Genomic DNA, 56,552 nt, shown 5'->3' on the forward strand with positions numbered 1-56,552 from the left:
TGAGCTACGGCATGGCGGCGCACCGCTTGCTCTATCTGATGCGCGAAGCCTGTCGGCGGCAGTTGTCGGGGGTCAACCTGAAGGACGAAGCACAGGTTCAGACGCTGGAATCGGATGCCGGTGTAGACATGAAAGGTAATTTCCTACTGGATCCGCCCACAACCTGAACCGTTTCCGCATTGCGTTTCTGCGCCGGTTTAAGGCAGGATCGATGCACGGCCGCACGGGTTTCCCATCGCCGTCAGAGCAGTTGAAGACAGCCACTTGAAGACGAGACCTATCATGCGGATTATTCAAGCGACCCTCGAACATCTGGATTTGTTGACCCCATTGTTCGTCAAATATCGCGAGTTCTACGGTTCCCTGCCTTACCCGGATTCCTCCCGTGCGTTCCTTGAAAAGCGTCTGCGCCGCAAGGAATCGGTGATCTACCTGGCACTGGCCGACGATGACGACAAGAAACTGATGGGTTTCTGTCAGCTCTATCCAAGCTTCTCCTCGCTGTCGCTCAAACGCGTGTGGATCCTCAACGACATATATGTCGCTGAAGACGCGCGCCGGCAACTGGTCGCTGACAACCTGATCCGCACTGCGAAGAAAATGGCCAAGGAAACCCAGGCAGTGCGCATGCGCGTTTCCACCAGCAGCAACAATGACGTCGCGCAGAAAACCTACGAATCCATCGGGTTCAAGGAAGACACCGAGTTCAAAAACTATGTGTTGCCGATCAGCGAAGAACTCTGATCGCGCATGCAACGTGTGATGAGGGAGCCTGCTCCCTCAGCCACGCCGAATGCAGCCTGACAATTGTTCACACCCCGACATCCCCCGCTACAAAACCAACGCGCTTTTCATCCTTCAGACCGTATAATCCCGATCTTTCCGGCTTGTAAGAAAAACTACACCCCGCTGTAGGCTTACACGAAGTCATCCGCACAGGCCTGCCGAGTCGGGCCGCCATACAGGTGCCCCCATGGATTTCAACCCGCTCGACCTTATCCTGCATCTCGACGTCTATCTCGATTTGCTGGTGAACAACTATGGGCCATGGATCTACGCCATCCTGTTTCTGGTGATTTTCTGTGAAACCGGCCTAGTGGTGATGCCTTTCCTGCCGGGTGACTCGTTGCTGTTCATTGCCGGCGCCGTTGCCGCTGGCGGTGGTATGGATCCGGTGCTGCTGGGCGGTCTGCTGATGCTCGCGGCCATACTCGGTGACAGCACCAATTATGTGATCGGACGAACGGCCGGCGAGAAGCTGTTCAGCAACCCGAACTCGAAAATCTTCCGTCGCGATTACCTGCAGAAAACCCACGACTTCTACGACAAGCACGGTGGCAAGACCGTAACCCTGGCGCGCTTCCTGCCGATCATCCGTACCTTTGCCCCGTTCGTCGCCGGTGTGGCGAAGATGCCGTACGCACGTTTCTTCGGTTTCAGCGTACTGGGCACCATCCTCTGGGTCGGCGGTCTGGTCACGCTGGGCTATTTCTTCGGCAACGTACCGTTCATCAAGAAAAACCTGTCGTTGCTGGTGGTGGCGATCATTCTGCTGTCGCTGGTGCCGATGATTCTCGGCGTGGTTCGCAGCCGTTTCGGCGGCACCAAAGCCCAATCGCACTAAGCCGATGTGGTCGCTGAGCGCCTGGCGTCGCCGGCGCACTCTGGCAAAGCACCCGATTGCCGACGAGATGTGGCAACGGGTGCGCCATCACCTGAGCTTCCTTGACGGCATCAGCGCAGCCGAAGACCAGTGGCTGCGCGAAGCCTGCGTGCTATTCCTCGAAGACAAACACCTGAGCGCCCTGCCCGGCGTCGAACTGCATCAGGAACAACGCCTGTTGCTCGCCGCCCAGGCGCAGCTGCCGCTGCTCAATCTCGGCGATCTGAACTGGTATCAGGGTTTTCATGAAATCGTCCTCTACCCGGACGATTTCCTCAGCCCGCAACGTCATCGTGACGCCAGCGGTGTCGAGCATGAGTGGGACGGCGAGCACAGCGGCGAAGCCTGGCAGCAAGGGCCGATCATCCTTGCCTGGCCGGGTGTGATGGCCAGTGGTGGCTGGGAAGGCTACAACCTGGTGATCCACGAACTGGCGCACAAACTCGACATGCTCAACGGCGACGCCAATGGTCTGCCGCCGCTGCATGCCGACATGCGTGTCAGCGACTGGGCCGACGTCATGCAAAAGGCTTACGACGACCTCAACCGTCAGCTCGACCATGACCCGGACGCCGAAACCGCCATTGATCCCTACGCCGCCGAAAACCCCGCCGAGTTCTTTGCGGTCACCAGCGAGTACTTCTTCAGCGCCCCGGATCTGCTGCACGAGGCTTATCCACAGGTCTATGCGCAGTTGCAGCTTTTCTACCGGCAGGACCCGTTGAGCCGGTTGCGGCAACTTCAGGCCACAGACCCGGTCTATCAGGCGCACGACTAAGCTCTGCACGACTTTCGGTACATGGCGTCGACGGCAGAATATGCCTATAATCGCCGCCACTTTTTGGTCAATCCGGCCAAGTGTTTTTGGTCAACTACGGGGGCAACGCCCAATGAGCTACAGCAAGATTCCGGCTGGCAAAGACCTGCCGAACGACATCTACGTCGCGATCGAGATCCCGGCCAACCACGCGCCGATCAAATACGAAATCGACAAAGACAGCGATTGCCTGTTCGTTGACCGTTTCATGGCCACCCCAATGTTCTATCCGGCCAACTACGGTTACATCCCGAACACTCTGGCTGACGACGGTGATCCCCTCGACGTGCTGGTTGTGACCCCTTACCCGGTTGCGCCAGGCTCGGTAATCCGCGCCCGTCCAGTCGGCATCCTGAACATGACCGACGACGGCGGCGGCGATGCCAAAGTCATCGCAGTGCCACACGACAAGCTGTCCCAGCTGTACGTCGATGTGCAGGAATACACCGACCTGCCGCCACTGCTGATCCAGCAGATCGAGCACTTCTTCGCGAACTACAAAGATCTCGAGAAAGGCAAATGGGTCAAGATCGAAGGCTGGGCCGGTGCAGACGCCGCCCGCGACGCGATCACCAAGTCGGTTGCCGCCTACAAGGGCTAAGCACCTGCGCTACGCGTGAGGCTTGAAGAAAACCCCGGTTGATCCGGGGTTTTTTGTGCCTGGTAATAGCCGCCTTAAACAGAGCGTTTATAACGGACTACAGAAAAGTTTTAGCCTGTGTAATTTCCCACAAGATCGTCTTACATTCCGTCGCAAAATTCAGCCCGTTTTTGAACGTCTGGTTTATTCAAACCGCTCTGGCACGGCCGTAGACTCCGTGTTTATGAGAAAGAACACTAGCGGTCCAAGATTCAAGGCACTCCTGGAAGCTGCGAACATCTCGACGACGGGTTTCGCAAAGTTCTGGGGCACGGAAGCCCAAAATGTCCACAACTGGTACACCCGGGGCGTCCCGGCGTATCGCATGGAAGAAGTCTCACGCCTGCTGTCCGTCAACAGCGAATGGCTGAAAACCGGCCAAGGCACAAAAGAGCTGCCAAGCCTGACTCCGCCGGCCAGCAACGGCGACAGCTTTGACGCCCACGATCCACAGGGCGCCTACCGATTCATCCATCCCAACGACATCGAACTGGCCTTCTTCAAAGAAACACCCCTGACCAACGGCTCAGACAAAACCCACGTCATCCAGGACCCGGACCTGTCCATTCGCCTGCTGCGCGCCCCACTGGATCAACTGGAAATCCGCCATGCCGACGCCATCTGCGCGCACATGATCGGCAACAGCATGGCCGAACGCATCGAAGACGGCTCCATCGTCGCCATCGACCGCAGCCTGACCCAGGTCGTCGACGGTGAGATCTACGCCATCGAACACGACGGCATGCTGCGCATCAAATACCTGCACCGCATGCCCGGCAACGGCCTGCGCCTGCGCAGCCACAACAACGCCGAATACCCGGACGAAGTCTTCCGCCCGGCACAGATCGAGGAGCAAAGGATTCATATATTGGGCTGGGTGTTCTGGTGGTCGACCGTGAGCAAGCGGCGGCCGGTGGTGCCGTTTCTATGATCTCACGGCCTGCAAAGCCTCCTGTAGGAGTGAGCCTGCTCGCGATGAGGCCCTGATAATCGGTACAAATCTCGAATTTGTTCGACTGCGGTCGCTCTAAACCGCACTTCAGGCTGGGAATCCACAGCAAAACTCAGTATCCTGCGCCCCACATTTGCGCATCGACCCGCCCCGCGGCTCAGACAGCGCACGACGCGGCAGACCAACGTCTGACCAAGTCCCACAGCCGGACGCAGATCCGGATGTACGTTTTGAAGGCTGGCAAGGCTTACCAAAAATAGGCCAAGCCAGTCCCCGAGAAGCCGGCCACAAGCCGGCTTTTTAATGCCTGAAATAAACCCGGCCTACCGTCTGAAACATAAATTCGCGCTTGTCGAACAGAAGAGCCTCTTGGTACCGTAACGACAAACGTCATTACAGGTATTTCATCATGGCCTCCATCAACATTCGCATCGACGATGATCTGAAGCAGCGCTCCTTCGCCGAACTGGAAAAGCTGGGAGTAACCCCCTCAGAGCTTTTGCGTCAGACACTCCAATACGTCGCCGAGCGAGGCAAGCTACCCTTCAAAGCAGCATTGCTCAGCGAGGAAGATGAAGTACTCATAGCCGTAGTCACCGAACGCCTCGCGGCACCTCAACGAGTCAAGGTAAGTCTGGATGACCTATAACCTTGAATTTGATCGTCGTGCTTTAAAGGAGTGGAACAAACTCGGCGATACGGTTCGCCACCAGTTCAAGAAGAAGCTCACAGAGGTATTGGAGAATCCTCGAATAGAAGCCAATCGACTTCGCGAGCTCCCGGATTGCTACAAAGTGAAGCTGAAAAGCGCTGGCTATCGCCTGATCTATCAGGTCCTTGATCAAGAGATTGTGGTGTTTGTAATCGCAATCGGGAAGCGAGAGAGAGAGGCTGCTTACGAGGTTGCGCAGGACCGTCTTTCGCTCCTGCCCTGAGTCGGTCCAATGTCTGCGACCTGAAATTGGGCAGCAACCCGTAGCCCAATTCCCTCACGGATAACTAAACGCCTTAACCAACGTCAGTTCCCCCACCGCCCGCATCGGGATCAAAAACGTCTCCATCTTCTCGCTAGGCGTCCCTTCTTCAGTAATCACCGTCACCTGCGCCGTGGTCAGTGCCTGTACCGCCTCATCTCCACCCTCATCATCCCCGCGATACCCACCGCCGTAATAATTCACATACACCAGATACTGCCCCTTGATCGGCGCCGGCATGGCGAAGATTTCCGGGCCGTAACCGGTGGTCACGTCGACGTCCAGACCGGCGCCGTTGGCGGCGACGCGGTTGCCGTACCAAATGTGCGCGCCGTCAGGGGTGATCAGGTGCAGGTCGAGGTCGGTGCCGTCGCTGTCCCACGCTAGCAACACGCGCAGTTTCGCCGGGGTGGCGCCGCCGCTGGTGTTGAGGAATTGCGTGCGGTGGCGTTGTTGGCCGTCAGGGCTGCGCACTTCGACGCTGTTACTGCCGTTGGGGAACGAGAACGGGCGGTCGAAGCGGCCGCTGTCGTCGATTTTCAGCGGCATGCTCACGCCATTGACGATCAGGCGGCCGGGTTCGTTGTCCTTCCGCGCAGCTTTGATCTCGCCGCTGATGCGGGCGGTGTTGGCCTGGCCGACCTGGGTGTTGACCGATGAGGCCGGGTAATTGACGGTCTGGCGGAAGCTTTCGCCCTCGCCTTCGGGTGCGCCGCTGCGCCAGCCGCCGATCGGGGTGTCGAGTTTGACGCCGTCGGCAGCGATGGCTGGCGAGAGCGCAGTCAAGGTGCAGAGCAGCAGCAAGACCTGTGGATAACGGAGTGTCATGGTCTATTCCAGCAAAAGATGACGGGCGAGCCCTTCGATGTAGGTTTCATCCTGGCCGTTGGGATGTGCTTCAAAGGCCAGGTGCAGATATTCGTGAGTCAAGTCGAGGCGATCCTGCAGGGTCAGTACGCCGCGCACGTAGATACGTTGGCGTTCGCGGTCGACGAAGGGCCTGCCGAACGCCAGTTTGCACACGGCGAAAGTGCTGACTTCGTTGTAGCCGGTTTCGCTTTCCAGTTTCGGGCGCCAGCCGCGTCGTTGTTTCTGCAGCCAGTCTTGCGCGGCGGGCAGTGCCTCGCAGGAGGCGACCGGATTGTCCCAGCGACTGAGGCTGGCGCGCGGGTAGGCGTGCAGCAGAATCGCGTCGTAACGCTGACCGGCATTAGCTTGCTCGACGGCTTGTTGCCAGGCGAGTTTGTCCGGGCCGGGTTGATCGGAGTGATAGGTGACGGTGCTGCCGGCCAGCACGAGGTCTGCCGTCCATGCAGCGATGTTGCGGGATTCGGCCGAAGCCGGTCGCGGTGCGACGCGTTGGCGATTGCTGCTGTCGTCGATGCTCAGGCAATCGCCGTTGCGCGTGGCGTTTTGCAGCAGATAGGTGCGGATCGCCACGGCCAGCGCTTTGGCCGCTTCGGTGGGTTCGGGTTTGGCTTCACGCTCAAGGACGCGGGCGACGTATTCTTCGCGATCAAGCCTTGCGATGAGTTTGTCGTTGAGCAGAAACAGTTCGCCATCGCTGTGGATATCCAGTGCGTTGCCATTGGCGAATTCGACGCGGTAATCGCCTTGTAACGGGCCGGAAGTCACCACCCGCTCGCCAGTCAAAACCCGCGTAACCGGATAACGCGAGAACAACCCGACTTCAACACAACGCCCCGGCTCTGCCGGCCATGCGGCGGGCAACACCGTCGCCAGTGCCTGCCCGTAATGGCGCAAAACCATCTGACTGGTACCACGCCCACCCGCCCAGAGCGGAGATCCGTCCGCGATCCAACCGGCGAAACCACCCTGGCGCGACTGCGGATCCTGATCGCCAAGCCAGCTCCAGGTTTTCACCCGCAAACGCCCGCCCAGTTCGCCGACGACATTACCGTCCGCCGCATTCAGCACCACATCGAGCAGCACTCGGCGCGCCTGATCCTGCGCTGGCAACGAGGCGAGAACCTTCAGCAACTCAACCACGGAAACCCGTTGAGCCGGTTGCACCAACGGCAAATCCAGCAACCACGACGGCGCCTGTCGCGCCTGCCAATACGTCCGCCACTCCGCCGCCGCAATTCCCAACCGTGCAGGTTCAAAATACAACCCGCAGGATTTCACCAGTGCCTGATCACGCTCGATCCTGCCGCCCGCCGAGCAGCAATAAACCTCTTCCTTCGACTGTCCGCGACATTCATAGGCCGGCTCACGCGCACCGGTATCGACCAGCCACGCGTATACGAACAATTTCCACAGACTGCCCAACGGGGTATCGAGCGTCTGCGGCAACGGTTCACGAGCGATCAGTTGCGTCTGATTCAGCGATAACAACTCACCCTTATAGGCCACGCGCAACGGCTCATCCTGCGCCGTCGCCAGCGCAGGTATCACACACATCAGCAGCCACAGCAGCGGCCGGTTCATGTCAGTTGACCGTGACCTGACCGAGAGCGGCTTTTGCTTCCTGGGCCTGATGCTGCGGCGCGTAGACTTGTTTGAAACGCACCGGCGGCAGGTTGAACTGGCCCTTCTGCGAGAAACGCACCAGATGACGCAGGCGCAATTCGCCGCTCAGCGCATCCACCGGCACCGCGTAGGCCAGTTGCCCCGGTTCGAAGCGCGCCTTCTCCAGCGCCGTTGGTTCGGTGCCGTCCTTGCCCTGCAACTTGATGCCCCACGTCGTGCGCTCAACATCGGCGCCCGGTGGCAGCGGCACTTCGAGCATGCCGTAACGCAGCGGTTTCGGCGCTTTGCTGGTGAGGATCACTTCGTCCAGATACAGACTGTCACTGGACAACGGCTTGGTGCCGATTGGCTCCAGTTTGAAAGTGAACGCTTCGTCGCCCGGTACCAGTCGCGACAGGCGACGGTTGATGGTCACGGCCATCGGATCGACCGCAGGTTGTTGGGTCTGGAAGCTCAATGCCGCGCGCAGCGGACGCTCCTGCGTGCCGGACACTGTCAACACGCTCGGCACTGGCGTCGCGCCCTGCCACGTCCAGTACATCTCGCCGCTGGCTCCGTAGTTCTTCTTCCAGCCTTCACCCGGCGTTAGTGCAATGGTCGGCGACGCCTGGGCGATGCTGCGTTGCAGCCAAGTCAGCGCCAGCGCACGTTCGAGGGTCGATTGCTGCGGCAGCAAACGTTGCAACAACGCCGTAGCACGGGCCTGATCGAACGCTTGCAGCGACAGGTTCAGCGCCTCGGCGAACGGCTGCGAACTGACCGCCAGACGCTGTTGCGCAGCCCCTACCTGACGATTGAACGCTTCCGGCAAGGTAACCTTCGACTGCGTGGCCAACGATGCGGTCAATACCCGCGCCGCCGCCAGACCGAGTGCCGAATCCGGGTCGCTCATCACCAGACTGTCTTCGCCGTCGTCCATCAGGGTTTCGGCGCTGCTTTCACCGGCCTTGGCCAGATCCTCCATCAAGCCGCTGAGCAAGGTGTTCACCGGCAAATGCATCTGCTTGGCAAACGACAGAATCAGCGCCCGTTGCAGCAATGGCGTGTTCGGCGCTTGCTTGGCGTAGACCTCCAGCACTCGCTGCCAATGCTCCGGCGGCAAGGTCAATTCCAGCACCTGGCTAGCGTTCCAGTCGGCGTAGTAAGCGTAAGCCGTGAGGAACGCATCCGGTTCACCGTCGTAGCCCCACCAGGTGAAGCTCGCCGACGGCCCGGCCATTTGCACCAGACGCAGACGGCTGTTCTGCATGATCAGGCGCAAGCGATCACGAATCTGTGGATTCGATGCCAGCGATGGATAGGCAATGCTCAACGGCAGCAACCGGCTGGCAGTCTGCTCGACGCCGCCATACGGATAGCTGAGCAGATCATCGAGTGCCGAGCGGAACAACGCTTGAGGGCTGTCATCCAGACGCAGGCGAATATCGGTGGCGTCGGCCGGCAGACTCAACGGTGTGTCACCGCTGGCCACGTCGAGGCTTTGAGTCTGAGTGACTTGCCAGCCGTCACCGGTCGCACTCAGGCGCACGGCGAGGGAGTCGGCGGTCTTGCCGTCCTGCACCAACTCCGCCGTCCATTCGCCGGAAGCCAATGTGAACGCCGGCAGCGGCAGATAATTGATGCCGTTGTTCAGGGTCACCGGCAGACGCTGTTCGGCGCCCGCATAGTGAGTGACCAGTTCAGCCTTGACCGGTTTCTCGGCTTGGCTGAAGGCGAACACGCCGAGTTGCGGCTGATCGCCCTTACGGAATTTGCTCGGCCCGCTCCACTTCAGGTACAGCGGTTTTTCCGAGCGGACGAACTGCTTCTTCTGCCCGACCTGACCGTCATCGGCAATGGCGCGGGCAGTGATGCGCCAGCGGGTCAGCGAGTCCGGCATCTTGAAGGTGAAACGGGTTTTGCCGTCGGCACCGGTCAACAACTCCGGCTGCCACGCAGCGGTATCGACGTCCTCACGACGCGGCCGCTCCAGCACTTTTACACCACGCTCGCTGCGGTTGGCTTTGCCCGGTGCACCGGGGCTGCCCGGCAACGCGACGTCGTAACTGATGAACGACAGGCTGGCGCTGGTGCGCACGTTGTTACGGCGCGGGTGATAGAAGAACTGGTCAATGGTCGGCGCAACTTCGGGTTGCAGCGCGTAGACCATTTCGTCGACGACGCTGACGGTCAGATGCGCCGGTACTGCTTTGCCGGCGAACTGGGTGGTCAGGTCAACCGTGACCGTGTCGCCCGGCAGGTACGCCGCTTTGTCGGTGCTGATCGCCACGTCGATTTGCGGCGCGACCACTTTGATCCCGGCGTTCTGGAAGCTGTACTGACCGCCCTTGGTGTAGAGCACGGAGAAGGTCAGGTTCGGTGCAAAGTTGTCCTTCACCGGAATGCGCGCGCGGTATTGGGTGTCGCTGAGTTTTTCCAGTTTCAACCAGTCACCGCCCTTGGCGAGCAGCGCGGTGGCTTCGACTTTGTCGCGTTCCAGCGAGAGCAATGCATCGCTGACCGGTTCCGGGAAAGTGATCAGCGCCAGCGCTTCATCGCCGGCCTTGTACTCAGGCTTGTCGAGGACGATTTCCACAGTGCCCGGCACGGCTTTGACGCCATCGCCAGTGACCGAATGACCGGTGGCGCCGAGGACGCGACCGTGTTGATCTTTCAAGGTCAGGTTGTAAGTACCCGGACGATCAAACGCCAGACTGAAGCCCTTGTCCGTCGCCGCGAGTTTGCCTTCACCGGTGCTCTGGTCTTCCAGCCGCACCCAGCCATACGTGCTCGGCGTCACCGCTTTGCTTTGTTCGCTGCCGCCCTCGTTGGCGTAGCTGAACGCAACCTTGTCGCCGACCGCGCTGAAGCGTTGCGGTGCGCTCAAGCGGAAACTCGCGGCGCCGCGGTCGATGAGGATTTCCTTGGTGGTCTTGACCCGATACGCCGCGCCATCGCTGGCAAACACGGTGAGCATATAGCGGCTCGGCTTGTCGGCGGCCGGCAGGTCGAGGGTCGCGCTGCCCTTGCTGTCGGTGGTCAGTTCGGTGCTGGTCAGCTCCACCGGGAATTGCCCGAGGTATTGCAGCTCGTTGTCGACCATCGACAGTTGCTGGGCGCGCAGGCTCAGGGTCAACTTAGCGTTGGCCACCGGTTTGCCGTCCGGGTACAGCAGCACCAGGCTGCCCTTCACCGGTTCGCCAGTGCGGTAATCCTGCTTGGCCAGATTCAGCGAAATCTCGAAGTGCGGCTTGATGTACTCGGCGACACGGAAGGCGCTGCTGTAAGCCTGATCCTTATAGTTGAAACGGATCTCGTAACCCCCGGCCACGGCGTTGTCCGGCAACTGGAAGCGGCCCTGAGTGCCGGCCTTCGAATCGAGTTTCAGGTCGAGGTGTTGCAACTCAGTGCCTGTGGCGTCAAGCACGCTGACCGTGACATCTGCAGCACCCGGCAACACCGAATCCCGCGCATTCTTGAACTCCCGACCAACGATTTTCAGCGACACCCAATCACCTGGGCGATACAGCGGCCGGTCGGTGAACGCGTAGAGTTTGGTGTCGTAGATTTCGCTGTCGTAATAGAAGTTTTCGGAGACGAACACCCCGCCCTCTTCGTCCTCGCCGATGACGAACGAACGCTCCGGGCTGACATGTTTCAGGCGCAGCAAACCGTCAGTATCGGTGGCACCGCTGCTCATCACGCCGAGGCCGTCGGTCCACAGCACATTGACCTTCGGTACCGAACTGCCTTCGTGTTTGCGCGCGGCCCAGACCAGCAATTCATCGCCGGCAATCTTGCTCACCGCGACGGTGTTGGAGACGAACACCATGGTGGTTGCGCGGTACTTGCCGATCAACGCTTCGACCAGATACAGACCCGGCTTCAGATTGCCCAACGGGATATAAACGTTACCCGGCGCGACGCTGACGAAATCGCTCGAAGACCCGGCCAGATTGACCCCGGCCGGCGGCTGAATCGGCTTGGCCTGCCACAACGGATAACGGAACTGGCTGACCACCGGTAGACCCGGAATCAACGCGAATTGCGGCTGCGCGTCATACGGAGTAGGCGCGACCATGGCGTTGCCCATCTTCAGTTCCGGCACTTCCTCGGTGACTTGTTTGCGCGACTCATAGGAGAACGCGCGCTGCATCACCCGACGGGATTTGCGGTACCAGTTGTCCCACAGGTACGCGAGGGTGTTGGACAGGCCTTCACCCTTGAACTGGCCGTCGCTGACCACGCGATGCAGGTTCTTCTGGCGCTTGAGGAAATCCAGCGGTTTGTCGATGCGGTACACACGAATATCCGCGCCGCCGTAAGGTTCCATGCGGAAACGACGATAGTCGCGGCCCGGCGCTTCGAGACGGACCATTGCCTGTTCATCAGCAGCAAAGCTGCTATCAGCCAGCAGGAAAAAGCTTTCGCCCGAGACCGGCGTGTAGCCGCTCGGCTCGACCGAATCTTCGGCGCTGACGGTAGCCACTGGCAGCAACAGCGCCAGCAGCAAAGGAATTCGGGAGCAGAGTCGCAACATGCGGGCACCGGTCATTGGGAGAGAAAGTTCAGTCGATAGACGCCGATGAAGTTGGGGTTGGCTGCGTCGGGTATCCATCGGGTGTCCTTCCATGTCATGAGTTGCTGCAGGCTTGCCGAACGCATGCCGTTGTCAGTCGGGGTGGTGGTGCCGGTGTGATAGGCGATGTAGCGGCCCATCCAGATCATCAGGTGCTGGTCGTCGCCCTGATCGAAAAACATCAGGTCACCGGGCCGCGCCTGCGACACGTCACGGCTGACCAAATGGCTGTTGAACTGAATCAGTTTGATCGCGTTGACGTACGGCCCGACCTTGCCGCCGCCCTGCTGCCATTGCTGGGCGAGCTTGCGCTGATCGTCGCTCAGCGAGAGTTCCGGCGGCAGGTAGCGATTGGACAGGCCATTGCTGCGCAGCCATTTTTCGTCATGGACTTTCAGCGCTTCGTTGGCAGCGAAACGTACCAGCCCGGCACAGTCCTGCTGATACCAGCGCGGACTTGGGCCTTGGCTCAGTTGCTCTTGGGCGATGCGCACGAACCAGGCGCGAAACACCTGGGATTGCGCCGGATCGAGTGCGGGTGCTTCAACGGCGCGGGCGCCCGCACTGAGCAACAACGCGAGCAGGCCGAGGCTGCGGATCAGTGTCGTCACAGCGCTTTCCATTCCAGCGGCAACCATTGCCAGTGGCCGTCAGGCTCGCTGCCTTCCGGCAGCGTCAGCGCGTATTTGCCGTAGCCGCCGAGGGTGCGCAGTTTCGGAATCAGATAGGTTTGCGCGGCGTTGTAGAACACCGGCTCCATGTCCTGCGGCAGGCTGTCGAGGGTTTCCTGCTGCATCAGTTGCGCCATCGAATCCGGGCCGAAGTAGATCGGCATCAGCACGTCTTTGGGCAAAACGTCGGCCATCGGCGGGAAGCGTTTGTCGAGAGTGCCGAGGGCCTTGTCGACCAGTTTGTCGTCGAGGGAAAACAGCAACGTCGAACCGTGACGGGCGAGGCTGACTTTCATGAAGGCCTTGCCGGAAATCGCGTCCGGGTTCTGCGCCGTCTTCGCCGCATAAGGGCCAAAGTTGGAGCTGACCTGACGCTGCCAGACGTGGTTTTGGCCTTCTTGCTTCTCGACTACCGGGAACACGTTTTCTTCGACATTGGCTTCGAATGCACCGACCATCGAACCGAACAGTTTGCCAAGATCACCGTCGAGTTTGCTGCTGTCCTCGTCTTTCAGACTGGCCACCAGCAATGGCGTGTACAACCGCGAGTCGGCGTACCAGCACAGGCCTGCCGCGCCGGCCACATGTTCGGTGAGGGTCTGCGCTACCGCTTCTTCGGCGCCGAGTTTTACCAGCAATGGTTTTTGCGGTTCGGCCGCGACCGGCAAGGTTACGCAGGCACTGGCGCCCAGCGGCATTGCTTGCCAGACCGGTTTGAAATCGAAGTCGGGCTGATTGTCCAGCTCGTCCATGGCGAGGTAGCTGTGCCAGCCCTTGTCGTCCATGTCGAAGCGCAGCCCGGCGAAGTTCGGGATGAAACGTTGATAGCCCATGGCCAGAACGCTGGAGTTGACCGACAAGCGTTGTTTGGTTTCCGGGGCTTTCGCCGGCAGACCGAACGCTTCGGGGAACAGTTTTTCGCCATTGAGCAGCGCCGCCAGCGCTTGTGGCGAGACATGGCCCGATTCTTCGGAGACGCCGCTTTCCGGGTCGTAATACTTGGCCGGGTTCGACAGCACTACCAGTTTGTCGCCGTGGGAAGCGAACAGCAGCGCTTTGCTGGCGTTATAGGTCAGTTGGTACAGCGGCACGCTATCGCCGCCGACCTTGAGTTCGCCCATCTGACTGAGCTGAGTGTCATCCAGCGCGACTTTCGCCAGCGGCTCCAGCAGTTTCGCCAGACCACCACGATCCATCACCAGCAGAAAATCCTTCAAGCGACCATCCGCGCCACGCCACAGCGCGACATCAGCCGGTTGATCGAAAAGCTGTTCGATCAGGCTGTCCTGCAACTTCAGATCATGCTCGTAGATGATCCGGCGCAGACTGCCGATCAAGCCGAGGCGATCAGCATGGGTCTCGTAATAGAAGACGAAATCTTCGGTCAGCGTGGCCTTGAGGAACGGCACCGTCAGCAAGTCCTTGGGCAACTGGCTCAGCGAGCGGGTCTCCAGCAACGCGTCAGGACGACTGAGGCCGAGCTTGTCACTGGCCAATTCCGCCGGCGGCGCCTTGGGCTTGAGCAGCAGCCAGCCAAAACCGCCCGCCACGCCGGCCACCAGGCACAGCCCGGCCAGCAGCAAGGGCCAGCGCCGCGAAGGTTTGGCCGCTGGCGTGTCGGCAGCCGAAGTAACAGTGTTTTCGCTCATCTTTTCAAAGCCCGATTTCATCCGTGCAGCGGGATGCTTATTAATAGTTGAAAGTCTTTACCAGCAGCAGATCACCGATTGCCCGCAGGGGCACGATGAAGGTCTCGCGTTTTTCATCGACGGTGTTTTCGTTGAGCACCAGCGTGATTTGCGAGGTGATCACCTCGTTCTGGTTGCTGGTCTCCTCGAAGTTATAGCCGCCGTTGCCGAAGTTGCCCCAATAGTTGACGTAAACCAGATAAGTGCCATGCAGCGGCGCGGTCATGGTGAACATTTCCGGACCGGGACCATCGACGCCATCCGGGTCGAGACCGCCGCCATTGCTCAGCGCCGGCTGCGCCCAGAACGCATGCTGACCGTCAGGCGTGACAATGTGCAGATCGAGCTCGGCTTTCGGATCGTCCCAGCCCAAGACAAGACGAATTCTCGCCGGCGTGCGCAGGTTATTTGCTTCATAAAATTGCACGCGCTTGAGCGACTGGCCCTCGGCACTGATCACCTCGACGCTGTTGGAGCCGGCGCCGAACGCGTACGGCCGGGCAAAGCGGCCTTGGTCGTCGGTGTACAGATTCAGTGGATTGCCATTCACCGCGAGACTGTGCGGCGGACGCATGTGGCCGATGGCTTTGAGCTGGCCCTGGATCATCGTGCGATTGCGCTGGATGCCGCGATCGATCGGCGGCGTCGGGTAGGCGACTTGCGGGTTTTCCGTGCGATCGAGCAGGCCGTGGTAACGCCAGCCACCGACCGGCTCCGACAACTCGGCCGTAGGTGCCGCCAGCAGCGCGGGCGCGCAGGCCAGGCCGATCAGCAGCCAAAGAAATGAACGCATGTAATGCCTCCTGCCATGCCTGAACGAAACCTTGCACCCGATCCTCGGTACTTCACAGCGGTGAAAACTGCGTTTCGTCTGAAAGACCCGTGACTATGGGGTCGTAGAAGGCGCGAAGATTAGCGATTCGGCGGTTTTTTAACAATCAGATACATGTGCTGTTGCTGTAGGAATCAAGCCAATCCGGTGGACGGTGAGCCGAATAGGCCTCATATTCGGCTCACAAAATGAGCCGAATAGCATTTCTATTCGGCTCACGGACTCAAGGCAGGCAACGAATGGCAACTTACTGGATCTGGCAGCAGCCCGATTGGCCCGACTTCAACTGGCAGGCGGAACGCCTGGCACCGTTGTTGCGCGAGTGTGTACAGGCCCAAGGTCAGTTGATGGGTATGGCCGGTTCGGTAGGTGACTCTTTGGGGGCTCAGACCGAACTGGACGCCCTTTTGCAGAATATCGTGACGTCTTCGGCCATCGAAGGTGAGCAACTGAATGTCGGCTCCGTGCGGTCATCCTTGGCGCGACGTTTGGGCCTGGAGTTGATCGACGGCGATAAAGTCAGCCAACGCAGTGAAGGTCTGGCGCAACTCATGCTTGATGCCACCCGTCGATTTGCCGAACCGTTGATACTGGAGCGCTTGCTGGAATGGCACCAATGGCTGTTTCCCGATCAAGAGGCTGACCTTACTGCGCGCTCAATGCATGTGGGTGCGCTACGCGGTGACGAGCTAATGCAGGTGGTTTCGGGTCGCATTGATCGTCCAACAGTTCATTTCGAGGCGCCACCTCGCCAAGGTCTTGAGCAGCAGCTCGACCAATTTCTCCAATGGTTCGAGGCCAGCCAGCATCAGACAGCACTGGACCCGATGCTTCGTGCGGGCATCGCCCATTTCTGGTTCGTCACCTTGCATCCGTTCGACGATGGCAACGGCCGTCTGACCCGCACCATCACTGATCTGGCGCTGGCACAGGGCGAAGCGCAAGCCATCCGTTTCTACGCCATGTCGGCGAGCATTCTGGATGATCGGTCCGGCTACTATCGGATTCTGGAATCGAGTCAAAAAGCCACACTGGACATCACTGAATGGCTCACATGGTTCCTGCAAACCTTGCTACGCAGTCTGCAACAAGCCATCACCCGCATTGAAAGCGTGCTGGGCAAGACGCGTTTCTGGCAGGCACACCGCGAGTCCGAACTTTCGGCGGAGCAGGTCAAAGTGCTCAATCGTCTGCTCGACGGCGGCGAGCGGAGCTTTGAGCACGGCATCAGTGCCGGGCAATATCAAGCGGTGGCGAAAGTGTCGAAGGCCACAGCAACCCGACACCTTGCGGAGTTGCTGGAGAAAGGTTGCCTTCAACGCTTGCCGGGAGGGGGTCGTAGCACCCGCTATCAGATCAACTATCCCGACAGAGCTACACATTAATCTCACCCAGCACAGAGCCATTTCTGTCCTTGAGAGCCGGCCCGCTCATTTGCCCATAACCCCCCTATCTGCTAGTGTCGCGCCGGTTTAACGTCAACCGGAAATCGCCGCCATGGCCCGCAAAAAAGCTGCACTGGATTTCGAACAGTCCCTCGCCGACCTGCAAACATTGGTCGAGCGTCTGGAGAACGGTGAATTGTCGCTGGAAGACTCGTTGACCGCTTTCGAGCAGGGCATCGGTCTGACCCGTGATTGCCAGGCAGCGCTGGCGCAAGCCGAGCAAAAGGTGCAGGTGCTGCTGGAGCGCGATGGCGAACTCGCCGAGGAACCCTTCGACGCGGAACAGCCAGAATGATTGCGGCGTACACGGCGACCAGCCAGACCCGGGTTAACGCGGCTCTGGAAACCCTGTTCAACGCGCCGTTGCCGGAATTGGCGCGGCTTTATGACGCCATGCGCTACAGCGTGATGAACGGCGGCAAACGCGTGCGTCCGCTGCTGGCCTACGCCGCGTGCGAAGCGCTCGGTGGCAACGCTGCACAGGCCAACGGTGCAGCCTGCGCGGTTGAGCTGATCCACGCTTATTCGCTGGTTCACGACGATTTGCCGGCGATGGACGACGACGACTTGCGTCGCGGCCAGCCGACCACTCACAAGAAATTCGATGAAGCCTGCGCGATCCTCGCCGGTGACGGTTTGCAGAGCCTGGCCTTCAGCGCTCTGCTCGACCCGCGCCTGAGCGACTGCAGCAGCGACATTCGCCTGCAAATGGTCACCGCCCTCGCCCAGGCTGCGGGCCCGGCAGGCATGGTCGGCGGTCAAACCATCGACCTTGGTTCGGTCGGCTTGAAACTCGACCAGAAAGCCCTCGAACAGATGCACCGGCACAAGACCGGCGCGCTGATCGAAGTCAGCGTCAAACTCGGCGCCCTGGCCAGCGGCCGCGCCGAGAAGGATGAGCTCAAGGCCCTGCAGACTTATGCACAGGCCATCGGTCTGGCCTTTCAGGTGCAGGACGACATCCTCGACGTCGAAAGCGATACCGAAACCCTCGGCAAACGCCAAGGCGCCGACATCGCCCGCGACAAGCCGACCTACCCGGCGCTGCTCGGCCTCGACGCCGCCAAGGTTTACGCGCTGGAACTGCGTGATCAGGCTCTGCACGCCCTGCGACCGTTTGACGCGGCCGCCGAACCCTTGCGCGAGCTGGCCCGGTATATCGTCGAGCGCCGCAACTGACGGCGAATCAGCCAAAAAAGACCAACGCGTGGGCAGGGGGCGATGCATCAGGTAAACTGCCGCATCTTTTATACCTATAACGATTCGCCTGATGCCCACGACGTTTCATGAGATTCCCCGCAAGCGCCCGACCACGCCCCTGCTCGACCGCGCGAACACGCCGGACGGCCTGCGCCGGTTAGGCGAAGCCGAGCTGGAAACCCTGGCTGATGAGTTGCGCCTGGAATTGCTCTACACGGTCGGCCAGACCGGTGGGCATTTCGGTGCCGGCCTGGGCGTCATCGAGCTGACCATCGCGTTGCATTACGTCTTCGACACCCCGGACGACCGGCTGGTGTGGGACGTGGGTCATCAGGCGTATCCGCACAAGATCCTCACCGGTCGCCGCACGCGCATGGAATCGCTGCGCCAGAAGGACGGCATCGCCGCGTTCCCGCGTCGCGCCGAGAGCGAGTACGACACCTTTGGCGTCGGCCACTCCAGCACTTCGATCAGCGCAGCATTGGGCATGGCCATCGCCGCCCGCCTGCAAAACAGTGATCGCAAGGCGATTGCGGTGATCGGCGACGGCGCGTTGACCGCTGGCATGGCTTTCGAAGCGCTGAACCACGCGCCGGAAGTCAACGCCAACATGTTGGTGATCCTCAACGACAACGACATGTCGATCTCGCGCAATGTCGGCGGTCTGTCGAATTATCTGGCGAAGATTCTTTCCAGCCGCACCTACGCAAGCATGCGCGAGGGCAGCAAGAAAGTCCTGTCGCGCCTGCCCGGCGCCTGGGAAATCGCCCGCCGCACCGAAGAATATGCCAAAGGCATGTTGGTTCCCGGCACGCTGTTCGAAGAGCTGGGCTGGAACTACATCGGCCCGATCGACGGCCACGACTTGCCAACCCTGATCGCCACGCTGCGCAACATGCGCGATCTGAAGGGCCCGCAGTTCCTGCACATCGTCACCAAGAAAGGCAAAGGCTTCGCCCCGGCGGAAGTCGACCCGATCGGGTACCACGCGATCACCAAACTCGAACCACTGGACGCCCCGGCCGCAGCGCCGACAAAGACTGGCGGACCGAAGTATTCGGCCGTGTTCGGCGAGTGGCTGTGCGACATGGCGGCGGCTGATCCACGTCTGGTCGGGATTACCCCGGCGATGAAGGAAGGCTCGGATCTGGTGGCGTTCAGCGAACGCTTCCCGCTGCGCTACTTCGACGTGGCGATTGCCGAGCAGCACGCGGTGACGTTCGCTGCCGGCATGGCCTGCGAAGGCGCGAAACCGGTGGTGGCGATCTACTCGACATTCCTCCAGCGCGGTTACGACCAACTGGTGCATGACGTAGCGGTGCAGAACCTCGACGTGCTGTTCGCCATCGACCGTGCTGGCCTGGTGGGCGAAGACGGCCCGACCCACGCTGGCAGCTTCGATCTGTCCTACCTGCGTTGCATCCCGGGCATGGTCATCATGACCCCGAGTGATGAAAACGAACTGCGCAAAATGCTCACCACCGGCCACCTGTACAACGGCCCGGCAGCTGTGCGCTATCCACGCGGTACCGGCCCGAACGCGACGATCGACAAAGACCTCGAGCCGATTGAAATCGGCAAAGGCATCGTCCGTCGTCAGGGCAGCAAAGTCGCTTTGCTGGTGTTCGGTGTGCAACTGGCCGAGGCGCTGAAGGTGGCTGAAAAACTCGATGCCACCGTGGTCGACATGCGTTTCGTCAAACCGCTGGATGAAGAGTTGGTGCGCGAGATTGCCGGCAGTCATGAGTTGCTGGTGACCATCGAGGAGAACGCGATCATGGGCGGCGCCGGTGGCGCGGTCAGTGAATTCCTCGCGCGGGAGAACATCCTCAAGTCGATGCTGCATCTGGGTTTGCCTGACGTTTACGTCGAGCACGCAAAACCGGCGCAGATGCTGGCTGAGTGCGGGCTGGATGAGGCGGGGATCGAAGCGTCGATTCGTGAGCGTCTGGCCTTACTCGACAAATAAACGCATTACCCTTGTGGGAGCGAGCCTGCTCGCGAAAGCGGACTGTCAGTCAATACATTGCTGACTGATTCACCGCATTCGCGAGCAGGCTCGCTCCCACATTTGATTTGTGTACACTTGAAACACCAGTGGACTGTCCATGAACCTCTCGCGCCTCGCCCTGCCCTTCCTCCTGCTGCCAGCCGCCAACGCCCTCGCCGACACCTTCGAGCGTGATCAGGCACTGAAACTGCCGGACATGCTTATCTCAGCCAACCGCCAGGTCGAAGCCCGCAACGACAGCAGCGCCGCCAACACGGTGTTCACCCGTGAAGACATCGACCGCCTGCAGCCGAGTGACGTGCCGGACCTGCTAAGGCGCGTCCCTGGTGTGCAAGTGGCGCAGGCCGGCGGGCGCGGCAGCCTGCCGGGGATCTACATTCGCGGCACGCAGTCGGCGCAGAGTCTGGTGTTGGTCGACGGCCAGCGTATCGGCAGCTCCACTTCCGGCGACAGCAACCTGCAGCATCTGAACATCGAGCAAATCGAACGGGTGGAAGTGCTGCGCGGTTCGCGTTCGGTGATTTACGGCAGCGATGCGATTGGCGGGGTGATTCAGATCTTCACCCGGCGCGGCACTGAGCAAGGTTTGCAGCCACGGATGCACGTCGGTTTCGGCAGCAACCAAACGTGGGAACGCAGCCTCGGCTTGTCCGGTGGCGACGCGAAAACCCGCTTCAATCTCGGCGCCAGTCTCGATGAGACTGCCGGGATTGATCGTACCCATGAGTCGTATCCAAGCGATGGCGATCACGACGCCTACCGCAATAAATCCGTCAGCCTGAGCCTGAGTCATGCGCTGACCGATGACATCGAAGTCGGCGCCAATCTGCTGGATAACCGGGGCAAGAGCGAGTTTGACAACCCGTTCGGCCGCTTCGACATGAACACCTTCGAATCGGTCCAACAGCAGCCGTACAGCGATTTCAACGTCAGTAGCGTCAGCAGTTACGTCGATGCCCGGGTCAACGAGATCTGGAAAACCCGCGTCGAGGTCGGCCACACCGAGAATCGCGAGAAGACCCTCGACAAGCTCAGCGACGAACGCACCGTGTTCAACACCTACCGCGACTCGGTGAACTGGCAGAACGACCTGACACTGGACGCACGCAACAGCCTGATCCTCGGCGGCGACTGGTACGAAGACCGGGTCAACAGCAGCACCGCATTCGACGAAGACAGCCGCTGGAACCGCGCCGCATTCATCCAGCATCGCTATCAGGCCGACAGCTTCTCCACGGAACTGGGTCTGCGTCACGACGACAACCAGCAATTCGGCAGCCAGAACACCTGGAGTGGCACGTTCACTCTGCCGCTGAATCCGGACAATGATCTGTTGCTGAGCTACAGCGAAGGCTTTCGTGCGCCGACTTTCAACGATCTGTACTACCCCGACTTCAGCAACCCGGATTTGAAACCGGAAACCTCGAAAAGCTATGAGTTGCAGTGGCGCAGTCAGTTGACTGACAGCAGCCGTCTGGAGGCGTCGATCTATCGTACGGATCTGGAAGACGCGATCATTTTCGGCAGTAACTCACGCCCGGAAAACGTCGCTTCGGCGCGGATCAACGGTTTTGAAGCAGCGCTGAAGCAGGAACTGTTCGACTGGCAGAGCAATCTTGGCCTTTCGATCATCGATCCGCGTGATCGCAATACTGGGCACACCCTGGCCCGGCGCGCGCGACGCACGTTGAGTTGGGATCTGGATCGGCAATTTGATCAAGTCAGCTTCGGCGCCAGTTGGCAGGCGGTCAGCAGCAGTTATGACGACCTGACAAATGAAAACCCACTGGGTGGTTATGCGTTGTTCGGCTTGCGCAGCAGTTGGGCGTTGAACCGCGAGATCAAGCTGGATCTGAAGGTCGATAATGTTTTCGACAAAGGTTACAGCCGGGCGAACTACAGCTATGACGGCAGCCAGTATGGTTATCGCGAGGAAGGTCGGATGTGGATGTTTGGGGTGACTTGGACTCCCCAGCTTTGATTTGAATCTTCGGTGATTTGACTGACCCCTTCGCGAGCAGGCTCGCTCCCACATTTGGAATGCAATCCTCCTGTGGGAGCGAGCCTGCTCGCGAAGAAGTCACCGCGATTTCAGCGGTCAGGCGCGATCAATTGGCAGAGTTTGGCGGTGGCGCTGATCATTTGGCCGCTTGGGCGTTCGAGGCCTTTGTCGGTGACCAACAGTAATTTTTCCTGCTTCACCGCCGCCACCTGCGGCCAGGTTCTCCACGCATTCAACTGCGCCTGATCACTCGCCAGAATCACCTCAGGATCACGCTGCAACACTGCCTCAATACTCACCTGCGGCGCCGGCAAACTCAGATCGCTGAACACATTCCGCGCCCCGCACACCTCCAGCGCATCACTGATGATTTGCCCGCCACCGACGGTGTACAGCGGCTTGTCCCAGACCTGATAAAACACCCGCAACGGCACTTCCCGGCGATAGCGCTGGCGCAGCTCCGCGAGTTGTTGGCGCAGCGCCGCCGCCCGTTTGACCCCATGCTCCGGTCGCCCCAATTGCGCGGCAATGGCTTCAATCTGGGTGGTGAGTTGTTCTAAAGAATGCGGTTCGGCGACGAAGGTCGGGATGCCCAGGCGCTTCAGTTGATCACGCTGCGCCGGGCCGACACTGCCGGGCCACAGCAACAACAAATCAGGTTTGAGGCTCAGTAGCTGTTCCATGTCGAGTTGGCCATAGCGGCCGACAGAGGGGACGCTGGCAATTTCAGCCGGCCGCTCACCGGCATCCAGCACACCGACCAACAGATCTGCCGAATCCAGCTCAACGACAATTTCAGAAAGGGACGGCGCGAGGCTGACCACACGCAGTTGCGCCAGCGCAGAACCACTGACGGCCAGCAGCAGAACCGCCAGCCAGAGGCGGCGCATCAACCGAGTTGACGCGGGATACGGTAGAGATAAAACAGCACTGCCGTGGACAACGCCAGCAGCATCAACGGTACGGCTTCAAGACCGACAAACACCGCCAGTGCGCCAATCCACGCCGGCAAGGCTGCCACAAGAAAAGCCGCACGACGACGGGCTGCGAGAGCAATCCACGCGGCCGGTTCATCGGGGGTATCGAGAGCTTTTTGCGTGGCGATCAGCGCATGTTTATAACGGCCAAAAAACTTCAGGCTGACAAACATCGATGCCACGCCGGCAATAAAGAACGGCATCGCCAGCACCGGCAGAATGCCTTTGCCCTGACCGAACAACGCGTTGAGTACGAACAGCGGCACCAGCGCCAGCGCGAGGTATTTCCACCAATCGACCGATAACCGGCGCCGCACCTGACCCCGCGTCACGCGCGATCGACCTCGCCCTGATGCTCGTTGCCCATCATGTGGTCGAGCTTGCTGGCCTTGGTCGCCAGATAGAGTTTGTTGTGCGGATTGTGACCGGTGTGCAGCGGCACGCGCTCGGCGACAGTAATGCCCATATCGGTCAAGGCTTTGACCTTGCGCGGGTTGTTAGTCATCAGGCGCAGGGATTTCACGCCCAGATGCTCGAGCATCGGCAGGCACATGGCGTAGTCACGCTGGTCAGCGGCAAAGCCCAGACGCTCGTTGGCTTCAACGGTGTCGGCGCCGCCATCCTGCAGTTCGTAGGCACGGATCTTGTTCAACAAACCGATGCCACGACCTTCCTGACGCAGGTACAGCAATACACCACGGCCTTCACGGGCGATGGCTTTAAGCGCGCCTTCCAGTTGCGAACCGCAGTCGCAACGCTGGCTGAACAAGGCATCGCCGGTCAGGCATTCGGAGTGCAACCGGCCGAGTACCGGGGCACCGTCGGCAATTTCACCCAGGCTCAGCACGACGTGCTCGCGGCCGGTGGCTTCATCGAGAAAACCGTGCATGGTGAATTGCGCAAAAGGCGTTGGCAGCTTGGAAGCGGCGACAAAGACGACAGGCACCGGTGTGCTCCTGATCTAAAGAGTCTGAAAATTCGCAGGCCGGCATTGTAACAGCAGGTTCCTACCGGCGCTTAGGCTGAATTATCGGGCATAACGATCAAAAAGTTTGATAACAACCCGGTCGACATGGATCCATGTAGGAGCTGTCGAGTGAAACGAGGCTGCGATCTTTTGATCCGGCTTTTAGGATCAAGATCAAAAGATCGCAGCGTGCCGCAGCTCCTACAGGGGATTCGTCGCGCCGGTAGTGAACGGATACGGCTGCTGCCACTTCTCGAAGATCGGCTTCAACTCGCCGCTCTTCACCAACTGCTCCATACGCTGGTCATACAGCGCCATCAGCGCTCGCGCCTGTGGCGTGTCGGCAAACCCGAGAAACAGCGGCAGCTCGGCCAGGTGTGAATAGCGATACTGCGCCGGATCGGCTGCGGTTTTCACCACGGCTTCAATCTCGGTCAGCGCATCGATGTAGTAATCCGCCCGCCCCTGCTTGAGCATCGACAGGATCCCGGTACGCCGCTCGATCTGGTTGTAGCGCTTGATATTCGGCAAGAAGTTTTCGTAGCGATAACCGCGCACCCAGGCCAGGCGATACTTGCCCAGCGTCGCTTGGGTAGGTGCAGGATTACTCGCCAGGCCCAATGCGTAAATGTGGTCGGAATCGAAATTCCAGTGTGGGTACAACACCTGCTCGGCTTCGTCGCGGTAGGTGCCGACCAGCGCATCGACTTCCTTCAACTGCACCAGCCCGACCGAGCGGGTGTAAGGCAAGCTGCGAATGTCCAGCTTGACCCCGGACGGTTCGAACACTTTGCGCAGCACGTCCCAGCCCAGGCCATGGCCATCAGCGGCGGTGTAGTCTTCCCAGTCTTCGCTGGCCAGATGGATGACCGTCGGCGTCGGCGCTGCTTCCTGCGCACCGGCCACGGTGCTCAGCAAAGCCAAAACCACTAGCGCCAACCAACGTCGAGCCATCCCTAGTCCCCTCACTTGACCCTGATATCCCTTGGACTCAGGCGAAAATCCACACCAGTCCCTGCATGGCCAGCCAGGCGAACACGCCGGCCAACACGTCGTCGAGCATGATGCCGACGCCGCCATGCACGTGCCGGTCGATCCAGCGGATCGGCCATGGCTTGAGAATGTCGAAGAAACGGAATACGAGGAAACCCGCGAGCAACCAGTACCAGCCTTCCGGCACCAGCCACAAGGTGATCCACATCCCGACCATTTCGTCCCAGACGATGCCTTCGTGGTCGTGTACCCGCAGATCGTCAGCGACTTTGCCGCACAGCCAGAAGCCGAACAGCATGGTGATCCCGAGCATCAGCCAGTAACCCCAGTCGGGCAACATCTGCCATAACGGGATAAAGGGTAGCGCAACCAGCGAGCCCCACGTTCCCGGCGCCTTGGGCAAGGTGCCGGAACCGAAGCCGAACGCGAGGAAATGCCAGGGATTGCGCCAGACCGACGGCGGAACGAATTCGGCCGGAACCTGTTTCGGGTGATCTGTCACGGTGTCTCCTGAAAATGTTGATAACCCCGGATTTGCGGGGTGATGTCGTGACCTTCGCGATCCAGCAGGACCACGCCCTGACCTTCGGACACTCGACCGATCACATGGATCGGCCAGCCATTGGCCAGCAGCGCCGGCAACTCGACAGACGGCAAGGTGAACGCCAGCACGTAATCATCGCCACCGCTCAGCGCAGCACGCTCGGCGCCGCGCTGACCGAGAAACGCCACTAATGCATCCGACATCGGTACGCGCTCGCGTTCAATCTCAAGTCGGACCTTTGAGGCCAGCGCGATATGGCCGCAGTCGGCGAGTAATCCATCGGAGATGTCCAGCGCCGAGGTGGCTTTGCCACGCAGGGCCTGGCCGAGGGCGAGTTGCGGTTGTGGTGACCAGTAATGATCGAGCAGCGGTTGGGCGACGTTCGCTTCGGCGTCACGCTGACCGAGCACCAGCGGCAAGGCGCCGGCCGCATTGCCAAGTTCGCCACCGACACAGAGCAAGTCGCCCGGTTGCGCGCCACTGCGGGTCAACGCCTGACCGGCAGGCACGCGACCGAACACCGTCACCGTCAGGCTCAACGGCCCGCGCGTGGTATCGCCGCCCACCAGCGCGACGCCGCAACTCTGCGCCATGCGGTTCAATCCGCCGGCATAGGCTTGCAGCCAATCAGCAGTCACCGTCGGCACAGTCAGGGCAAGGGTAAAGGCAACGGGTGTGGCGCCCATGGCGGCCAGATCGCTGACCGCAACGGCCAGCGAGCGCTGACCGAGCAGAAACGGATCGCAGGGGTCGGCGAAATGCACACCGGCCACCAGCGTATCGGTAGAGATCGCCAACTGTTCCCCAAGGGGAACAGCGAGCAAGGCGCAGTCATCGCCGATCCCCAGCGCAACGCCTTCGCCGCCCTGCGCACAAGGCGCGGCGGCGAAGAAGTTACGGATCAGCTCAAACTCGCCCATTGAAGTATCAAGCGCGTTTCAGCGCTTGAACGCCTTCACTTCAGCTTCACGCAGGCGCGGAGCCAGCTTGTCGAGCACACCGTTGACGAACTTGTGACCGTCGGTCGAACCGTAGACTTTCGCCAGTTCGATCCCTTCGTTGATCACAACGCGGTACGGCACGTCGACGCGCTTGAGCAGTTCCCAGGTCGACAGGCGCAGTACACACAGTTCAACCGGGTCGAGCTCTTCGATGGTCAGGTCCAGGCACGGCGCCAGCGCAGTGTCGATCTCGGTCAGACTGGCCGGAACACCGTGCAGGATGTCGTGAAAGTAGCTGGCATCGGCGAAGGTGAAATCGTTATCGACGCGGAACTGCGCTTCGATTTCGTTCAGCGAAGTACTGGCCATGTGGCGCTGGTACAACGCTTGAGTCGCCAACTGACGGGCAGCGCGGCGCTTTTCACTTTTCGAAGGCTTGCCGGCGTCGGTTGGACGCGGCTCGCGCGGGTTGAAACGATCGCTTTCGTCGCTAATCACTTGGCCTCCAACTGTGCCAGCAGGCTGACCATTTCCAGAGCGGACAGGGCAGCTTCGGCACCTTTGTTACCGGCCTTGGTGCCGGAACGTTCGATGGCTTGCTCGATGGAATCAACGGTCAGGACGCCGAAGGCAACCGGAACGCCGAACTCCATGGACACCTGGGCCAGACCCTTGGTGCACTCGCCTGCCACGTATTCGAAGTGCGGAGTACCGCCACGAATGACCGCGCCGAGGGCGATGATGGCTGCGAATTCACCTTTCTGGGCGACTTTCTGCGCAACCAGCGGGATTTCGAAGGCGCCAGGTGCGCGGATGATGGTGATGTCGCTTTCGCTCACGCCGTGGCGAACCAGGGCATCAACTGCACCGCTGACCAGGCTTTCAACGACGAAACTGTTGAAGCGGCCCACTACCAAAGCGTAGCGGCCTTTAGGGGCGATGAAGGTACCTTCGATGGTCTTCAGGGTCATTCGTCAGTTCTCTTAAAGAGCCGGGACGCGTCTGCTACGCGTCCCTCAGTGATTTATTTGCCGCGAATCGGAGATCGGAAACAACCGGTCATTATTCGGAGGGCACGTATTCTACAACTTCCAGATCGAAACCGGATATCGCATTAAATTTCATTGGCGCAGACATCAAACGCATTTTGCGCACACCGAGGTCACGCAGGATCTGCGAACCGGCACCGACGATGCTGTAAGTGGTCGGTTTTTTCGGCGCTGCCTGCTCACCCGTTTCACGGATATGTGCCAGCAGCACATCGCCATCGAGCGGGTGACCAAGCAACAACACGACACCGCTGCCAGCCTCGGCGACCGCAGCCATGGCGGCGCGCAGGCTCCAGCGGCCCGGTTGTTTGACCATCAGCAGGTCGCGCAGCGGATCCATGTTGTGCACCCGAACCAGGGTCGGCTCTTCGGCGCAAACAGTGCCCAGCGTAAGGGCCATGTGCACATCGCCTTCCACCGAATCACGATAGGTCACCAGGTTGAATTGGCCCAGTTCGCTGTCCAGTGGCTGCTCGGCAATCCGCTGAACGGTACGTTCATGGATCATCCGGTAGTGAATCAGGTCGGCGATGGTGCCGATCTTGATGTTGTGCTCAGCAGCGAACGCTTCCAGTTCAGCGCGACGGGACATGGTGCCGTCGTCGTTCATCACTTCGCAGATCACGCCACTTGGCTCGAAACCGGCCATGCGCGCGAGGTCGCAAGCCGCTTCGGTGTGGCCGGCGCGAGCGAGGGTGCCGCCAGCCTGGGCCATCAGCGGGAAAATATGACCCGGGCTGACGATGTCTTCAGCCTTGGCGTCTTTGGCGGCAGCCGCTTGCACGGTGCGCGCACGGTCGGCGGCGGAAATGCCAGTGGTTACGCCTTCGGCGGCTTCGATCGACACGGTGAACTTGGTGCCGAAACCGGAACCGTTGCGCGGCGCCATCAGCGGCAGCTTCAACAGTTCGCAGCGCTCGCGGCTCATCGGCATGCAGATCAGACCACGGGCGTGCTTGGCCATGAAGTTGATGTGCTCGGCCTGGCAGCATTCGGCAGCCATGATCAGGTCGCCTTCGTTCTCGCGGTCTTCGTCATCCATGAGGATGACCATCTTGCCTTGGCGGATGTCTTCAACCAGTTCTTCGATGCTATTGAGCGCCACAAGGCACCCCCTTCAGTCAGGATTTGAGGTAGCCGTTGGCGGCCAGAAAGCTTTCGGTGATGCCACCAGCGCTCGGCTCTGCGGCCTTGTCGCCGAGGAGCAGACGCTCCAGATACCGCGCCAGCAAGTCAACTTCCAGATTCACCCGGCGACCTGGCTTGTACGACGCCATGATGGTTTCGCTCAGGGTGTGCGGAATGATCGTCAGCATGAATTCGGCGCCATCGACGGCGTTCACGGTCAGGCTGGTACCGTCGACAGTGATCGAGCCTTTATGGGCGATGTACTTGGCCAGTTCCTTCGGCGCGCGAATGCGAAATTCCACGGCGCGGGCATTGTCGCTGCGCGAGACGATTTCGCCGACACCGTCGACGTGGCCGCTGACCAGGTGCCCGCCGAGACGGGTGGTCGGGGTCAGGGCTTTTTCCAGATTGACCGGGCTGCCGCTTTTCAGGTCGTTCATGGCGGTGCAGTCCAGCGTTTCACGGCTGACGTCGGCGGCGAAGCCGTCGCCCGGCAGCTCAACGGCGGTCAGGCAGACGCCGTTGACCGCGATGCTGTCGCCGAGTTTGACGTCGCTCAGGTCGAGCTTGCCGGTGGCGACGTGGACCCGCACATCACCGCCCTTTGGGGTCAATGCGCGGATACTGCCGATGGATTCGATGATGCCGGTAAACATGGGGTTCTCCTTGAGAACTGGGCCAGCGCTAACGCGATGGCCGGGAATTATACGCTCGCCGAAAGGACAGGGATGGCAGTGACTCGCCAGTCATCGCCCACCGCGCGAATTTCAGTGATTTTCAGCTCCGGCGCATCCTTCATATAAGCCAGCGGCCAGTCCAGCAGCGGACGCGCCGTGGAGCCGAGGAACTTGCCGGCGATGAAGATCACGAATTCGTCGACCAGACCGAGCTGAGCAAAGGCTCCGGCCAAGCGTGGGCCGGCCTCGACCAGCACCTCGTTGGTGCCACGGTTGGCCAGTTCGATGAGTAATTGATGCAGGTCGACCTGACCGTCATCACCCGGCACGATCAGGCACTCGGGGCCGTGAGCATATTGCTCTTCGATCGCGACACAGGTGGCGACCAATGCCGGGCCAGCCTTGAAGAACGGTGCATCCAGCGGCACCCGCAGGCGTCCATCGATCAGCACGCGCAGTGGTGGGCGACTCATGGCCAGCGCGGTTTGCTCGCTGTCCAGACCGAGTTCGTCCGCGCGAACAGTCAAACGCGCGCCATCGGCCAGCACGGTGTCGGCGCCGGTCAGGACCACGGAGGCCTGAGCACGCAGACGCTGGACGGCTGAACGCGCGGCCGGGCTGGTGATCCATTGGCTCTCGCCGCTTTCCATCGCCGTGCGACCGTCGAGGCTCATGGCCAACTTGACCCGCACGAACGGCAAGCCGTGTTCCATGCGTTTCAGAAAACCTTGATTGAGCTTGCGCGCTTCGGCTTCGAGCACACCGCTTTCAGTGGCGATGCCGGCATCGGCCAGACGCTGCAAACCACGCCCAGCCACTTGTGGATTCGGATCACGCATCGCTGCGACCACGCGGCCTACGCCAGCATTCACCAGCGCATCGGCACACGGCGGTGTGCGGCCATGGTGGCTGCACGGTTCGAGAGTTACATAAGCAGTCGCGCCCCGGGCCAGCTCACCGGCGGCGCGCAGGGCATGGACTTCGGCGTGCGGTTCGCCGGCACGTTCATGCCAGCCTTCGCCGACGATCTGGCCGTCACGCACCACCACGCAACCGACCCGAGGATTGGGGTGCGTGGTGTAGTGACCTTTGCGCGCCAGTTCCAGCGCGCGCGCCATGAAGTGGGCATCGAGGATGGCCTGCTCGCCGGCGCTGGTCATTCTTTCACCGGTTCGCGGGCGAGGCGGTCGATTTCTTCGCGGAATTCATTGAGGTCCTGGAAGCGTTTGTACACCGACGCGAAACGGATGTAGGCGACTTCATCAAGCTTTTGCAACTCAGCCATCACCAGTTCGCCGACCACGAGGGATTTGACCTCGCGCTCGCCGGTGGCGCGCAGCTTGTGCTTGATGTGAACCAGGGAAGATTCGAGGCGCTCGACGCTCACCGGACGTTTCTCCAAGGCGCGTTGCATCCCGGCGCGGAGTTTTTCTTCGTCGAACGGTTGGCGGCTGCCGTCGGTTTTGATCAGGCGCGGCAACACCAGTTCGGCCGTCTCGAACGTCGTGAAACGCTCGCCGCAGGCCAGGCATTCACGCCGGCGGCGCACCTGTTCGCCCTCGGCGACCAGACGCGAGTCGATGACCTTGGTGTCGTTGGCACCGCAGAAGGGACAGTGCATGGTGGCTGGCAACAAAAAAAGGGAGGGCCATGGTAGCGCATCCCGGTGGCAAGACAAGCCATAGGCTTTGCGGTATACAGAACGACATGATCGTTTGATCCATGGATTTCATTTTGCTGGAGCATCCAATGCCGTTACGTCCGCTCGTTTTGCTCAGTCTTTTCAGCCTGCTGGTGGCCTGTGGCAGCGATGCACCCAAGCCCCAGCCGCCAACACCGGGACCTGCCCCGCAGCAAGCGCAGAAAAAAGCCAAAGAGGCTGCCGAACTTGGCCCGCTGCCGGCTTATCAACGGGAATTGAGCGGCACCCTGCAAGGCGTGCCGGCCGGCGCCGAAGTCGAACTGGCGCTGCTGGTGATCGACGAAAAGGATCGCCCGCAACAATTGCTCGCCAGTTCCAGCCTGATCGGCAACAACCAGATCCTGCCGTTCCGCCTGCGCTTCAACCCGGACGCGTTCCCGGCCGGTGCGCGGGTTGAGTTGCGTGGCCGCGCCAGCCAGTCCGGTCAGTTGATTCTGCATCTGCCGTCGCAAACCATCAGCCAGCCGACCTCCCAGGCGCTGGGCCAACTGCAATTTGTCAAAGCACCATGAATGCACCGCTCGACCTGCAACAGGCGTTAGGTGAATTGCTCGGCGACGCCAGACTTAAAGTCTGTGCCTTGCCGGACACTGATTTGCAGCTATGGCTGATCGATGGCGACAACATGGATCGCGAATTCAGCCAGGAAGAAATTCAGCGAATTTTGCATGAGCCACCGTATTGGGGTTTCTGCTGGGCCAGCGGTCTGGCGGTGGCGCGTTATCTGGCGGAATTTCCCGAGTGGGTGCGCGGCAAGCGTGTGCTGGATTTCGGCGCAGGTTCCGGGATTGCCGGGATCGCGGCGGTGAAGGCCGGGGCGCTGGAGGTGGTGGCGTGCGATCTGGATCCTCTGGCGATTTCCGCGTGTCGGGCGAATGCCACGCTGAATGGCGTAGGGATGAATTACTCGACGGATTTCTTTGCCGAGGCGGATCGGCTTGATCTGATTCTGGTGGCGGATGTGTTGTATGACCGGGCCAATCTGCCGTTGCTCGATGCGTTTTTGAGCCGTGGCCGCGAGGCGCTGGTGGCGGATTCGCGGGTTCGGGATTTTCGCCATCCGTTGTATCAGCGGATTGAAATGCTTGAGGCGATGACGTTGCCGGATCTGGCGGAGCCTGAGGAATTTCGGCATGTCAGCCTGTACCACGCGCGGCGTGATTGGAATCGTTAAAAGATCGCAGCCTTCGGCAGCTCCTACAGTGATCGGCTTTGTCGTCTATATTGCGGGCGGACGCTGAACCTGTAGGAGCTGCCGAAGGCTGCGATCTTTTGCGCCACCGCTTATAGTGCGTTCATTAACGCTTTGACGAGATCCCCCATGAGTCAGCAAACGCCATACATCTTCGACGCCACGACGGCCGATTTCGACCAGTCGGTGATCGAGGCTTCCTTCAACAAACCGGTGCTGGTGGATTTCTGGGCCGAATGGTGTGCGCCATGCAAGGCGCTGATGCCGATGCTGCAAGGCATTGCCGAGAGCTATCAGGGCGAATTGCTGCTGGCCAAGGTCAACTGCGACATCGAGCAGGACATCGTCGCCCGCTTCGGCATTCGCAGCCTGCCGACCGTGGTGCTGTTCAAGGACGGTCAACCGGTCGACGGTTTTGCCGGTGCACAACCGGAATCCGCCGTGCGCGCCCTGCTTGAGCCGCATGTGCAGATGCCGCCACCGGCCGAAGCCGATCCGTTCGAGCAGGCTCAAGCGTTGTTCGATGACGGCCGTTACGCCGATGCCGAAGCGGCACTGGTGGTGATGCTCACTGAGGACAACACAAACGCCAAGGCACTGATCCTCTACGCGCGTTGCCTGACTGAGCGCGGCGAACTGGATGAAGCGCAAACCGTGCTGGATGCGGTCAAGAGTGATGAGCACAAGGCTGCACTGGCCGGAGCCAAGGCACAGATCAAATTCCTCGGTCTGGCGCGCGACTTGCCGGATGCCGCCGACCTGAAAGCGCGTTTGGCGAAAGATCCGCAGGACGATGAAGCGGTGTATCAACTGGCGATTCAGCAACTGGCGCGTCAGCAGTACGAAGCGGCGCTGGATGCTTTGCTCAAGCTGTTCGTCCGCAACCGCAACTATGGCGAAGGTCTGCCGCACAAGACCTTACTGCAAGTGTTCGAGCTGCTGGGCAATGATCATCCGTTGGTGACGATGTACCGCCGCAAGATGTTTGCTGCACTTTATTAAGATCAAAAGATCGCAGCCTGCGGCAGCTCCTACATTGGGATCGTCTACACCCTTGTAGGAGATGCCGCTGGCTGCGATCTTTTGCGGTTCACTCGATCCAGCTGTAGAGCGGCGTATCCCCGCCGCTCACCACTTTCACGTCCGCACTGTGGCGCAGGCGCACCAGCAAGCGTTTGCCCAACGCCGCGCTGCCGGTCAGCCCTTCCAGTTGATCAAGCAGATCCGGCCCGCTGAGCTGCCCGGCCTTGCGCAACAGATCCTTGGCCAGTTGCCACAAGGCATCGTCCTGATTCAGCGGTTTCGCCGCCGGGGCGGACGCGACCGCCTCAGATTGAGCGACCGGCGCCTGCCCATTCAGTGCCGAACCGAGCTTCGCCCAGTCGCCGTCATCCAGTTCCACCGTCAAGTCCACCGGCACATCGCCGACGGTTCCGCGTATCCGCAACATTGAGTTCGCTCCCGCACTTTTCTGACGTGCATGCTCCCACGGGACTTGTGCAACGCCAAGCGCACGGGCAAACTCTGCGCACTTTCGTTATAAGATTACATAACAAACTCTTCACTTTACTTCCCGGAGACCGCCATGCGTCGTCTGCTGCTCGCTTTGCCGTTTGCCCTGTTGCCGCTGGCCATCGCCCATGCTGCCGATGAGCATGACCACGATCACGACCATGAACACGGCAGCCTCGGCGCGCATGAACATGGCGTTGGTCGCCTGAATGCTGCACTCGATGGCCAGACCCTGGAGCTTGAGCTGGAAAGCCCGGCGATGAACCTCGTTGGTTTCGAACACGTTGCGACCACGGACGCCGACAAGGCCAAAGTCGCTGCAGCCCGTGCGCAACTGGAAAAGCCGCTGACCCTGTTCAGCCTGCCCACTGCTGCCGGTTGCAAAGTGGTCAGTCAGGAACTGGAAAGCCCGTTGTTCGGCGACAAGCCGGATGCCGATGACCATGACGACGATGAAGCGGACAAGGATGGTCACGAGCATCACCACGACCACAGCGAAATCCACGCGCATTTCCAATTCAACTGCGCCACACCGGGTGCGTTGAAGACGCTGGATCTGGCTAATGTCTTCAATACCTTCCCGGCGACGCAGAAAATTCAGGTACAACTGATCAGCGCCAGCGGCCAGCAAGGTACCGAAGTGACGGCCAAGGCTGCCTCGCTGAAATTCTGATAACACCGAAAATCCCCTGTAGGAGCTGTCGAGTGAAACGAGGCTGCGATCTTTTGATTGTAAAAAACCAAGATCAAAAGATCGCAGCCTCCGGCAGCTCCTACAGGGGTCCGTGTACAACCATGAAACTGGTGCCATGACCCAAGCACTCATCGAACTGTCCGACCTGGGCTTCAACTGGCCCGGTCATCCGCCGCTGCTGGACATTCCTGCGTTTCGTCTGGAAGCCGGCGAAACCCTGTTCCTCAAAGGCCCCAGCGGCAGCGGCAAGACCACCCTGCTCGGCCTGCTCGGTGGCGTGCAGAAGCCCGGTCGCGGCAGCATTCGCCTGCTCGGCCACGAACTCACCGAGCTCTCCGCCGGCGCTCGCGATACCTTCCGTGTCGACCACACCGGCTACATCTTCCAGCAATTCAACCTGCTGCCGTTTCTCTCGGTACGCGAAAACGTCGAGCTGCCGTGTCACTTTTCCAAGCTGCGCGCGCAACGGGCGAAACAGCGCCACGGCAGCGTCGATCAAGCCGCCGCCACCCTGCTCGCCCACCTCGGTTTAAAGGATGAAAGCATCCTCAGCCGTCGCGCCGATTCGCTGTCGATCGGCCAACAGCAGCGGGTCGCTGCCGCGCGTGCCTTGATCGGTCAGCCTGAGCTGGTGATCGCCGACGAACCGACCTCGGCGCTGGATTACGACGCCCGGGAAAACTTCATCCGCCTGCTGTTCGCCGAATGCCGCGAGGCCGGATCGAGTCTGCTGTTCGTCAGCCACGACCAGAGCCTGGCGCCGCTGTTCGACCGTCACCTGTCCCTGGCCGAACTCAATCGCGCCGCCACGTCTGCCGAGGTCTGAGATGTATCTGTTTCGTCTGGCCATGGCCAGCCTGGCCAACCGCCGCTTTACCGCTTTGCTCACCGCATTCGCCATTGCCCTGTCGGTGTGCCTGCTGCTCGCCGTTGAACGAGTGCGCACTGAAGCCAAAGCCAGTTTCGCCAGTACTATCAGCGGCACCGACCTCATCGTTGGTGCCCGTTCCGGCTCGGTGAACCTGTTGCTGTACTCGGTGTTCCGCATCGGCAACGCCACCAACAACATCCGCTGGGACAGCTTCGAACACTTCGCCAGCAACCCGAAAGTGAAGTGGGCGATCCCGATGTCCCTCGGCGACTCCCATCGTGGCTACCGAGTGATGGGCACTACCGAAGCCTACTTCGAGCATTACCAGTACGGTCGCCAGCAGCATCTGCAACTGGCGGACGGTCGTGCGTTTGCCAGCGATCCTTTTGAAGTGGTGCTCGGTGCGGAAGTGGCCGATGCGCTGCATTACAAGCTCGGTGACAAACTGGTGCTGGCCCACGGCGTGGCCGCGATCAGTCTGGTCAAGCACGACGACAAACCGTTCACCGTGGTCGGCATTCTCAAGCGCACCGGCACCCCGGTCGATCGCACGTTGCACATCAGCCTCGGCGGCATGGAGGCGATTCATATCGACTGGCACAACGGCGTGCCGGCGCGAGGTAATGGCCGAATAACCGCCGATCAGGCACGCAACATGGACCTGACGCCGCAAGCGATCACCGCATTCATGCTCGGCCTCAACAGCAAGATTTCCACCTTCGCCCTGCAACGCGAGATCAACGAATTCCGTGGCGAACCGATGCTGGCGATTCTGCCGGGTGTAGCCTTGCAGGAGTTGTGGAGCCTGATGAGCACCGCTGAAAAAGCGCTGTTCGTGGTCTCGTTGTTTGTGGTGTTGACCGGGTTGATCGGCATGCTCACGGCGATTCTCACCAGCCTCAACGAACGGCGCCGCGAGATGGCGATTCTGCGTTCGGTCGGGGCGCGACCGTGGCATATCGCGAGTCTGCTGGTGCTGGAGGCGTTTGCACTGGCGCTGACAGGCGTCATCGCAGGGTTAGCGTTGCTGTACATCGGCATCGCCGCCGCGCAGGGTTATGTGCAGGCCAATTACGGTTTGTATCTGCCGCTGGCGTGGCCGAGCGAGTATGAATGGACGCTGCTCGGTGGCATTCTGGCCGCCGCGCTGCTGATGGGCAGCGTGCCGGCCTGGCGCGCTTATCGCCAATCCTTGGCCGATGGCCTGTCGATCCGTTTATGAGGATGTTCACCATGCCCCGCGCTGCACTCGCGCTGCTGCTGTTGATCGCCCTGCCCGTGTGGGCAGCGGCACCGAAAGACCTGACGTGGTCGGAAATGATCCCGCCGGACGCCGCGCCGGAAGTGCCGAACATGACGCCATTGCACGACATGTCGAAGATGAGCGACGCGCTCTCCGCTGAATCCGCGCCTGCGGCGAAGCAGGACCTGCCGAACGCGCCGGTGGTGAAGTCCCTCGACGGTCAGAACATTCGTTTGCCGGGTTATATCGTGCCGCTGGAAGTCAATGAAGAAGGACGCACCACGGACTTTTTGCTGGTGCCGTATTTCGGCGCCTGCATCCACGTGCCGCCACCGCCGTCGAACCAGATCGTGCATGTGAAAAGCGAGTTGGGTGTGAAGCTGGATGAGCTGTATCAGCCGTATTGGGTCGAAGGGCCGTTGCAGGTCAAGGCGTCGAGCAGCGAACTGGCGGATGCCGGGTATCAGATGGATGCCGACAAGATTTATGTGTATGAACTGCCGGAGTGAATCCCGGTAGTTTTGTGCTGTTTGCAAGGGCCCCATCGCTGGCAAGCCAGCTCCCACAGTGATTGAGTCGCTCACAAATTTTGTGATCAACAACAAAACCTGTGGGAGCTGGCTTGCCAGCGATGGGGCCCTCAAAGGTTCCACAGAAACCCGCCCCTTCACTGTTTCATTGAGCTGAGTCAAAAGACCGTATCAGTTGGCTTCGTACCATAGGACATCGAACATTTTTAACGTCCTTTCGGAGCCCCCATGAACAAGTCCTTGCTCAGCGCTTCGCTGTTTGCCCTCGCGCTCGCAGCCCCGCTCGCCCACGCCCACGAAGCCGGTGACATCCTCATCCGCGCCGGTGCGATCACCGTCAACCCGAAAGCCGACAGCTCCAGCGTCAAGGTCGATCAGGGTCCGTTGAGCGGCACCAATCTGGGCGGCAAAGCGACCATGAGCAGCGACACTCAATTGGGTCTGAACTTCGCTTACATGCTTACCGATCACGTCGGCCTCGAGTTGCTCGCGGCCACGCCGTTCGAGCATGACGTCAAACTCAAGGGTACTGCCCTGCCAGCGGCCAACGGCAAGCTCGGCACCCTGAAACACCTGCCGCCGACCCTCAGCGTCGTCTACTACCCGCTGGATTCGAAGTCGCCGTTCCAGCCGTATGTCGGTGGCGGTATCAACTACACCTGGATCTATGACGAACACGTCGGCAGCGAAGCCAGTGCTAACGGTTTCAGCAACTTCAAGGCGAAAAACTCCTGGGGTCTGGCCTGGCAGGTCGGTGCCGACTACATGCTGACCGACAACATCATGCTCAACGCCCAAGTGCGTTACATCGACATCGACACCCGCGCCACCGTCGAAAACAACGCCGTTGCGCCGGGCACTCGCGCACGGGTGAATGTGGATGTGGATCCGTTCATCTACATGGTCGGTTTGGGCTATAAGTTCTAAGTCGATTGACCGAACGTTCACGTGGTGGTGAATGAGGCTTGGTGGTGAGCAGGCATAGAACTGACGGCGACCGTACGCAGTTGATCGGGGGATAACATCCCCTTGCCACAGGAGTAGCGACATATTCCGGCCGTGAAAAAGGCGCCTGTCAAAGGGCGCCTTTTTCATGTCTGCCTGGCATGCGTGGTGAGTTTGAGTCTCCCCCCTCACCCCAGCCCTCTCCCTCAGGGAGAGGGGGAAAGGGAGCCGATTTGGGTGCTTTTCAAATCCAAGTTCGACTCGGTATTTCACGTCGGCGCATTTCTCACAAACGCTACGGTCAGTCCCCTCTCCCTCTGGGAGAGGGTTAGGCGGGCGGCGTTCCGATGAGGGGCTCTTTTCAGGCTCGTCCCAACAACCGCGCCAACCCCACGCTCATCGGCGTCTGCTGCGGCAGCTTGAAGCGTTCCAGCAGACGAGCGTTATTCGCCCGGGAATGACGGATATCACCGGAACGCGCCGGGCCATAGCTGATCGGCGGCAGCTCACCGACCACCGCTTGCAGGGCTTCAAGCATTTGCTTGAGGCTCATCGCCTGATTCCATCCAACATTCACCGCACCGACTTCCACCTCAGGTTTTTCGATGCCCTGTACCAGCAAATCAACCAGATCTTCGACATAGAGGAAATCACGCGTCTGCTCACCATCGCCGAACACGGTAATCGGCAAGCCTTTCTGCGCGCGCTCACTGAAGATGCTGATCACACCGGAGTACGGCGAGGACGGATCCTGACGTGGGCCGAAGATATTGAAGAAGCGGAAAATCACCGGCTCCAGGCCATGCTGGCGGCGATAGAAATCGAAATAATGTTCGCCCGCCAGCTTGTCCGAAGCGTAAGGCGTCAATGGGGCTTTGGGCGTTTCTTCATCAATCGACTCGCCCTCGCCATTGTTGCCGTACACCGCCGCGCTGGAGGCGTACAACACGCGCTTGACCCCGGCCAGACGCATGGCTTCGCAGACATTCAGCGTGCCGATGAAGTTGCTCTGGTGAGTTTTCACCGGATCGTCCACCGAGGCCTGCACCGACGCCACGGCCGCCAGGTGAGCGACTGCGCTGCAGCCTTGCATGGCTCTGGCCACCAGCGTCGCATCGGCGACATCGCCGACAATCAGCTCAACCTGCGGATTATCCAGCGGCAGGTTGCTGCGCTTGCCGGTCGACAGATCGTCGAGAATGCGCACCGAATGCCCCTTGGCAAGCAAGGCGTCGGTCAGGTGCGAGCCAATGAAGCCGGCTCCGCCGGTGATTAAAACAGTCCCTTCAGCCATGACGGTAGAACCTATCCAGTAAGCCCGGGAGTGCGGCGCGCCAGGCGCGCGGTTTAATCCCGAAAGTGTGCAGAATTTTCTTGCAGGCCAGCACCGCGTGTTGCGGCTCTTCGGCAGCGTCCGGTCGCGCGGCGTGAGCCTGGGCGGTTGGTGCTTCGATCGCTAGGGCGTGCAGGCTGCGCGCTTCGGTCAGAATCGCCTGACCCAGCGCCAGCGGTGTGGTCGCTTCGTGGCCGGCGTAGTGGTAAGTGCCCCACAGTGGCGCGGCGCAATCGAGTTGCTTGAGCACGGAAATAATCACCCGTGCGGCGTCATCGACCGGCGTCGGGTTACCCCGGCGATCATCGGCCAGGAGCAATTCTTCTGGCTGCTCGGCACGAGCGAGGAAGCGCCCGAGGGTGCCCTCCGGGCTGTCGTCGAGCAACCAGCCAAATCGTAGCAAAACGTGTTGCGGGCAAGTGGCGCGCACACTTTGTTCAATTCGCCACAACGCCTGACCGCGCAGGCCCAATGGTACCGGTTCGTCTTTTTCGCTGTACGCCGTGGCCCGCGAACCATCGAACACCCGATAACTGGAGGGCTGCACGAGGACGATGTTGTGGTGCTGGCACAGTTCGGCCAGACGCTCGATCGCACGTTCCTGCCCGGCCATGCGGCTTTCGCTGACGGTTTCGGCCTGGAACCAGTCGAAATAGTAGGCGAGGTTGATCAATGCATCGGGACGGGTGTCGTCGAGCAATTGGGTCAGGCTCGCGGCATCCCAGCCGTTTTCGGGCGGGCGGGGGGCGAGGAAACCGATGTCTTCCTCTGCACCGAGGCGAATCAGCGCCTGCCCAAGGGCATTTCCGCCGCCCAGTAACATAAGGCGCATTCGCATAGAGTCAGCAGGCCCAGTCTGATTGGAACGATGGCTTTAGCGACGGTTCTTGTGAAACCGTCGTCGATAATTGCCGGAATCGTTGCATTTTGCGGGTTTAGTGCGCAACCGTCATCCGTAAAGTGTACATCCCGGATATTTGTAGCGCTTCGACTGGCGCCATCGCGAGCAGGCTCACTCCTACAATTGAAATGCATTCCCCTGTAGGAGTGAGCCTGCTCGCGATGAGGCCCGAACGGTACTTGCATCTTCACACCCGTGCCCGCATAACTTAAGCCATGAATCTGCCCATCCCCACGGACGCGGCCCTGGCAGGCTTTCACCCCGCCGTCAGTGCCTGGTTCAGCAACACATTCGCGACGGTCACCGCCGCCCAGGCCCGCGCATGGCCGTTGATCCGCCAGCGCCGTTCGACGCTGATCGCCGCGCCCACCGGCTCCGGCAAAACCCTCACTGCGTTTCTGGCCGTGCTCGACGACCTCGTCCACCGAGGCCTGGAAGATCCCGACGGCCTGCCCGACGAAACCCTGGTGGTCTACGTCTCGCCACTGAAGGCGCTTTCCAACGACATTCGCATCAACCTGCAAAACCCATTGGCGGGGATCACCGAACACCTGCGGCAGATGAATCTGCCTGGGCTGGCAATCACCACCGCCGTGCGCACTGGCGACACCCCGCAAAAAGAACGCGCGGCCATGCGCAAGACCGCGCCGCACATTCTGGTGACCACCCCGGAATCGCTCTACGTGCTGCTCGGTTCGGAGTCAGGACGAAAAATGCTCGGCACCACGCGCACGGTGATCATCGATGAAATCCACGCGATGGCCGCCGGCAAACGCGGCAGTCATCTGGCCCTGAGCCTTGAGCGACTGCAGGCGTTATGCAGAGAACCGCTGACCCGCGTAGGCCTGTCCGCCACGCAGAAACCGGTGGAAGCCGTGGCGCAATTTCTCGTCGGCCACGACCGTCCCTGCGAAATTATTGACATTGGCCACGCCCGGCCACGGGATCTGGGTATTGAGGTGCCGCCAGTGCCCTTGTCGGCCGTCATGGCCAATGATGTCTGGGAACGGGTCTACGATCGGCTCGCAGAACTTGCGCGCGTGCACCGCACCACGCTGATTTTCGTCAACACCCGGCGCCTGGCCGAACGCCTGAGCCGGCACCTCAGCGAACGCCTGGGCAAACACGCCGTAGCCGCGCATCACGGCAGTCTGGCCAAGGAGTTTCGCCTGGACGCCGAACAACGACTCAAGCGCGGCGAACTGCAGGTATTGATCGCTACCGCCTCGCTGGAACTGGGCATCGATATCGGCGAAGTCGATCTGGTCTGCCAGATTGCCTCACCGCGCTCTATCGCCGGTTTTCTGCAACGTGTTGGCCGCTCCGGGCACCAGGTGGGCGGCACACCCAAGGGTCGATTGTTCGCCACCACCCGCGACGACTTGATCGAATGCACCGCCCTGCTCGACTGCGTGCGCCGAGGCGAACTCGACACCCTGCACATCCCGGTCGCGCCGCTGGATGTTTTAGCGCAGCAGATCATCGCCGAAGTCAGTTGTCAGGAATGGCCGGAGGACGCCTTGCTGGCGATGTTCCGCCGCGCCTCGCCCTACCGCGATCTCGACGAAAGACACTATCAGGCCCTGCTGAGCATGCTCGCCGAAGGCTACAACGGTCGCCAGGGCATCCGCAGCGCCTACCTGCACCGCGACGCCGTCAGCCGCACCTTGCGTGGCCGTCGCGGTTCACAACTGACCGCCGTGACCAGCGGCGGCACCATTCCCGATAACGCCGACTACAGCGTCATGCTCGAGCCGCAAGGCCTGAACATCGGCAGCGTCAACGAAGACTTCGCAGTAGAAAGTATTGCCGGCGACGTGTTCCAGCTCGGCAACACCTCCTATCGCATCCTGCGCGTGGAAACCGGCAAGGTCCGCGTTGAGGATGCCCACGGCCAGCCGCCGACCATTCCGTTCTGGCTCGGCGAAGCGCCGGGGCGCAGCGATGAATTGTCATCGGCTGTCGCACGTCTGCAAGCACAGCTCGATGAACTGCTCAGCGACAGCCCCGGCAATCTGCAACCGGCACTCGACTGGCTGACTCAGACCCTCGGCCTCAACCTCGCCAGCGCCGAGCAACTGGTCGAATACCTGGCCCGCGCCCGCCAAACCCTCGGCGCCCTGCCCTCGCAAGACACGCTGCTGATGGAGCGTTTTTTCGACGAGTCCGGCGGCACGCAATTGATCATCCACTCACCGTTCGGCAGTCGCATCAACCGCGCCTGGGGCCTGGCCCTGCGCAAGCGTTTCTGCCGCACCTTCAACTTCGAATTGCAGGCCGCCGCCAGCGAAGACGCGATCGTCCTGTCGCTGTCCACCAGCCACAGCTTTGAACTCGATGACGTCTGGCGTTACCTGCACAGCAACAGCGCCGAGCACATCCTTATTCAAGCCGTACTCGATGCGCCGCTGTTCGGCGTGCGCTGGCGCTGGAATGCCGGGGTGGCACTGGCATTGCCGCGTTTTACCGGCGGGCGCAAAGTCGCGCCACAGTTGCAGCGGATGAAAAGCGAAGACCTGATCGCCAGCATATTTCCCGACCAAATCGCCTGTCTGGAAAACCTCGCCGGCGAACGGGAAATTCCCGAGCATCCACTGATCGAGCAAACCCTCGACGATTGCCTGCATGAAGCGATGGACAGCGAAGGCTGGTTGAATTTGCTGCGGCGCATGGAGCGTGGCGACGTGCGCTTGATCAGCCGCGACTTGCCGGCGCCCTCGCCGCTCGCCGCAGAAATTCTCAGTGCGCGGCCGTACACCTTTCTCGACGATGCACCGCTGGAAGAACGTCGCACTCAAGCGGTGATCAACCGGCGCTGGAGCGATCCGCAATCGACCGATGATCTCGGCGCGCTGGATGCGGACGCCATAAACGCTGTGCGCGCAGAAGCCTGGCCGACGCCGAACGCTGTGGATGAAATGCATGAGGCGCTGATGAGCCTGGCGTGCATCAGCGATGAGGAAGTGCAAACGAACGAAGGCTGGCGTGCATGGCTGGAAAATCTGGCCAGCAGTGGTCGCGCCTGCCGTCTACAGATCGATGCCGAGCATGGCTTGTGGCTGGCCCGCGAACGCCTAACGTGTCTGCAAGCGCTTTATCCACAGGCCAAATTGCAAGCCGAACTGGAGGCGTTGCCGGGATTCGATGAGGCGTGGACGTTCGATGAAGCGCTGGTCGAAGTGATCCGCGCGCGCCTCGGTGCCTTCGGACCGCTGCCATTATCCGCGATTGCCGAACCGCTCGCGTTGCAGGCCACTGAAGTCCATCAAGCCCTCGCCCAACTGGAGCGCGAAGGTTACGTGCTGCGCGGCCAATTCACGCCGGGATTGGAAGTAGAAGAATGGTGCGAACGGCATCTGCTCGCGCGCATTCATCGCTACACGGTCAAGCGCCTGCGCCGGGAAATCGAACCGGTAGCTCTGCAGGATTTCATGCGGTTTCTGTTCGACTGGCAGCATCTCTCGCCTTCTACTCGCGGTCAGGGTAGAGCCGTGTTGCCGGCGATTATCGGCCAGTTCGAAGGCTACGCGGCGGCGGCTTCGGCGTGGGACAGCGATATCCTCCCGGCGCGATTAAAAGACTATTCGCCAAGTTGGCTGGATGAGCTGTGCCGCAACGGCAAACTGGTGTGGACGCGCCTCAGTGCCCGGCAAAAAATCAGCGGTACGGCGTTGCGCAGCACGCCTATCGTGCTGCTGCCGCGCAGTCAGGTCGGCCTGTGGAGTGCGCTAGCCGAACAGACGCCGGTGAGCGAACTTTCGCCGAAAACCCAGAAGGTCTTTGAAGCCTTGAGTCAACACGGTGCGCTGTTTTTTGACGAGCTGAGTCATGAAGCGCATCTGCTGCGCACCGAGCTGGAAATCGCCTTGCAGGAACTGGTCGGCGCCGGCCTGGTGAACGCCGACAGCTTCGCCGGCCTACGCGCGCTGATCACCCCGGCGAGCAAGCGCCAGCAGCGCAACAGTCGGCGTGGGCGCGGGGCGTTTATCGGTGGGATGGATGATGCCGGGCGCTGGGCCTTGCTGCGGCGCGGGGCGGCTGTGGATAACAGCGAGACGCTGGAACATGTCGCGATGACGTTGTTGCGCCGCTATGGCGTGGTGTTCTGGCGCTTGCTGGAGCGCGAGGCGGACTGGTTGCCGAGTTGGCGCGAATTGCTGCGCACGTTTCATCGACTGGAAGCGCGCGGCGAGATTCGCGGTGGACGGTTTGTCAGTGGTCTGGCGGGGGAGCAGTTTGCCTTGCCTGAGGCGATTCCGCTGTTGCGCGAAGTACGGCGGCGGCCGCATGACGGTAGTCTGGTCGCGGTGTGCGGGGTGGACCCGCTGAATCTGGCCGGGACGTTGTTGCCGGGGGTGAAAGTGCCAGCACTGGTGAGTAATCGGTTGGTCTATCGCGATGGTTTGCCGGCGGCGGCGGAGATTGCCGGCAAGCAGCAGTTCTGGCTGGAGCTGGATCAGATCGGCATGGAGCAGGTGCGCGGCAAGCTGATCCGGCATTGAGGTTGGCGGGTCTGGCGCCATCGCGAGCAGGCTCACTCCTACATTTGGAATGCGTTCCCCTGTAGGAGTGAGCCTGCTCGCGATAGCGCCGGCATTCCCACCCAAAATCCACTCGTTAAGTCCGCGATTCCTGCGGCACCTCGCTCGCCACGACCTCACCCTCCTGCTGCCGATTCGGCAACAAAACCTGCTGTGGATAAGTCTGCGCGAAATGCACCAGCGGGCTGTTATCCACAAGCTTCTTCAAACGCTGGTTGAACGCCCGGCTCACCGCATACTGCCCACCGGATACCGTGCGGAACTGCGCCGTCAGCACCACGCCGTTCAAATCCATCTTGTCGACACCAAACACATCCAGCGGCCCTTGCAGGTTGTACTTTAGGAACGGGTCTTCGCGGATCGAGTCACCGGTCTCGCGAATCAGCTCGATGGCTTTATCCACATCAGTGTCGTAAGTGAACTGCACCGAGAAAAACGCAAAGGCAAACTGCCGCGATTGATTGGTCACCGCTTTGATCTGGCCGAACGGCACCGAGTGCACAAAGCCCTTGCCGTCGCGCAGACGCAGAGTGCGGATGGTCAGCCCTTCGACGGTGCCGGCATGCCCGGAATCAAGCACCACCCAATCGCCAATCGACAGTGTGTCTTCGATGATGATGAACAATCCGGTAATCACGTCCTGCACCAGTTGCTGCGAACCGAACCCGATGGCCAGCCCGACCACCCCGGCACCGGCCAGCAGTGGCGCAACGTTGATCCCCAGATTGGCCATAGTGGTGATTGCGCAGATCACCACGAGGATGATTTTGATCGCGTTGCGCAGCAGCGGCAGGATGGTTTTCACCCGTGTGCTCGGCTGGCGCGCCGCGCGTTTGCTGAGCGGCGGCTTCAACGCTTCCTGAATCGCTGTGTCGAGCACCACCCACAGCAACCACGTCACCAGGAAGATCAGGCCAATGCTGCTCAGCGCGTTACTGATGGCTCGTCCAACCGTGCTGCTCTGGGCAAAATCGAGCAGCGACACACCCCAGATTCGCCCGAGGATATCGATGAATGCGATAGCGATGACGATCCGCAGCAAGGCGTGCAACAGGCTGAGAAAACGTTCTTTGTAAGCGCTGCTGCGCTGGATTGCCTCAGCCTTTCGTGACTTGAACAGATGCTGCAGGATCGTACTGAGGAACACCGTGCCGATCAGCAACACCGTGGTGAACAACGCGCAACGCAGGGCCTTCTGATTGTCCTCGCCGATGCCAATCAGATTCACTGCCGAGACCAGCACCATCAGCACGATTGGCCAATACCACAGCCCCGAGAAAATCCGCAGCGACTCCTGCAACGAGGGTTGTTTCAGCCGCTGACTCAGTGAACGATTGCGGATCAGATGCGCCACCGGACGACGCAGGCGAATCACCAGCAAACCAAAAATTATCGAGGCGATCAGCCCGGTGAACACCGCGATACTGCTGGTGATGTTACCGCCCAGTTGTCGGGCGATCTGCGGGCTGGTCAGCGCATCGCTGAGGGCCGCGAGGAAGCCGATCAGGAACAGCGGACGCGGGCAATAATCACGAATGATCCGCGCCGCCGGACGTTTATGGCCGACGTTGAACATCACCACCACGCACAACAACATCGAGGTGGAAAAGATGCCGCTGCTGGTGGCGTAGGCCAGACACAGCGCCAGCGCGCGGCCGACCGAAGCTTGCAGAAAATGGCTGACGTACAGCGTCAGCGGCAGGCAGATCAGCGCCGGCACGGTGTACGGCAGCAAGTAACCAATCAGATCCTGACTGCGCTGGCGGGTGCGCAACCAGCGGCCCTCACGCAGACGCTTGGCCATCAAACTGCCGAGCACGGTCAACAACGCGAAACTGCCTAGCCAGACGCCCGACAGCGTGAGGAAGTCCCCGGCGACGCTCCAGCCCGAGCGGTTCGAGGATTGGTTGACCAGTTTATCGACTTCATCAGCGGCGCGATCGGCGCGCAGGCGCCAGGCGTCGACCAGGTGTTCGTTGAGATCGAGCTTGTCCTGGACGTCGTCGATGCTCGAACTGATTGCACCGAGCAGACCGCCCTGCACAATCGGTTCAGGTTTTTCCGCCTCTTCGGCGGCGGCCGGGATGCCCGGCAACGCGGCGGCGTCGATTTCACTGGCGCCGAGAAACAGCAGTGCTCCCAGCAGCATGGCGATCCTGAACTTGATCAAAACTCCGATCTCCCTTGGCTGAACCTGTAAGGAACTGATCGGTAATTGCACAGCAAGTTCAAGAGCACCCTCACCCCAGCCCTCTCCCAGAGGGAGAGGGAGCCGACCGAGTTGCCTGCGAAAAGTACATCGACCTGAAAGTCCTGAGTCGAACTCAAATCCTGAAAACCCTGAAGATCAGCTCCCCTCGCCCTCTCCCAGCGTGAGAGGGAGCTGACCGAGTTGCCTGCGAGAAGTACACCGACTTGCAAGTCCGGAGTCGAACTCAAACCCTGAAAACCCTGAAGATCTGCTCCCTTCCCCTCGCCCCCTCTGGGGGAGAGGGTTGGGGTGAGGGGGAGCGCTTTTGATCTTCGCCTCAAGACGTGACCGTCCGTAACACCATCGAAACTTTCCCCAGCCGCCCGCAGTCATCAAAAGATACCGGCAACACGAGGACTTTCGACGGAGGGCGGCATGGCAACGATCCACATCGGTATTTCCGGCTGGCGCTACGCACCGTGGCGCGGGGACTTCTACCCCAAGGGACTGGCGCAGAAACGCGAATTGCAGTTCGCTTCGCGGGCGGTCAACAGCATCGAAATCAATGGATCGTTCTACGCCCTGCAACGGCCCGAACGCTATTCGCAGTGGTACGCCGAAACACCGGACGACTTCGTTTTCAGCGTTAAGGCGCCGCGCTTCATCACCCACATCCGCCGCTTGCGCGACATCGAAAAGCCTCTGGCCAATTTCTTCGCCTCGGGGGTGCTGGAGCTCAAGGAAAAGCTCGGGCCGATCCTTTGGCAGTTCCCGCCGAACTTCACATTCGAGCCTGAGCGCTTTGAACATTTCCTCGCGCTACTGCCCCACGATACCGAAGCCGCCGCCACCCTCGCCCGGCAACACGACGCTCATCTGCACGGTCACGCGAGCATGAAAGCCTGGCGTAGAAAACCGCTGCGCCACGCTGTGGAAATCCGCAACGACAGCTTCCTTGATCCCGATTTTGTGCGCCTATTGAAGCGCTACAACACCGCACTGGTGATCGCCGACACTGCCGATAAATGGCCATACCGCGAAGATCTCACCAGCGACTTTGTCTACTTGCGCCTGCACGGTGCCGAAGAGCTGTACGCCAGTGGCTACACAGCACCGGCACTCAAACGCTGGGCCGAGCGCATTGACGCTTGGCATCACGGCGAGCAACCAAAGGATGCTCATCTGATCGCACCACGCTTGAAGCCACGCGCACGCAAGTCTCGCGAAGTGTTCTGCTATTTCGACAACGACATCAAAGTCCGCGCGCCGTACGACGCCCGTGATCTGCTGCACCGTTTCGAACTGGATAAAGACCTCGTCACCACCCCCGGCGAACCCGCTGGCGAAGGAGTGTTGGCATGAGTATTCCAGAACCGGTCGGTTTTACAGACGAAGGTTCGGTAGTCGCGCCATCGGTACGCACGTTCACCGTGCTGACGGTCAATACCCACAAGGGTTTCACCGCCCTCAACCGGCGTTTCATCCTGCCGGAGTTGCGCGAAGCGGTGCGCAGCGTCGCCGCCGACGTGGTGTTTCTGCAGGAAGTCCATGGCACCCACGAACAGCACCCCAAGCGCTACAACAATTGGCCGACGATGCCGCAATACGAATTCCTCGCCGACAGCCTCTGGCCGCAGTTCGCCTATGGGCGCAACGCGGTGTACCCGGAGGGCGATCACGGCAACGCGCTGCTGTCGAAATTCCAAATCATTCGCCACGACAACCTCGACGTATCGATCAGCGGCCATGAGAACCGTGGCCTGCTCCATTGCGTCCTGCGCCTGCCCGGTGACGGCACCGAAGTGCATGCGATCTGCGTGCATCTGGGCCTGCGCGAAAGTCATCGCAACGCCCAACTGGATTTACTCATGCAACGCCTGGCGGAGTTGCCCGACGACGCACCGGTGATCGTCGCGGGCGATTTCAACGACTGGCGCCAGCGCGCCGATGCGCAGCTCAAACCCTGCGGCCTGCGCGAAGTATTCGCCGAGCACCAGGGCAAACCGGCGCGCAGCTTTCCCGCGCGCCTGCCAGCACTTCGGCTTGATCGTATTTACGTGCGCAACCTCAAGGCCAGCCAGCCGAAAGTCCTGGCGAACCGGCCCTGGTCGCACCTTTCCGACCACGTTCCTTTATCGGTAGAGATCGAACTATGAGCAGCGCGCCGCTGGAGAAATCCGCCGTGGAACCGGTCGCCATCACCCCGCCGACCCGCGAGCCCGGCCAGGTCGATGTCGAGTACCACTGGCAGGGCAACAACCGTGTCGAGTTGCTGGAAAACGGCGAAGAATATTTCCCGCGGGTGTTCGCCGCGATGCGCGCGGCAAAGAGTGAAATCCTCCTCGAGACCTTTATCGTTTTCGAAGACAAGGTCGGCGCCGAACTGCAGGAGATTCTGATCGACGCAGCACAGCGTGGCGTTCGCACCACGGTCAGCTTTGACGGTTTCGGCTGTGGCGAATTGACCACCGGTTATCTGACGGCGTTGAGCGAGGCCGGGGTGCACCTGCAGATTTTCGATCCAGCACCGAAGCACCTGGGTATTCGCACCAACTGGTTCCGCCGTTTGCATCGCAAGATCGTCGTGGTCGACGGACTGGTTGCGTTCGTTGGCGGAATCAATTTTTCCGGTGATCACCTGGCCGACTTCGGCCCCGAAGCCAAGCAGGATTATGCGGTGGAAGTTCAGGGCCCGGCGGTTACCGACATCCATCATTTCGCCTTGCTGCAAAGCGGTCGTCCCGGACGTGCACGGTTCTGGTGGCAACGCCGGCGCCAGCGGCGTGCGGAAATGGCCTTCAACGATCTCGATGGCCAAGTGCGTCTGGTGTTCCGTGACAACGATCAACACAACACCGATATCGAGGATGTGTACTTACAGGTACTGCGCCGCGCCAAACGCCGCGTGGTGATTGCCAACGCCTACTTCTTTCCCGGCTATCGTTTGCTGCGCGAGATCCGTAACGCGGCGCGGCGCGGCGTCGAGGTGCGCCTGATTCTGCAGGGGCAACCGGACATGCTGGTGGCCAAACTGGCGGCGCGCATGACCTACGACTACTTGCTCAAGGCCGGCGTGCAGATCCACGAATATTGCCAGCGCCCGCTGCACGGCAAAGTGGCGCTGGTCGACGAGGAATGGAGCACCGTCGGCTCAAGCAATCTCGACCCGCTGAGCCTCTCCCTGAACCTGGAAGCCAACGTGCTGATCCGCGACCGCGCGTTCAATCAGCATCTGTTCGAGCGCCTCGAAGACCTCAGCCGGAACCACTGCAAAGCCATGGACCCGAGCAAGTCCCCGCGTGGTCGAATCTGGCACATGACCGTGGGTTTTCTGGTGTTCCACTTTTTGCGGCATTTTCCGGCGATGGCCGGTTGGCTGCCGGCGCACAAACCACGGCTCAAGCCATTTCGAGGAAACACGCCATGAGCCATTCCGAAGCGCATTCGAGCAGCCATTCGGCACCAGCGACTCACTCGAAATGGAGTCGCTGGAAACGCCCGTTGAGCCTGCTGTTTTTCCTCGCACTGATCGTCTTGCTGACGCTGTTCGCCACGCGCATCGAGTGGGCCGAAGTGCTGCAAACCCTTGCCGACTTCAAGCTGCGCACACTGATCATCGCCGCCAGCCTGACACTGCTGAGTTTTCTCGTGTACGCCAGTTTTGATCTGATCGGCCGTACTTACATTCGTCAGGACCTGACCTGGAAACAGATCCTGCCGGTGGGGATCATCAGCTATGCGTTCAACCTGAACCTGAGCGCCTGGGTTGGCGGCATCGCCATGCGTTATCGGCTGTATTCGCGTCTTGGGGTGAGCAAAAGCAACATCGCGAAGATCCTCGGTTTGAGCCTGGCGACCAATTGGTTCGGCTACATGACCATTGCCGGCGTGGTGTTCAGCAGTGGGCTGGTGACAATGCCGCCGGGCTGGAAAATCAGCAGCAGTGCGCTGCAAGGCATCGGCGTGCTGTTGCTACTGATCAGTGCCGGTTATCTCGCCGCGTGCCAGTTTTCCAAGCGCCGTGAGTGGTCGATTCGCGGCGTGGAAATCAATCTGCCGTCGTTGCGCATGGCGGTCCTGCAACTGCTGCTGGGCGCGTTGAACTGGTCGCTGATGGCAGCGGTGATTTTCACTTTGCTGCCGAGCAAGCTCGATTATCCGTTGGTGCTGGGCGTGCTGTTGATCAGTGCGATTGCCGGGGTCATCACGCATATTCCGGCGGGGCTTGGGGTGTTGGAGGCAGTGTTTGTGGCGCTGCTGCAACACGAGGCTTCACGCGGCAGTCTGGTGGCGGGATTGCTGGCGTATCGGGCGATTTATTTTCTGTTGCCGTTGTTAATTACGGTGGTGATGTATCTGGTGGTTGAGGCCAAGGCCAAGGCGCTTCGGATCGAGAAAAACCCCTCTTGAGTTAGTTTTTGAATTCGAAATCGCTATCGCGAGCAGGCTCACTCCTACAAGTGAACGCATTCCAAAATGTAGGAGTGAGCCTGCTCGCGATAGCGTTAGAAAGAACACTAAAAAATCATGCTGATTGAATAATGCTCAACCGCTCGCCCACAACCATCTCGGTAATCCAGTCCACCAGAATCGAGGTGTAGGCCTGCTGCGACACCGGTTCGCTCAACGCATGATCGGCGCCATCGATAATCCGGTGCGTCAGTGAATGGGTCTGCTGACACGCCGCGCGGTAACTCATGATCGCCGCATGGGGCACGTAATCATCGGTTTCCGACTCCACCAGCAAAACATCCCCGGTGAATTGTGAACAGGCATGCAGCGCCCGATTGGTGTCAGCCCGCACCAGCGTGCTGCGGTAATCACGCAGATCAGCCTTGTCCAGATCGCGCTTGGGTGTGTGCCATTGCTCATCGCGATACAGCGCCGGTACGCGCAGTGCCAGCCAGCGTACAGGACGCAATGAGGTAAGGATGGCCGCCAGATACCCACCATAACTGGTGCCGACCACGGCGATGGCCGAAGTGTCGAGCGCCGGATGCGCGAGCAAGCGGTCATACGCCGCGAGCAGATCACGCAGATTGTCTTCGCGGGTAACGCGGGTCAGCGGAATCCCGGTACCGCCGGTATGTCCGCGCAAGTCGAAAGTCAGGCACACACACCCGAGACCCGCGATGCCTTTGGCCCGCTCCAGATCACGCTCCTGACTACCGCCCCAACCGTGGACAAACAACACGCCAGGCACTTTCGATTTGGGACTGAGAAAGGTCCCGCTCATCTGTTCATCATCAATGTCGATTTGAATGCTTTCGCTTCTAGCCGTCATAGGATTTGACCGTAACGTATTTGAGGAGAAATTCGCTGTTCTCAGCCGGGCCGCGATAGACCTCGATGGCATCCGCCGGCAACGGCTGATCGATGTAGGTTTCTACCGAAGACACACGGATCGCGCGCATCCCCGGATCGTTGACGAAGCTTTGCAACGCGGCGACTTCAGCACTGCTGGCACCGCCCATGCGCCACGATTGTTCGAGCACACCGCTGCGGTTTTTGCCCTTGCTGTCCAGACCTTGGGCGATGTCGTAGTTGCGCCGCGAAGCATAGAAGCGCGGATAGGCTTCATTGGCGGCAGCGTCGAAAACCTGCGCCTGCTCAATGGCCAGACGCACATCGTCGGGCAGGTCGAGCTTCAGCAGTTCGTCATACCCACCCTGCACGACCAACAGGTTCGAGCCGCCGTACACGTCTTCACCGTGGGCATCGTTGGTCAAGTATTGATCACCGCAGTAGCTCAACACTTTGTCGCCGATGAATGACTGGCCGACGCTGTGGGTGACGACATCGCTCAGGTCCTGCTCAAGCACCACGCCTTCGCTGAACTGCTTTTCAATGTCAGGCCGGGCAAGAATTTCGTCGAAGGCGTCGAGGTTTTTGATCACTTCCTGCCCCCGACCGGCGCAGGCGTGAACCGGCTTCAAACGAATCGGGCCGTTGTACAGCAAATGCTCGGCAGCGGGCCGCGCATCCTCCAGCGAGAACACGCTGAGCCCGTCGAGCACCACATTGCGCGTTCGCTCGGAAAATAATGGCGACCAGCCTTGCGGCGCCTGAGCCAGATGACTGCGCAGGCCGTGGCTAATGGCTTTGGTGCAGATGAAATCGTGCTCGACAAAGCCACCCCACAAATCGTCCGGACCTTTGATGCCGAGTTGCTGAGCGCTGGCATTACCGACGATGGTTTGCGTCGGTAGCAGATACAGGTCACGACCGCGATGTTTGTCCGGATCGTAACTGCCGCCAAATTTGCATCCGAGAATCTGCGCCAGCCAACGCGCCAGAGCTTTATTGGTTTGCACTTCGTGCTGCGGCGCGTCAGGGCGCACCGAATGGGCAACCACGATTTTCCTGCTGGGTGTCGGGGTCATGCGTCCCCCTTCCATCGGTTCGATGACTGTGGCGGTGAGAGGTGCAGAGATCAGGCCAACGGCTGCTCCACAAAAATCCTAGCCTAATCAGAAACTTGCCGGAATCGTACTGGCACCGCGCCTGTTTCAATCTGCACGACCGCGCGCAAAACCCCGGCAAATTGCACGATCCCGAACCTTACACGGTCGCCTGTAGGAGTGAGCCTGCTCGCGATAGCAGTGGGTCAGTCGACCTGTTCTTAATTGACGAATCGCAATCGCGAGCAGGCTCGCTCCCACATTAGATATTCGTCGGCTTCGGGTTTGGGGACACACCAAACCGCGCCCGATAATCACTCGGCGCCAGCCCGGTAATCTTCTTGAAGATCGCACGAAACGCACCCGGATCCTGATAACCCACCGTCCACGCAATGTGATCAATCGTGCCATTACTGAATTCGAGCATTTCCCGTGCCTTGCCCACCCGCAGATGCTGGCAGTACTCGGTCGGTTTCAAACCGGTTGCCGCGCGGAACCGGCGCAGAAAGGTACGTTCTTCCAACCCCGCCCGCTCCGCCATCGCCGCCAAGGAAACATCCGTCGCGCCGGTGCTTTGCAGCCAATGCTGAACCTTGAGAATCGCCGCATCGCCATGCCCGAGTATCGGCGCGAAATTACTGCCGCACTCACTGGCGCTGTCACTGTGCTCTATCACCAGAAATCGCGCGGTGCCGGTGGCAATGCTCGGCCCAAGCAACCTGTCGACCAGGCGTAATCCGAGTTCCGACCAAGCCATCAATCCGGCCGTGGTGATCAAGTCGCCGTCGTCGACAATCGGGGTATCAGCCTTGAGCTTGATCTTTGGGTAACGCTCGGCGAAGGCCTTGGCCGAGGTCCAATGGGTGGTGGCGCTGCGGCCGTCGAGCAGACCGCTTTCAGCCAACATCAGCGAGCCTACGCAAACCCCGCCCAGCGTCGCACCGTGGGCATGTTGATCCCGTAACCATTGCATCAGGCTGGCCGGCGCTTGCGCCGCCGAGAACCCGGCGATCGATGGCGGAATCAGCACCGCCAGCAAAGCCCTGTCGTCACCCGCATGACTGGCGTAAGTGCGCGTTGGCGGCTGCTCACCTTCGACCTGCCAGTGACTGACCCGCAGCACAGGCAACTGCGCGGCCTGATGTTCGGCGGCAATCCGGTTGGCCACCGCAAACAGATCGGTCAGACCATGCACCGCCGCCATTTGCGCGCCTGGATAGATCAGCACACCCAATTCAGCGATGGCGGCACTTTCTGCGCCCATTGTCAGTTTTCCCCTGTCTATTGTCGGTGTGGCCAATCCTCGAATCGCTGGCCAGCGCCAATACTGCAGCCACTTCCAGCCAATCCATCGAGGACACACCCATGGCCAAGCAAGCGCTCATCGTAGTCGATATCCAGAACGACTACTTCCCCCAAGGCAAGTGGCCGCTGGCCGGTGCTGATGCCGCCGCCGACAACGCCGCTCGGCTGATCGCCGCCTTCCGCGAGGCCGGTAATCCGGTCATCCACATCCGCCACGAGTTCACCTCAGCGGACGCGCCGTTTTTCACCCCGGGATCGGACGGCGCCAAGCTACACCCGAAGGTGCTCAACCGCGCCGATGAACCGGTGGTACTCAAGCACTTCGTCAACTCGTTCCGCGAAACCGAACTGCAAGCGATCCTCGACGAACAAGGTATCAAGGAACTGGTGGTGGTCGGCAGCATGAGCCACATGTGTATTGACGGCATTACCCGTGCGGCGGCAGATCTGGGTTATGGCGTGACCGTGATTCACGATGCCTGCGCCAGCCGCGATCTTGAGTTCAATGGTCTGACAGTGCCGGCGGCCCACGTCCACGCCGCTTTCATGTCGGCACTGGGTTTCGCCTACGCCAGTGTGGTGTCCACTGACCAATTCCTCACCGCCCAGTCCTAAGCAATATTCTGCAAAAACACCAGGCCCGCCTTGCAGCGGGCCTTTTCACACCCGTCATAAAAATCTCACGCGTGAGCCATTGATGGCACTTTGAATTGGTTGTAGTGTGGCTCACGCGTGAGATTTTCATAACCGAGCCATTGCCATGAAAAGCCGTACCCCTTTAGCGAAGTCAGAGAGCCCCAAGGGGGAGCGCGCGAAACCGTCGGCGAAAAAACCGTCGAGCTTCTACATGAAGCAGATGCGCGCGGGCCTGGCCGCTGCCGGTTATGTGAAACACGAAACTTGGGTGCTTCCCGAAAACCGAAGCTTGCTCAAGCAAATGGAGCAACAGCTACGCCAACCGATTCTGGCTGGCTCTTTCATGTCGGAGAATTACATGAGCGCAGGCAACAACTGGACCATCGATAGCCTCTTCAACGCCCTCAAGGCCCTGGACGAGGTGGCTTCGCAAGAGATCACGCTGTCGCTGATCCAGAGCTCCGAACCCAGCATCAAGCTGGAAATGAACGAATTCGGCGGTCTGCCGATTCACATCGCCCTGGCCGGCCAGCAGATCATCGTCGACACCGTGCTGGTGGACATCGATTCGATCTCGAACGTAGCGGCCTTCAACGACGCCGTATTGCGCAGCCGGGAAATGTTCCCGCTGTCGTCGATCGGGATCGAGTCGATGCCGAACGGGCAGACCGTTTACAACATGTTTGGCGCCCTCAGCGCCGACTCGAGCCTGACCAACGTCGTCACTGAGGTGAAAACCCTGGTCGACAACGTGCAGCGCGCGAGCGAAGCCTTCGAACACTTCTTCAAGTAATCAACAGGGAATATCCAATGACTCAGTCCATCTGGAGCAAGTTGTTCACCGCACTGCGCGGCGGCGCCAATGAAGTCGGCGAAGCGATCGCGGACCAACAGGCTCTGCGCATCCTCGACCAGGAAATCCGCGATGCCGACAGCGCGCTGTCGAACGCCCGTCGCGAACTGGTCACCATCATGGCCAAACACAAACTGGCCGCCGACCGCGTAAGCGAGTACGACGCCAAGATCAAGGATCTGGAAGCCAAAGCCGTCTCGGCGCTGAACGCCGGCCGTGAAGACCTGGCACTGGAAGTGGCTGAAGCGATTTCGACCCTGACCAACGAGCTGGATGTTGAGAAAAAGCAGAGCGACGAATTCGGCACCTACGCCGAAAACATGCGCAAAGACATCAGCAAAGCCGAGTCGCGGATCAAGAGCCTGCGCCAGCAAGTGGACATGGCCAAGGCCCGTGAAAGCGTGCAGAAAGCTCAGGTCAGCGCCTCCATCGCCAGCGGCGGTGCCAATGGCAAACTGGAAACCGCCGTCGGTACGTTGA

At 60.4% G+C, this 56,552-nt stretch carries 54 protein-coding genes (2 of these 54 only partly in view); 29 read left to right on the forward strand and 25 right to left on the reverse strand.

The window, feature by feature from the left end:
* The 8 genes from eutC to CKW26_RS12460 all read left to right on the forward strand — a co-directional run.
* Positions 1-167, forward strand: the 3' end of a protein-coding gene (gene eutC / locus CKW26_RS12425; RefSeq protein ID WP_371857748.1) for an ethanolamine ammonia-lyase subunit EutC. It extends 667 nt beyond the left edge of the window; the window shows 167 of its 834 coding nt (coding positions 668-834); its start codon lies off the left edge, out of view; the stop codon is at positions 165-167.
* Positions 168-282: 115 nt separating this feature from the next.
* Entirely contained in the window at positions 283-744 is a 462-nt protein-coding gene (locus CKW26_RS12430) for an N-acetyltransferase (protein WP_095048797.1), read from the forward strand.
* A 229-nt stretch (positions 745-973) separates the two neighbouring features.
* Positions 974-1,624 carry a DedA family protein gene (locus CKW26_RS12435; protein WP_034153744.1) on the forward strand — a complete coding sequence of 217 codons (651 nt, stop codon included), beginning with the start codon at positions 974-976 and terminating at the stop codon, positions 1,622-1,624.
* Between the two features lie 4 nt (positions 1,625-1,628).
* Entirely contained in the window at positions 1,629-2,441 is an 813-nt protein-coding gene (locus CKW26_RS12440; RefSeq protein WP_095048798.1) for a zinc-dependent peptidase, read from the forward strand.
* 112 nt (positions 2,442-2,553) lie between these two features.
* A complete protein-coding gene (ppa, locus tag CKW26_RS12445) occupies positions 2,554-3,081 on the forward strand; it encodes an inorganic diphosphatase (protein ID WP_095048799.1) in 528 nt (175 codons plus the stop codon).
* Between the two features lie 223 nt (positions 3,082-3,304).
* Positions 3,305-4,051 (forward strand): helix-turn-helix transcriptional regulator, encoded by a 747-nt coding sequence (locus tag CKW26_RS12450; protein WP_095048800.1) that lies wholly within the window; start codon positions 3,305-3,307, stop codon positions 4,049-4,051.
* A 430-nt stretch (positions 4,052-4,481) separates the two neighbouring features.
* Positions 4,482-4,721 carry a type II toxin-antitoxin system RelB/DinJ family antitoxin gene (locus tag CKW26_RS12455; protein WP_016984130.1) on the forward strand — a complete coding sequence of 80 codons (240 nt, stop codon included), beginning with the start codon at positions 4,482-4,484 and terminating at the stop codon, positions 4,719-4,721.
* Positions 4,711-5,007, forward strand: a complete 297-nt coding sequence (locus CKW26_RS12460; RefSeq protein WP_016984129.1) for a type II toxin-antitoxin system RelE/ParE family toxin — start codon at positions 4,711-4,713, stop codon at positions 5,005-5,007. Before CKW26_RS12455 ends, CKW26_RS12460 begins: the two co-directional genes overlap by 11 nt.
* Before the next feature lie 54 nt (positions 5,008-5,061).
* On the opposite strand, the gene CKW26_RS12465 is transcribed toward CKW26_RS12460, so the two are convergent.
* The 6 genes from CKW26_RS12465 to CKW26_RS12490 are packed head-to-tail and all read right to left on the reverse strand — an operon-like array spanning position 5,062 to position 15,249.
* A complete protein-coding gene (locus CKW26_RS12465) occupies positions 5,062-5,874 on the reverse strand; it encodes a YfaP family protein (RefSeq protein ID WP_095048801.1) in 813 nt (270 codons plus the stop codon).
* Positions 5,875-5,877: 3 nt separating this feature from the next.
* Positions 5,878-7,497 (reverse strand): DUF2300 domain-containing protein, encoded by a 1,620-nt coding sequence (locus CKW26_RS12470; RefSeq protein ID WP_095048802.1) that lies wholly within the window; start codon positions 7,495-7,497, stop codon positions 5,878-5,880.
* Between the two features lies 1 nt (position 7,498).
* Complete coding sequence (locus CKW26_RS12475) at positions 7,499-12,073, reverse strand: alpha-2-macroglobulin (RefSeq protein ID WP_095048803.1); 4,575 nt, start codon at positions 12,071-12,073, stop codon at positions 7,499-7,501.
* Positions 12,070-12,720 (reverse strand): DUF1175 domain-containing protein, encoded by a 651-nt coding sequence (locus CKW26_RS12480; protein WP_095048804.1) that lies wholly within the window; start codon positions 12,718-12,720, stop codon positions 12,070-12,072. The genes CKW26_RS12475 and CKW26_RS12480 overlap by 4 nt, the downstream gene beginning before the upstream one ends.
* Complete coding sequence (locus CKW26_RS12485; RefSeq protein WP_095048846.1) at positions 12,705-14,417, reverse strand: DUF2138 domain-containing protein; 1,713 nt, start codon at positions 14,415-14,417, stop codon at positions 12,705-12,707. The genes CKW26_RS12480 and CKW26_RS12485 overlap by 16 nt, the downstream gene beginning before the upstream one ends.
* A 40-nt stretch (positions 14,418-14,457) precedes the next feature.
* Positions 14,458-15,249 (reverse strand): YfaP family protein, encoded by a 792-nt coding sequence (locus CKW26_RS12490; RefSeq protein ID WP_095048805.1) that lies wholly within the window; start codon positions 15,247-15,249, stop codon positions 14,458-14,460.
* 278 nt (positions 15,250-15,527) lie between these two features.
* On the opposite strand from CKW26_RS12490, the gene CKW26_RS12495 reads away from it, so the two are divergent.
* The 5 genes from CKW26_RS12495 (at position 15,528) to CKW26_RS12515 (ending at position 21,925) form a co-directional block, all read left to right on the forward strand.
* Positions 15,528-16,673, forward strand: a complete 1,146-nt coding sequence (locus tag CKW26_RS12495) for a Fic family protein (RefSeq protein ID WP_095048806.1) — start codon at positions 15,528-15,530, stop codon at positions 16,671-16,673.
* A gap of 112 nt (positions 16,674-16,785) precedes the next feature.
* Positions 16,786-17,028 carry an exodeoxyribonuclease VII small subunit gene (locus CKW26_RS12500; protein WP_003228627.1) on the forward strand — a complete coding sequence of 81 codons (243 nt, stop codon included), beginning with the start codon at positions 16,786-16,788 and terminating at the stop codon, positions 17,026-17,028.
* Positions 17,025-17,912, forward strand: a complete 888-nt coding sequence (gene ispA / locus CKW26_RS12505) for a (2E,6E)-farnesyl diphosphate synthase (protein WP_095048807.1) — start codon at positions 17,025-17,027, stop codon at positions 17,910-17,912. Before CKW26_RS12500 ends, ispA begins: the two co-directional genes overlap by 4 nt.
* Positions 17,913-18,003: 91 nt before the next feature.
* On the forward strand, positions 18,004-19,902 hold the full coding sequence (dxs, locus tag CKW26_RS12510) for a 1-deoxy-D-xylulose-5-phosphate synthase (RefSeq protein WP_095048808.1): 1,899 nt from the start codon (positions 18,004-18,006) through the stop codon (positions 19,900-19,902).
* 139 nt (positions 19,903-20,041) lie between these two features.
* A complete protein-coding gene (locus CKW26_RS12515; protein ID WP_095048809.1) occupies positions 20,042-21,925 on the forward strand; it encodes a TonB-dependent receptor domain-containing protein in 1,884 nt (627 codons plus the stop codon).
* A 110-nt stretch (positions 21,926-22,035) separates the two neighbouring features.
* On the opposite strand, the gene CKW26_RS12520 is transcribed toward CKW26_RS12515, so the two are convergent.
* The 12 genes from CKW26_RS12520 to nrdR all read right to left on the reverse strand — a co-directional run bounded on the left by CKW26_RS12520 (position 22,036) and on the right by nrdR (position 30,843).
* A complete protein-coding gene (locus CKW26_RS12520) occupies positions 22,036-22,836 on the reverse strand; it encodes a cobalamin-binding protein (RefSeq protein WP_095048810.1) in 801 nt (266 codons plus the stop codon).
* A complete protein-coding gene (locus CKW26_RS12525) occupies positions 22,836-23,255 on the reverse strand; it encodes an MFS transporter (protein WP_095048811.1) in 420 nt (139 codons plus the stop codon). The genes CKW26_RS12520 and CKW26_RS12525 overlap by 1 nt, the downstream gene beginning before the upstream one ends.
* On the reverse strand, positions 23,252-23,869 hold the full coding sequence (gene ribA, locus CKW26_RS12530; protein WP_016984117.1) for a GTP cyclohydrolase II: 618 nt from the start codon (positions 23,867-23,869) through the stop codon (positions 23,252-23,254). Before ribA ends, CKW26_RS12525 begins: the two co-directional genes overlap by 4 nt.
* A gap of 222 nt (positions 23,870-24,091) precedes the next feature.
* Complete coding sequence (locus CKW26_RS12535; RefSeq protein ID WP_095048812.1) at positions 24,092-24,844, reverse strand: ABC transporter substrate-binding protein; 753 nt, start codon at positions 24,842-24,844, stop codon at positions 24,092-24,094.
* 37 nt (positions 24,845-24,881) lie between these two features.
* Positions 24,882-25,385, reverse strand: a complete 504-nt coding sequence (locus CKW26_RS12540) for a phosphatidylglycerophosphatase A (protein WP_007910933.1) — start codon at positions 25,383-25,385, stop codon at positions 24,882-24,884.
* Complete coding sequence (gene thiL, locus CKW26_RS12545; RefSeq protein WP_095048813.1) at positions 25,382-26,347, reverse strand: thiamine-phosphate kinase; 966 nt, start codon at positions 26,345-26,347, stop codon at positions 25,382-25,384. The genes CKW26_RS12540 and thiL overlap by 4 nt, the downstream gene beginning before the upstream one ends.
* Positions 26,348-26,365: 18 nt before the next feature.
* Positions 26,366-26,866 (reverse strand): transcription antitermination factor NusB, encoded by a 501-nt coding sequence (gene nusB / locus CKW26_RS12550; RefSeq protein ID WP_034153728.1) that lies wholly within the window; start codon positions 26,864-26,866, stop codon positions 26,366-26,368.
* A complete protein-coding gene (gene ribE / locus CKW26_RS12555) occupies positions 26,863-27,339 on the reverse strand; it encodes a 6,7-dimethyl-8-ribityllumazine synthase (protein WP_003228649.1) in 477 nt (158 codons plus the stop codon). The genes nusB and ribE overlap by 4 nt, the downstream gene beginning before the upstream one ends.
* A gap of 91 nt (positions 27,340-27,430) precedes the next feature.
* Complete coding sequence (gene ribBA, locus CKW26_RS12560; RefSeq protein ID WP_039761895.1) at positions 27,431-28,522, reverse strand: bifunctional 3,4-dihydroxy-2-butanone-4-phosphate synthase/GTP cyclohydrolase II; 1,092 nt, start codon at positions 28,520-28,522, stop codon at positions 27,431-27,433.
* 16 nt (positions 28,523-28,538) lie between these two features.
* Complete coding sequence (locus CKW26_RS12565; RefSeq protein WP_093434480.1) at positions 28,539-29,201, reverse strand: riboflavin synthase; 663 nt, start codon at positions 29,199-29,201, stop codon at positions 28,539-28,541.
* A 47-nt stretch (positions 29,202-29,248) separates the two neighbouring features.
* On the reverse strand, positions 29,249-30,382 hold the full coding sequence (gene ribD, locus CKW26_RS12570; protein ID WP_095048814.1) for a bifunctional diaminohydroxyphosphoribosylaminopyrimidine deaminase/5-amino-6-(5-phosphoribosylamino)uracil reductase RibD: 1,134 nt from the start codon (positions 30,380-30,382) through the stop codon (positions 29,249-29,251).
* Positions 30,379-30,843, reverse strand: a complete 465-nt coding sequence (gene nrdR, locus CKW26_RS12575; protein ID WP_007910946.1) for a transcriptional regulator NrdR — start codon at positions 30,841-30,843, stop codon at positions 30,379-30,381. Before nrdR ends, ribD begins: the two co-directional genes overlap by 4 nt.
* A 128-nt stretch (positions 30,844-30,971) precedes the next feature.
* Between nrdR and CKW26_RS12580 the strand changes: the two genes are divergently transcribed.
* The 3 genes from CKW26_RS12580 to trxA all read left to right on the forward strand — a co-directional run bounded on the left by CKW26_RS12580 (position 30,972) and on the right by trxA (position 33,118).
* Entirely contained in the window at positions 30,972-31,436 is a 465-nt protein-coding gene (locus CKW26_RS12580) for a YbaY family lipoprotein (RefSeq protein ID WP_095048847.1), read from the forward strand.
* Positions 31,433-32,098 (forward strand): methyltransferase, encoded by a 666-nt coding sequence (locus CKW26_RS12585; RefSeq protein WP_095048815.1) that lies wholly within the window; start codon positions 31,433-31,435, stop codon positions 32,096-32,098. The genes CKW26_RS12580 and CKW26_RS12585 overlap by 4 nt, the downstream gene beginning before the upstream one ends.
* Before the next feature lie 147 nt (positions 32,099-32,245).
* The gene (gene trxA, locus CKW26_RS12590) at positions 32,246-33,118 is read left to right on the forward strand and encodes a thioredoxin (protein ID WP_095048816.1); all 873 of its coding nucleotides are present in this window, start codon (positions 32,246-32,248) and stop codon (positions 33,116-33,118) included.
* A gap of 88 nt (positions 33,119-33,206) precedes the next feature.
* Here the strand turns inward: trxA and CKW26_RS12595 are convergent, their stop codons facing one another.
* Complete coding sequence (locus CKW26_RS12595) at positions 33,207-33,566, reverse strand: hypothetical protein (protein WP_095048817.1); 360 nt, start codon at positions 33,564-33,566, stop codon at positions 33,207-33,209.
* 135 nt (positions 33,567-33,701) lie between these two features.
* On the opposite strand from CKW26_RS12595, the gene CKW26_RS12600 reads away from it, so the two are divergent.
* The 5 genes from CKW26_RS12600 (at position 33,702) to CKW26_RS12620 (ending at position 37,893) form a co-directional block, all read left to right on the forward strand.
* The gene (locus CKW26_RS12600; protein ID WP_095048818.1) at positions 33,702-34,301 is read left to right on the forward strand and encodes a DUF2796 domain-containing protein; all 600 of its coding nucleotides are present in this window, start codon (positions 33,702-33,704) and stop codon (positions 34,299-34,301) included.
* 136 nt (positions 34,302-34,437) lie between these two features.
* Entirely contained in the window at positions 34,438-35,148 is a 711-nt protein-coding gene (locus CKW26_RS12605; RefSeq protein WP_095048819.1) for an ABC transporter ATP-binding protein, read from the forward strand.
* 1 nt (position 35,149) lies between these two features.
* Positions 35,150-36,415, forward strand: coding sequence for an ABC transporter permease (locus CKW26_RS12610; RefSeq protein ID WP_095048820.1), 1,266 nt, complete (start codon positions 35,150-35,152; stop codon positions 36,413-36,415).
* 11 nt (positions 36,416-36,426) lie between these two features.
* Positions 36,427-36,945, forward strand: coding sequence for a DUF3299 domain-containing protein (locus CKW26_RS12615; RefSeq protein WP_093434953.1), 519 nt, complete (start codon positions 36,427-36,429; stop codon positions 36,943-36,945).
* A 249-nt stretch (positions 36,946-37,194) separates the two neighbouring features.
* Positions 37,195-37,893: an OmpW family protein gene (locus CKW26_RS12620; RefSeq protein ID WP_007910962.1), complete on the forward strand. Its 699-nt coding sequence runs from the start codon at positions 37,195-37,197 to the stop codon at positions 37,891-37,893.
* A 379-nt stretch (positions 37,894-38,272) separates the two neighbouring features.
* Here CKW26_RS12620 and CKW26_RS12625 read toward each other — a convergent pair whose 3' ends face one another.
* Complete coding sequence (locus tag CKW26_RS12625; protein WP_095048821.1) at positions 38,273-39,205, reverse strand: NAD-dependent epimerase/dehydratase family protein; 933 nt, start codon at positions 39,203-39,205, stop codon at positions 38,273-38,275.
* Positions 39,198-40,082, reverse strand: coding sequence for a sugar nucleotide-binding protein (locus tag CKW26_RS12630; protein WP_095048822.1), 885 nt, complete (start codon positions 40,080-40,082; stop codon positions 39,198-39,200). Before CKW26_RS12630 ends, CKW26_RS12625 begins: the two co-directional genes overlap by 8 nt.
* A gap of 278 nt (positions 40,083-40,360) precedes the next feature.
* On the opposite strand from CKW26_RS12630, the gene CKW26_RS12635 reads away from it, so the two are divergent.
* The gene (locus CKW26_RS12635) at positions 40,361-44,647 is read left to right on the forward strand and encodes a DEAD/DEAH box helicase (RefSeq protein WP_095048823.1); all 4,287 of its coding nucleotides are present in this window, start codon (positions 40,361-40,363) and stop codon (positions 44,645-44,647) included.
* Between the two features lie 115 nt (positions 44,648-44,762).
* Here CKW26_RS12635 and CKW26_RS12640 read toward each other — a convergent pair whose 3' ends face one another.
* Positions 44,763-46,856 carry a mechanosensitive ion channel family protein gene (locus CKW26_RS12640; protein WP_095048824.1) on the reverse strand — a complete coding sequence of 698 codons (2,094 nt, stop codon included), beginning with the start codon at positions 46,854-46,856 and terminating at the stop codon, positions 44,763-44,765.
* A gap of 456 nt (positions 46,857-47,312) precedes the next feature.
* Here CKW26_RS12640 and CKW26_RS12645 point away from each other — a divergent pair, with 456 nt between their 5' ends.
* From CKW26_RS12645 to CKW26_RS12660, 4 genes are read left to right on the forward strand one after another with little or no spacing between them, the layout of a single operon-like run.
* Positions 47,313-48,239, forward strand: coding sequence for a DUF72 domain-containing protein (locus CKW26_RS12645; RefSeq protein ID WP_095048825.1), 927 nt, complete (start codon positions 47,313-47,315; stop codon positions 48,237-48,239).
* The gene (locus CKW26_RS12650) at positions 48,236-49,033 is read left to right on the forward strand and encodes an endonuclease/exonuclease/phosphatase family protein (RefSeq protein WP_095048826.1); all 798 of its coding nucleotides are present in this window, start codon (positions 48,236-48,238) and stop codon (positions 49,031-49,033) included. Before CKW26_RS12645 ends, CKW26_RS12650 begins: the two co-directional genes overlap by 4 nt.
* The gene (clsB, locus tag CKW26_RS12655) at positions 49,030-50,304 is read left to right on the forward strand and encodes a cardiolipin synthase ClsB (protein ID WP_095048827.1); all 1,275 of its coding nucleotides are present in this window, start codon (positions 49,030-49,032) and stop codon (positions 50,302-50,304) included. Before CKW26_RS12650 ends, clsB begins: the two co-directional genes overlap by 4 nt.
* The gene (locus tag CKW26_RS12660; protein WP_095048828.1) at positions 50,301-51,287 is read left to right on the forward strand and encodes a lysylphosphatidylglycerol synthase domain-containing protein; all 987 of its coding nucleotides are present in this window, start codon (positions 50,301-50,303) and stop codon (positions 51,285-51,287) included. The genes clsB and CKW26_RS12660 overlap by 4 nt, the downstream gene beginning before the upstream one ends.
* Before the next feature lie 115 nt (positions 51,288-51,402).
* On the opposite strand, the gene CKW26_RS12665 is transcribed toward CKW26_RS12660, so the two are convergent.
* The 3 genes from CKW26_RS12665 to CKW26_RS12675 all read right to left on the reverse strand — a co-directional run bounded on the left by CKW26_RS12665 (position 51,403) and on the right by CKW26_RS12675 (position 54,542).
* A complete protein-coding gene (locus CKW26_RS12665; protein ID WP_093434434.1) occupies positions 51,403-52,161 on the reverse strand; it encodes a S9 family peptidase in 759 nt (252 codons plus the stop codon).
* The gene (locus tag CKW26_RS12670) at positions 52,151-53,260 is read right to left on the reverse strand and encodes a DUF3182 family protein (protein WP_095048829.1); all 1,110 of its coding nucleotides are present in this window, start codon (positions 53,258-53,260) and stop codon (positions 52,151-52,153) included. The genes CKW26_RS12665 and CKW26_RS12670 overlap by 11 nt, the downstream gene beginning before the upstream one ends.
* 280 nt (positions 53,261-53,540) lie before the next feature.
* On the reverse strand, positions 53,541-54,542 hold the full coding sequence (locus tag CKW26_RS12675) for a GlxA family transcriptional regulator (protein ID WP_095048830.1): 1,002 nt from the start codon (positions 54,540-54,542) through the stop codon (positions 53,541-53,543).
* 101 nt (positions 54,543-54,643) lie between these two features.
* Between CKW26_RS12675 and CKW26_RS12680 the strand changes: the two genes are divergently transcribed.
* From CKW26_RS12680 to CKW26_RS12690, 3 genes are all read left to right on the forward strand, one after another.
* The gene (locus CKW26_RS12680; RefSeq protein ID WP_095048831.1) at positions 54,644-55,198 is read left to right on the forward strand and encodes a cysteine hydrolase family protein; all 555 of its coding nucleotides are present in this window, start codon (positions 54,644-54,646) and stop codon (positions 55,196-55,198) included.
* 145 nt (positions 55,199-55,343) lie between these two features.
* Positions 55,344-56,012 (forward strand): YjfI family protein, encoded by a 669-nt coding sequence (locus CKW26_RS12685; RefSeq protein WP_095048832.1) that lies wholly within the window; start codon positions 55,344-55,346, stop codon positions 56,010-56,012.
* Positions 56,013-56,029: 17 nt separating this feature from the next.
* A protein-coding gene (locus CKW26_RS12690) for a PspA/IM30 family protein (protein WP_016983574.1) crosses the window boundary here: on the forward strand, positions 56,030-56,552 show its 5' portion. 176 nt of this gene lie beyond the right edge of the window; the window shows 523 of its 699 coding nt (coding positions 1-523); the start codon lies at positions 56,030-56,032; its stop codon lies off the right edge, out of view.

Source organism: Pseudomonas sp. Irchel s3h9 (assembly GCF_900187475.1).
In the GTDB taxonomy this organism is placed as follows: domain Bacteria; phylum Pseudomonadota; class Gammaproteobacteria; order Pseudomonadales; family Pseudomonadaceae; genus Aquipseudomonas; species Aquipseudomonas neuropathica.

Excerpts from the sequence above, each read along its gene's own strand:
- CKW26_RS12430 (WP_095048797.1), top strand. The coding sequence starts at position 283 with ATGCGGATTATTCAAGCGACCCTCGAACATCTGGATTTGTTGACCCCA.
- CKW26_RS12435 (WP_034153744.1), top strand. The coding sequence starts at position 974 with ATGGATTTCAACCCGCTCGACCTTATCCTGCATCTCGACGTCTATCTC.
- CKW26_RS12440 (WP_095048798.1), top strand. The coding sequence starts at position 1,629 with ATGTGGTCGCTGAGCGCCTGGCGTCGCCGGCGCACTCTGGCAAAGCAC.
- ppa (WP_095048799.1), top strand. The coding sequence starts at position 2,554 with ATGAGCTACAGCAAGATTCCGGCTGGCAAAGACCTGCCGAACGACATC.
- CKW26_RS12450 (WP_095048800.1), top strand. The coding sequence starts at position 3,305 with ATGAGAAAGAACACTAGCGGTCCAAGATTCAAGGCACTCCTGGAAGCT.
- CKW26_RS12455 (WP_016984130.1), top strand. The coding sequence starts at position 4,482 with ATGGCCTCCATCAACATTCGCATCGACGATGATCTGAAGCAGCGCTCC.
- CKW26_RS12460 (WP_016984129.1), top strand. The coding sequence starts at position 4,711 with ATGACCTATAACCTTGAATTTGATCGTCGTGCTTTAAAGGAGTGGAAC.
- CKW26_RS12465 (WP_095048801.1), bottom strand. The coding sequence starts at position 5,874 with ATGACACTCCGTTATCCACAGGTCTTGCTGCTGCTCTGCACCTTGACT.
- CKW26_RS12470 (WP_095048802.1), bottom strand. The coding sequence starts at position 7,497 with ATGAACCGGCCGCTGCTGTGGCTGCTGATGTGTGTGATACCTGCGCTG.
- CKW26_RS12475 (WP_095048803.1), bottom strand. The coding sequence starts at position 12,073 with ATGACCGGTGCCCGCATGTTGCGACTCTGCTCCCGAATTCCTTTGCTG.
- CKW26_RS12480 (WP_095048804.1), bottom strand. The coding sequence starts at position 12,720 with ATGGAAAGCGCTGTGACGACACTGATCCGCAGCCTCGGCCTGCTCGCG.
- CKW26_RS12485 (WP_095048846.1), bottom strand. The coding sequence starts at position 14,417 with ATGAGCGAAAACACTGTTACTTCGGCTGCCGACACGCCAGCGGCCAAA.
- CKW26_RS12490 (WP_095048805.1), bottom strand. The coding sequence starts at position 15,249 with ATGCGTTCATTTCTTTGGCTGCTGATCGGCCTGGCCTGCGCGCCCGCG.
- CKW26_RS12495 (WP_095048806.1), top strand. The coding sequence starts at position 15,528 with ATGGCAACTTACTGGATCTGGCAGCAGCCCGATTGGCCCGACTTCAAC.
- CKW26_RS12500 (WP_003228627.1), top strand. The coding sequence starts at position 16,786 with ATGGCCCGCAAAAAAGCTGCACTGGATTTCGAACAGTCCCTCGCCGAC.
- ispA (WP_095048807.1), top strand. The coding sequence starts at position 17,025 with ATGATTGCGGCGTACACGGCGACCAGCCAGACCCGGGTTAACGCGGCT.
- dxs (WP_095048808.1), top strand. The coding sequence starts at position 18,004 with ATGCCCACGACGTTTCATGAGATTCCCCGCAAGCGCCCGACCACGCCC.
- CKW26_RS12515 (WP_095048809.1), top strand. The coding sequence starts at position 20,042 with ATGAACCTCTCGCGCCTCGCCCTGCCCTTCCTCCTGCTGCCAGCCGCC.
- CKW26_RS12520 (WP_095048810.1), bottom strand. The coding sequence starts at position 22,836 with ATGCGCCGCCTCTGGCTGGCGGTTCTGCTGCTGGCCGTCAGTGGTTCT.
- CKW26_RS12535 (WP_095048812.1), bottom strand. The coding sequence starts at position 24,844 with ATGGCTCGACGTTGGTTGGCGCTAGTGGTTTTGGCTTTGCTGAGCACC.
- thiL (WP_095048813.1), bottom strand. The coding sequence starts at position 26,347 with ATGGGCGAGTTTGAGCTGATCCGTAACTTCTTCGCCGCCGCGCCTTGT.
- ribE (WP_003228649.1), bottom strand. The coding sequence starts at position 27,339 with ATGACCCTGAAGACCATCGAAGGTACCTTCATCGCCCCTAAAGGCCGC.
- CKW26_RS12565 (WP_093434480.1), bottom strand. The coding sequence starts at position 29,201 with ATGTTTACCGGCATCATCGAATCCATCGGCAGTATCCGCGCATTGACC.
- ribD (WP_095048814.1), bottom strand. The coding sequence starts at position 30,382 with ATGACCAGCGCCGGCGAGCAGGCCATCCTCGATGCCCACTTCATGGCG.
- nrdR (WP_007910946.1), bottom strand. The coding sequence starts at position 30,843 with ATGCACTGTCCCTTCTGCGGTGCCAACGACACCAAGGTCATCGACTCG.
- CKW26_RS12580 (WP_095048847.1), top strand. The coding sequence starts at position 30,972 with ATGCCGTTACGTCCGCTCGTTTTGCTCAGTCTTTTCAGCCTGCTGGTG.
- CKW26_RS12585 (WP_095048815.1), top strand. The coding sequence starts at position 31,433 with ATGAATGCACCGCTCGACCTGCAACAGGCGTTAGGTGAATTGCTCGGC.
- trxA (WP_095048816.1), top strand. The coding sequence starts at position 32,246 with ATGAGTCAGCAAACGCCATACATCTTCGACGCCACGACGGCCGATTTC.
- CKW26_RS12595 (WP_095048817.1), bottom strand. The coding sequence starts at position 33,566 with ATGTTGCGGATACGCGGAACCGTCGGCGATGTGCCGGTGGACTTGACG.
- CKW26_RS12600 (WP_095048818.1), top strand. The coding sequence starts at position 33,702 with ATGCGTCGTCTGCTGCTCGCTTTGCCGTTTGCCCTGTTGCCGCTGGCC.
- CKW26_RS12605 (WP_095048819.1), top strand. The coding sequence starts at position 34,438 with ATGACCCAAGCACTCATCGAACTGTCCGACCTGGGCTTCAACTGGCCC.
- CKW26_RS12610 (WP_095048820.1), top strand. The coding sequence starts at position 35,150 with ATGTATCTGTTTCGTCTGGCCATGGCCAGCCTGGCCAACCGCCGCTTT.
- CKW26_RS12615 (WP_093434953.1), top strand. The coding sequence starts at position 36,427 with ATGCCCCGCGCTGCACTCGCGCTGCTGCTGTTGATCGCCCTGCCCGTG.
- CKW26_RS12620 (WP_007910962.1), top strand. The coding sequence starts at position 37,195 with ATGAACAAGTCCTTGCTCAGCGCTTCGCTGTTTGCCCTCGCGCTCGCA.
- CKW26_RS12625 (WP_095048821.1), bottom strand. The coding sequence starts at position 39,205 with ATGGCTGAAGGGACTGTTTTAATCACCGGCGGAGCCGGCTTCATTGGC.
- CKW26_RS12630 (WP_095048822.1), bottom strand. The coding sequence starts at position 40,082 with ATGCGAATGCGCCTTATGTTACTGGGCGGCGGAAATGCCCTTGGGCAG.
- CKW26_RS12635 (WP_095048823.1), top strand. The coding sequence starts at position 40,361 with ATGAATCTGCCCATCCCCACGGACGCGGCCCTGGCAGGCTTTCACCCC.
- CKW26_RS12645 (WP_095048825.1), top strand. The coding sequence starts at position 47,313 with ATGGCAACGATCCACATCGGTATTTCCGGCTGGCGCTACGCACCGTGG.
- CKW26_RS12650 (WP_095048826.1), top strand. The coding sequence starts at position 48,236 with ATGAGTATTCCAGAACCGGTCGGTTTTACAGACGAAGGTTCGGTAGTC.
- clsB (WP_095048827.1), top strand. The coding sequence starts at position 49,030 with ATGAGCAGCGCGCCGCTGGAGAAATCCGCCGTGGAACCGGTCGCCATC.
- CKW26_RS12660 (WP_095048828.1), top strand. The coding sequence starts at position 50,301 with ATGAGCCATTCCGAAGCGCATTCGAGCAGCCATTCGGCACCAGCGACT.
- CKW26_RS12665 (WP_093434434.1), bottom strand. The coding sequence starts at position 52,161 with ATGACGGCTAGAAGCGAAAGCATTCAAATCGACATTGATGATGAACAG.
- CKW26_RS12670 (WP_095048829.1), bottom strand. The coding sequence starts at position 53,260 with ATGACCCCGACACCCAGCAGGAAAATCGTGGTTGCCCATTCGGTGCGC.
- CKW26_RS12675 (WP_095048830.1), bottom strand. The coding sequence starts at position 54,542 with ATGGGCGCAGAAAGTGCCGCCATCGCTGAATTGGGTGTGCTGATCTAT.
- CKW26_RS12680 (WP_095048831.1), top strand. The coding sequence starts at position 54,644 with ATGGCCAAGCAAGCGCTCATCGTAGTCGATATCCAGAACGACTACTTC.
- CKW26_RS12685 (WP_095048832.1), top strand. The coding sequence starts at position 55,344 with ATGAAAAGCCGTACCCCTTTAGCGAAGTCAGAGAGCCCCAAGGGGGAG.